This window comes from Kocuria sp. LUK, from assembly GCF_021012935.1.
GTDB classification, from domain to species: domain Bacteria; phylum Actinomycetota; class Actinomycetes; order Actinomycetales; family Micrococcaceae; genus Kocuria; species Kocuria flava.
The window spans coordinates 1-55,868 of sequence record NZ_JAJMZI010000008.1 but is presented as its reverse complement, the minus strand read 5'-3'; the positions used below and the strand labels follow the sequence as shown (position 1 = coordinate 55,868).

Below are 55,868 nucleotides of genomic sequence, written 5' to 3'. Positions count from 1 at the left end.
CCCCTGGGCCCCGGTCGGGGGCGGGGACGCGGCGGGCGGGACGTAGGACATGGGGGTCTCCTGGGAACGGGTGCCCGCTGCCGGGCACGGGGCGGGCGCCGCGGGACGGGTCGCGCCGGGGCGCTGTGCCGCCAGCGTACCGAGCCCCGGACCGGGGCGGTACGGGGGCTTTCCGCACCGTCCGGCGGGGGGTGGGCCGCCGGGTCTAGGATGACCCGGACAGACCGCTCCCGGCCCGCGGCACCACGGGCCCGCCCCCGAGGAGGGACCGTGGCCCCGATCCTGCGCCCCAGCAGGCACGCCTACCGCGCGATCGTGCTGGCCGGAGCGGCCGCGGTGCGGCTGCTGCGCGTCCCGGTGCTGGTCACCGGCGAGGAGAACCTCCCCCGCGACCAGGTCGTGCGCGGGCTGCACCACGAGGTGCGGCCCGGCCACGGCGCGGTCGTGGCCGTGACCCACTTCGGCTACCTCGACTTCGTCTTCGCCGAGCTCGTGCTCTGGCGGCGGCTGCGCGCCCACAGCCGGTTCCTCATCACCCGCAAGCACACCGGCAGCGCGCTCGTCACCGCCGTCTGCCGGCTGTGCGACCACGTCGTCGTCGACCGCGCCGCCGGGGCCCCGGCCTTCGCCGAGGCCCTGGCGAAGCTGCGGCGCGGGGAGTTCGTGGCGCTCTTCCCGGAGGGCGGGGTCAGCCGCAGCTTCACCGTACGCCCCCTGCGCACCGGCGCGGTCCGGCTGGCCGCCGCGACCGGCGCCCCGGTCGTGCCCGTGGCCGTGTGGGGCGGGCACCGGATGCTCACCCGCGGCCGGGGCCGGCTGCGGCTGCGCGACGTGTGGCGCACCCCCGTGCGGGTGCACGTCGGGGAGCTCCTGCGGGTGGCCCCCGGCGAGGACGCCGCCGCGGCCTCCGAGCGGCTGCGCGCGGCCCTGCAGGCGGGGATCGACCGCTGCACGCAGAGCTACCCCGAGGTCCCCTCGCCCGGGGCCTGGTGGATGCCGGCGCACCTCGGCGGCGGCGCCATCACCGCCACCGAGCAGGTCGCCCACGACGCCCGGGAGCGGGAGTCCTACCGGCGCACCGGCTGAGGACCCCCGGGCCGCCCGGGCGGGCGGCCCGGGACCCCGCCCGTCAGCGGTGGCCCGCGCGCAGCACCAGCTCGAGCTCGAAGCGCACCTGCGGGTCCCGCAGGTCCTCCCCGAAGATCTCGCGCAGCTGGTTCACCCGGTAGCCGACCGTCTGCTCGTGCACGCCCAGCTCCTCGGCCATCGCCGCCCGCTGGCCGTGGTGGGCCAGCCAGCTCAGCAGGGTGGCGCCGAGGCGCTCGCGCTGCGCCGGGCGCAGCTCCGCCAGCGGCGCCAGCCGCCGGACGGCCAGGTCCTCCACCACGCTCGGCTCGCCGCCGAGCACCAGCTCCGCGAGGTGCTCGGCGACCCACAGGGGTGCCTCCCCGCCGGGGTCGCGCGGCTGCAGCAGATCCCGCGCCCGCACCGCCAGGCGCAGGGAGTCGGCGGCGGCGTGCCAGGGCCGGGCCGGGCCGATCACGGCGCCGCGCCCGGTGAGGGCACGCCCGAGGTCCCGCCGCCCGGACGGGGTCGCGGGCTCGGGGACCACGGCCAGCACGTCCCCCGGCCGGGAGGCCAGCAGCGCCCGGTCGCCCAGCCGGGAGCGCAGCCCCACCCGCCGGTCCGCGGCGAGGACGACCACGACCACGCGCTCGGGCACGGGCCACCCGGCGGCCGCCGCCGCGGCCCGCACGGTGTCCTCGGCCGCGTGCCCGCGCACGAGCAGGTCCGCGAGCGCGTCCAGGCGGCGGTCCCGTTCCCCCGCCCGCTCGGACTGCTCCTGCGCGTAGCCCTCCGCGCTGGCCGCCGAGAGCTCCTCGATGTAGGCGAACACCGACTCGGCGAGGGCGATCAGCACGGAGGCCTCGAAGCCCGCGTCCATGGCCACGCGGGAGAAGGAGCGCAGCGTGGTCCGCGCCCCCGAGCGGTAGGCCGCGAACAGGGCGTCCATCGGCCGCCCCTCGCGCACCTCCCCGCGCCCGAGCCCCTCGTAGACCCGCCGGGCGTCGCCCATCAGCGCCGGCTGCTGGGTGCCGGGCAGCTGCAGGAACCGGGTCAGGGCCACCTCGACCCCGCGGCGGATGCTGTCGCCGAAAACCCCTTCCATGGGGCGGGCGTAGACGGGAACGTCCAGCCGCACCCCGGCGAGCAGCTCCTCGGAGACCGCCGGCAGGTGCGGGACGAGCAGCGGGGTCAGCGCCGGCGGCAGGGACGTCCACGGCAGCTCCCGGTCCGCCCGCCCCGCCGGGCTCCTCTGCTCGGTCCGTTCCACGTCTTCCCTCTTTCATCCCGGCACCACAGTTTCTCTGCGGAAAGAGTACGCGCGACGACGAGATAAAGCGTCACAATTGGGGCACAGTGATCAAGTGCCCCATCTGCGACTGCTCTCCCGTCTGGCCTCCACCTTCACGACCCCCCGCTCGCCGGAGGACTTCCTGCGGCTCGTCGACCCCCTGGCCAGCGCCCGCCAGCTGCGCGGGCTGGTGACCTCCGTGGTCCCCGAGACCGCCGACTCCGTCACCATCCGCTTCCGCCCCGGCCGGGGCTGGAACGTGCACGAGGCCGGGCAGTGGGCCCGCATCGGGGTGGAGATCGACGGGGTGCGGCACTGGCGCTCCTACTCGCTGAGCACCGGCGCCGGGGAGGACCCCGCGATCACCGTCACGGCGATGGGCAAGGTCTCCACCGCGCTCGTGCGGGGCACCCGCCCCGGCGACGTCCTCTTCCTGGCCCCGCCGGAGGGCGACTTCGTGCTGCCCGAGCACCCCCGGCCGCTGCTGATGCTCACCGCCGGCAGCGGGCTGACGCCGGTGATGTCGATGATCCGCACCCTCGTGCCGCGCCGCCCGGACGCCGACCTGGTGCTCGTGCACTCCTCCCGCTCCCCCGAGCAGTCCCTGTTCCGCGAGGAGCTGCTCGAGCTCACCGACCAGTTCCCCGGCTTCCGCCTCGTCCAGTGGTTCACCGGCGAGCGCGGCCGTCGCCTGGACCTCACCGGCACCGCCGACCTCGACGCCGCGTGCCCCGACTGGCGGGAGCGCGCCGCCTACGCCTGCGGGCCCACCGACCTGCTCGACGCCGCCGAGGCCCTCTGGGCCCGGGAGGAGGGCGAGCTGCGGGTCGAGCGCTTCGCCCCCGTCGTCGCCCCCGGCTCCGGCGGGGAGGGCGGGCGCGTGACCTTCGAGAAGGCCGACCGGGAGGTCGAGGCCGACGGCGCCACCACGCTGCTGACCGCCGGCGAGGACGCCGGCCTGATGATGCGCAGCGGCTGCCGCATGGGCATCTGCCACGCGTGCGTGACCCCCCTGCTCTCCGGGCAGGTCCGCGACACCCGCACCGGGGAGGTGCACGGCGAGCCCGGGCACCTCGTCCAGACCTGCGTCTCCACCGCCGCCGGCCCCGTCAGCCTCGACGCCTGACCCGGCCCCCACGATTTCCCGAACCTTCCCCGATCCCGTTCCGGAGGACCCGACCATGACGATCGTCACCCCGTTCCTGCTCGACGCCGGCCCCCGCGCCCGGCCCGCCCGGCCCGAGGCCGCCGCCCACCTGACCGACGCGCAGATCGAGGAGCTCGGCCGCGAGCTCGACGCCGTGCGCGAGCAGGTGGTCGCCGCCCGCGGCGCCGCCGACGCCGCCTACATCCGCCGCGTCATCGCCGTGCAGCGCTCCCTCGAGCTCGCCGGCCGGGCCACGCTGCTGTTCTCGCGCCACCGCCCGGCGTGGGTCGCCGGCACCGGCATGCTCACCGTCGCCAAGATCCTCGAGAACATGGAGATCGGCCACAACGTCCTGCACGGGCAGTGGGACTGGATGCGCGACCCCGACATCCACTCCACCACCTGGGAGTGGGACTTCGTGACCCCCGCCGCGGCGTGGCAGCACACCCACAACGACCTGCACCACACCTGGACCAACGTCGTCGGCAAGGACCGCGACGTCGGGTACAACATCTTCCGGGTCGACCGCGACCAGCCCTGGCAGTGGTGGAACCTCGGCAACCCCGTCTACAACATGCTCCTGGCCCCCGTCTTCGAGTGGGGCATCGCGATCTACGACCTCGAGCTCGACGAGGTGCGGGCCGGGCGCAAGTCCCGCGGCGAGCTGCGGGAGGGGCTGAAGGCCCTCGGCCGGAAGTTCCTGCGCCAGAGCGCCAAGGACTACGTGGCGACCCCGGCCGCCGCGGCCGTCACCGGCTCCGCCCGGCAGGCGCTCGCGGCGACCCTCACCGCCAACGCGGCGCGCAACGTGTGGGCGCACGCGGTGATCTTCTGCGGGCACTTCCCCGAGGGCGCCGACACCTTCACCGAGGAGCAGATCGAGGGCGAGACCCGCGGCGACTGGTACCTGCGCCAGATGCTCGGCTCCGCGAACATCTCCGGCTCGCGGCTGATGCACCTGATGACCGGCAACCTCTCCCACCAGATCGAGCACCACCTCTTCCCGGACCTGCCCTCGAACCGCTACGCGGAGGTCGCCGTGCGGGTGCGCGAGATCTGCGCGCGCTACGGGCTGCCCTACACCACCGGGCCGCTGCCCAAGCAGGTCGGCTCCGCCTGGGCGAAGATCTTCCGCCTGGCCCTGCCCTGACCGGCCCTGCCGACGGGAGCGGGCCGTGCGGGGGACCCCGCACGGCCCGCTCCCGTCGGAGCACATTGGTAGGCTCGGGGCCCACCGCCCGAAAGGCAGGCCCATGAGCTCCTCCCCGCGCGTCCTGGTCACCGGCGCCACCGGCTACGTCGGCGGCCGCCTCGTCCCCCGGCTGCTCGACGCCGGCCACCCGGTGCGGGTGGCCGTCCGCTCCCCGCAGAAGCTGCAGCAGGTGCCGTGGCGGGAACGGGTCGAGGTGCACGAGACCGACCTGGCCGACCTCGAGGGCATGACCGCCGCGTGCCGCGACGTGCACACCCTGTACTACCTCGTCCACTCGATGGGCGGCTCCCAGCACTTCGAGGAGCAGGAGGCCGGGATGGCCCGCACCGTGGCCGCGGCCGCGGAGCGGGCGGGGGTCCGGCGCATCGTCTACCTCTCCGGGCTGCACCCCGAGGGCGTGGAGCTCTCCCAGCACATGCGCTCGCGCGTGCAGGTGGGGCGGATCCTGCTGGAGTCCCCCGTGCCCGCGGTCGTGCTCCAGGCCGGCACGGTGATCGGCTCCGGCTCCGCCTCCTTCGAGATGATCCGCCACCTCGGCGACACCCTGCCCGTGATGCCCGCCCCGTCGTGGGTGACCAACCGGATCGAGCCGATCGCGATCCGCGACGTCCTGCACTACCTCGTGGGCGCCATGGACCTGCCGGAGGGGCTCAACCGCACCTTCGACATCGGCTCGCGCGACGTCCTGACCTACGCCGACGCCATGCGCCAGTACGCCCGCGTGGCGGGGCTGCGGCGGCGGTTCGTGTTCCGGATGCCCCTGCCGGCCCCGCGGCTGTCCGGGTTCTGGATCGGGCTGGTCACCCCCATCCCGCTGGGGCTGGCCCTGCCGCTGGTCCAGTCCCTGCAGCACGACGCCGTCTCCGCCGAGCACGACATCGACGCCTACCTCCCGCCGCCGGCCGGGGGCCTGACCGGCTACCGGCGGGCGGTGGCGCTCGCGCTGAAGAAGATCGAGGACAACAGCGTCGAGACCACGTGGGACCACCGCCCCGAGGCCGCCGCCGACCCGCTGCCCTCGGACCCCGACTGGGCCGGGCGCACGGTCTTCGTCGACGAGCGCAGCCGCACCGGCCGGGCCCGCCCGGAGCAGGTGTGGCGGGTGATCGAGTCCATCGGCGGGCGCAACGGCTGGTACTCCCTGCCGCTGGCCTGGCGGGTGCGCGGGGCCGTGGACAAGCTCGTGGGCGGCGCCGGGCTGAACCGGGGCCGCCGCGACGCCGTGGACCTGCAGGTCGGCGAGCACGTCGACTGGTGGCGCGTCGAGGCCCTCGAGGAGGGGCACCGGCTGCTGCTCCACGCCGAGATGAAGGCCCCGGGACGGGCCTGGCTGGAGCTGTCCGTGGAGCCGGAGGGCGAGGGCAGCCGCTACCGGCAGCGGGCGATCTTCTTCCCCCGCGGGCTGCCCGGGCGGCTGTACTGGTGGGGGGTGTGGCCCTTCCACGGGTTCATCTTCCCGTCGATGGCCCGCAACATCCTCGCCACGGCCGCCGCGCTGGACGAGCCCGGCCCCGGGGCGCCGCGGCGGGCGGCCGAGCGGATCGCCCCGGCCGCGGGCCCGCCCCGGGCCTAGGAGCCGTCCGGTCCCGCCACCGGCCGGGGCCCGGGCCGGCCCCACTCGGCCCAGGAGCCGTCGTAGACGCGCACGTCGTCGCGGCCGGTCAGGTGCGCGCCCAGCGCCAGCACGCACGCGGTGAGCCCCGAGCCGCAGGTGGTGACCAGGCGGTGCCCCTCGGGGGCGGCCGCCGCGAGCCGCGCCCGCAGCTCGGGCAGCGGCAGCAGCCGCCCGTCCGGTCCCTGCAGCCGCGTGTACGGCAGGTTCACCGCCCCCGGCATGTGCCCGGGGCGCAGGCCCGGGCGCGGCTCGGGCTCCGTGCCCGCGAAGCGGCCGGCGGAGCGGGCGTCCAGGACGGTCGCGGCGGGGTCCCGCAGGGCCCGGGCCACGTCCTCGGCGTCCGCGAAGAAGCCCGGGCGCACCGTCAGCTCCACGTCGCCCGGCTCGGCGGGCGGGGCGGCGTGGGCCCCGGTGGGCCGGCCCTCGGCGGTCCAGGCGGGCAGGCCCCCGTCGAGGACGGCGACCCGGTCGAAGCCCGCGGCGCGCAGCAGCCACCAGACCCGGGCGGAGGCGAAGACCCCCCGGGCGTCGTAGGCGACCACCGTGCTGGTGCCCGAGATGCCGAGCCCGCGGGCCGCCGCGCTCAGCTGCTCCGCCGGGGGCACGGTGTGCGGCAGGTCCGCGGAGGGGTCCGAGAAGGGCCCGTCCAGATCCAGCAGCAGGGCGCCGGGGATCGCCTCCTCGGTGCGGTTGAGCACGGAGGACGCGTCCACGAGCACGAGCCGGGGGTCGTGCAGGTGCTCGGCGAGCCACCCGGTGGTCACCACGGGCCCGGGCGGCTCGAGCGGTGCGGCGGTGCCGGCGGCGGTCCTGGGGTCCATGCGCCCCACCCTAGGCCGTGCCCGCGCCGGTGTCGTGCGCGCACGGGCTCCCGCCGCCCGGCCCCGAGGACTCCGCCGCGGCCCCGCCCGGCCGCCCCGCCCGGGGCGCCCCGCCCGGGGCCTCGCAGCCCTCGCACCGCCGCCCCCGGGTGCGGCCCCGGTCCCGTAGCCTGGGCGGGTGGCCGACTCGCTCCGACAACGCGTCCTCGACGGCGTCCGCGGCCTGGCCCCCGGCTACTTCGCCTTCGTCATGGCCAGCGGCATCCTCTCGGTGGGGCTGCAGCTGCAGGGCTTCGCCGCCCTCTCCACCGTGCTGCTCGTGGTGTGCGCCGGCGGCTGGGCGGTGCTGAGCGCGCTCACCCTCTGGCGGCTCGCGGCGTTCCGCCGCGAGTTCCTCGTCGAGTTCCTCGACCCCCGGCGGGCCTTCGGCTTCTTCACCTTCGTGGCCGGCACCGACGTGCTGGCGGCCCGGCTGGCCACGACCGGCTGGCACGCGGGCACCGCGGCGCTGCTCGTGCTCGCCGGGTCGGCCTGGCTCGTGCTCGGCTACGTGGTCCCGTGGAGCGCCGTCCTCTCCCGGCGCAGCCGGCCCGTGGTGAGCACCGCCAACGGCACGTGGTTCATCTGGGTGGTGGCCAGCCAGTCCGTGGCCGTGGCCGCCGCGGCCCTGGACCCCGTGGTGGGCAGCGGCGCCGGGCGCCACGTCCTGTCCGTGGTCGCCGTGGTCTGCTGGTCGGTGGGGCTGTTCCTCTACGCCGCGGTGGGGGTGCTGGTCGCCCTGCGCATGATGCTCTACCGGCTGCGGCCGGTCGACCTCACCCCTCCGTACTGGGTGGCGATGGGCGCCTGCGCCATCACCGTGCTCGCGGCCTCGCGGATCGTGGAGATGTCCGACACCCCGATGGTGGCGGTGGTCCGCGGCCTCGTCGCCGGGCTGGGCGTCGTGTTCTGGGCCTTCGCCACGTGGCTGGTCCCGGCCCTGGTGGCCGCCGGGTGGTGGCGGCACCGCGTGCACGGGGTGCCGCTGCGCTACGAGTCCTCCCTGTGGAGCGTGGTCTTCCCGCTCGGCATGTACGCGGTGGCCAGCATCTACCTGGGCCGGGCGGACGAGCTGCCGCTCGTGGGCGCGGTGGGCGCGGTCTGGCTGTGGGTGGCCCTGGGCGCCTGGACGGTGGTGGCCACGGCCATGGTCGTGCACGTGGTCCGGCGCCTGGTGCTGGGCCGGCAGGACCCCGCCCCCGTGTGGCCGGAGCCGGACCCCGCGGCCCGGCCGGACGGCACCGCCTGACCCGGCCGGCCGGCACCGCCCGGCCCGGCCGGGTCAGGCGGTGAGCGCCCGCTCGAGGTCCTCGAGCTGGTCCTCGACGTCCTCGATCCCCACGGACAGCCGCACCAGGTCCACCGGGACCGCCAGCGCGGTGCCCCTGACCGTGGCGTGGGTCATCTCGGAGGGGTAGCAGATCAGGGACTCGACCCCGCCCAGGCTCACGGACAGCGCGTACAGCCGCGTGCCCTCCGCCACGGCGCGGGCCGCCGCCTCGCCCGCGGCCAGGCGGAAGGAGACGATGCCGCCGAACCCGCGCATCTGCGCGGCCGCGAGGTCGTGGCCCGGGTGCTCGGGCAGCCCCGGGTAGAGGACCTGGGCGACCTCGGGCCGGCCGAGCAGCCACTCGGCGATCCGCTGCGCGTTCTGCTGGTGTCGCTCCATCCGCAGGCTCAGGGTCTTCAGCCCTCGGGCCGCCAGCCAGCTGTCCTGGGGGCCGGCCACGGCCCCGGCCGCGAACTGCTGGAAGCCGACCGCCTCGGCCAGCGGGGCGCCGCGCCACTGCGCCGCGCCGACGACGACGGCGCCGCCGAGGACGTCGGAGTGCCCGCCCACGTACTTGGTGGTGGAGTGCACCACGGCGTCCGCGCCGAGCAGCAGCGGGTTCTGCAGGTACGGGGAGGCGAAGGTGTTGTCCACCACCAGCAGCGCCCCGGCCGCGTGGGCCAGCTCCGCCCACGCGGCGACGTCGGCGATGCCGAGCAGCGGGTTGGACGGGGTCTCGAGCCACAGCACCCTGGTGGTGCCCGGGCGGACGGCGGCGCGCACGGCGTCGGGGTCGGTGCCGTCCACGGGGGTGGAGTCGATCTGCCACGGGGCGAGCACCCTGGTGATCAGCCGGTTCGTGCCGCCGTAGCCGTCGGCGCCGAGCACCACGTGGTCGCCGGGGCGCAGGACGGCGCGCAGCAGGGCGTCCTCCGCGGCGATCCCCGACGCGAAGGCGAACGCCCGTTCACCGTGCTCGAGGGCCGCGAGCTGGGTCTCGAAGGCGCTGCGCGTGGGGTTGGAGCCGCGGCTGTACTCGTGCCCTCCGCGCAGCACGTTGATCCCGTCCTGGACGAACGTGGAGGTCTGGTGGACCGGCGGGATCACGGCGCCGGTGAGCGGGTCGGGGGCCTGCCCGGCGTGGACGGCGGTGGTCGTGAACCCCGGGGCGCGGGCGCCGGTGGGCACGGGGCCCGCCGCGGAGGTGGTGGCGGTCATCGCAGGGCTTCCTTCCGGGGCGTGCGGTCGAGGACGGCGTCGAGGGCCTGGCGCAGGTCGGCCACGAGGTCCTCGGGGGCCTCGAGGCCGACCGAGAGCCGCACCGTGGTCGCGGCGATCCCGCCGGCCCGGCGCTGCTCGGGGGTGAGCCGGCAGTGGGTCATCGCGGCCGGGTGGGCCACGAGGCTGCGGGTGTCGCCGATGTTGGCGACCAGCTTGAACAGCCGCAGGGAGTCGACGAACGGCCCCACCGCGTCGTCGGGGGCGGCGAGGTCGAAGGAGAAGACGGAGCCGGTGCCGCGCGGGAAGTCCCGGGCGGCGATCCCCGCGCCGGGGTCCCCGGGCAGGCCGGGGTGGTGGACGCGGGCGACGGCGGGGTGCCCGGCGAGGAACTCGGCCACGGTCAGCGCGGAGGCGGTGTGGCGGGCCACGCGCAGCTCGAGCGTCTCGGTGCCCTGCAGGATCTGGGCGGCGTTGAACGGGGAGAGGGTCGTGCCGAGGTCGTGGACGTACTTGGCGCGCACCAGGTGCAGGTAGGGGCTGGCCCCGGCGCACCGGTCGACCAGGCTGCGCCCGCCCCAGCGGGGCCGGGGCTCGGTGAACTGGGGCCACCGGCCGGGGCGTGCGCTCCAGTCGAAGGTCCCGCCGTCCACGACGACCCCGGCGAGGGCGTTGCCGTGCCCGCCCAGGAACTTGGTCGCCGAGTGCACCACGACGTCCGCGCCGTGCTCGAGCGGGCGGTACAGCGCCGGGGAGGCCAGGGTGTTGTCCACGACGACCGGCACCCCGGCCGCGCGGGCGACGCCGGCGATGCCGGGCAGGTCGGGGAGGGTGGCCAGCGGGTTGCCGATGGACTCCAGCAGGAACGCCCGGGTGTCCGGGCGCACGGCCGCCGCCCACGCCCCGGGGACGGCCGGGTCCACGAAGTCGACCTCGATGCCGCAGTCCGCGAAGGAGTCGGTGAGCAGGTCCACGGTCCCGCCGTAGAGCTTCTCCGAGGCCACGAGGTGCTTGCCTCCGCCCTGGCCCAGCAGGGCCAGCAGGGCCACGGCCACGGCCGCCTGGCCGGAGCCGGTGGCCACGGCCCCGGTCCCGCCCTCGAGGTCGGCCACGCGCTGCTCGAGCACCGCGACCGTGGGGTTGCCGGTGCGGGTGTAGGTGAAGCCCGGCCGGGTCTGGGCGAACATCTCCCGCGCGGTGGCGTGGTCGGGGAACTCGTAGGCCGCGGACTGGTAGATCGGCACCGTGAGGGTGCGCGGGCCCGGGTCGGTCCCGGCGCCGGCGTGGATCTGCCGGGTCGAGAGGTCGTGGTGGGTCACAGGGACGGACATCGCGGTGCTCCTCGCGCTCGCTCTTGCCCGCACCGGTCACCGGCGGAGCCACCGCCGGGGTGCGGGCCGCTTCCTCATCCGAACCACCCGATGAGCATGGGGTTGGTGCGCGGCCCAGTCGGAGCTTGGCAGCCGCGTCTCGTGAAGCGGGCACCAACCTACCGGCCCGGCCCCCCGGGACCCGGAGCGACCGCAACATGACGGAGGTGACGCCGTGTGACGTCGTCCCGTCGCCCGCAGGACGCACCGCGGGAGGACGGGCTCAGGCGCGGGTGTCGATGTCCTCGAAGATCAGGAACGTCTGGGTGTCCACGACCCCGGGCAGCTGCTGGACGTGCTCGAAGATCACCTGGCGCAGGTGGACGGTGTCCACGGCCCGCACCAGCAGCATGACGTCGAAGTTCCCGCCCACCAGGGCGATGTGGTGGACCGCCGGGATCTCCTGCAGCTGCGCGCACAGCTCCCGCCAGGTGTTCTGCTCGAGCTTGAGCGTCACGTAGGCCGAGGCCTGCAGCCCCGCCCGCACCGGGTCGATGACGGTGCTGTAGCGCAGGATCACGCCCTCCTCCCGCAGCCGGTTGATCCGGGCGTAGGCGTGGGCGCGGGAGACGTGGACGGCGGCGGCGATCGCGGTCACCGACTGGCGGGAGTCGCGGGAGAGCTCGGCGAGGATCTTGCGGTCGGTCTCGTCCAGGGGCACGGGGGTCGAGGGCACGGCGGGGCCTCCTTCGGGGCGGGGCGGCGGGGCGGCCGCCGGGGCCGCGGCGGCGGCCCCGGACGAATCCTTGTGGTCCATGCCACAGTAGAACATTTCGTCCATCCGGAATACCGCCTGTACGCCGATCTTCTGCAATATCCCGACCGCGTGGATACGAAGCGGAGCTTCTCCGCATACTTGGCGGACGGAACACGTCACGCCCACCCGCCTCCCGCGCCACGGCGCCCGGGACCGACCGAGGGGGAACCCATGAGCCAGACCGTCGAGAACGCCGAGCCGCTCGGCGGGGCCGAGGACCCGATCCTGCGCGCCTCCCGGAGCTTCGGCATCACCCCGGAGCAGTACATGCTCCCCGCCCGGGGCGAGATCCGCCTGGTGGACCCCTCCGGCCGCCTGCGGCCCCCGGAGGAGCAGGGCACCGAGCCGGGCCACGAGTACCCGCTGCCGCCCGAGGACGTGCTCCTCGACGCCTACGAGAAGCTCGTGGTGGGGCGCCGGGTCAACGACCAGAACTCCGCCCTCGTGCGCCAGGGCCGGATGGCGGTCTACCCCTCCAGCCACGGCCAGGAGGCCTGCCAGGTCGCGGCCGCGCTGTGCCTCGAGGAGCGCGACTGGCTCTTCCCGACCTACCGGGACACCGTCGCCGTGATGACCAAGGGCGTGGATCCCATGGAGGTCATGGCGATCTTCCGGGGCGAGTGGCACGGCGGCTACGACCCGCACGAGCACCGCGTGAGCATCCAGTCCACACCGCTGACCACCCAGCTGCTGCACGCGGTCGGGGTCGCCCACGCCGCGAAGCTGCGGGGCGAGGACACCGTGGTCCTGGCCATGTGCGGCGACGGCGCCACGAGCGAGGGCGACTTCCACGAGGCGCTGAACTTCGCGGCCGTGTTCAAGCTGCCGGTCGTGTTCTTCGTGCAGAACAACGGCTACGCGATCTCCGTGCCGCTGTCCCAGCAGTCGGCCGCCCCGACGCTCGCGCACAAGGCGGTGGGGTACGGGATGGCCGGCGAGCGCGTGGACGGCAACGACCTCGTGGCCGTGCTAGCGACCCTGGGCCGTGCCGTGGACCTCGCCCGCTCGGAGTCCGAGCCGCTGCTCGTGGAGGCCCACACCTACCGCATGCAGGCCCACACCAACGCCGACGACGCGACGCGCTACCGGGACGACGCCGAGGTCCAGGAGTGGATCGCCAAGGACCCGGTGACCCGGATGCGCGCCTACCTGCGCGGGGAGGGGCTGCTCGACGACGCCGGGGAGCAGCGCATCGCCGCCCGCGCCGAGGACGTCGCCGCGGCCCTGCGCGAGGGCATGAACGCCGAGCCGCGGATCGACCCGCTGGAGCTGTTCCGGCACGTCTACGCGGAGCAGACCCCGCAGCTCGCCGAGCAGGAGCGCTTCCTGGCGGACGAGCTCGCCCGAGAGGAGACCGAGAAGTGAGCACCCTCCAGGCCCCCGCCCCCGCGGCCGAGGCCCCGGCCGGCAAGCCGGTGACCTTCGCCCAGGCGCTGAACACCGCCCTGGCCGACGCGCTGTCCGCCGACGACGCCGTCGTCGTCTTCGGCGAGGACGTCGGCACCCTGGGCGGGGTCTTCCGCATCACCGACGGGCTGACGCAGCGCTTCGGGCGCACCCGCTGCTTCGACACCCCGCTGGCCGAGTCCGGGATCGCGGGCATGGCCGTGGGCATGGCGATGAACCGGATGCGCCCGGTGATCGAGATGCAGTTCGACGCCTTCGCCTACCCCGCCTTCGAGCAGGTCGCCTCGCACATCGCGAAGATGCACAACCGCACCCGCGGCGCCGTGACCCTGCCGATCGTCATCCGCATCCCCTACGCCGGCGGGATCGGCGGCGTGGAGCACCACTGCGACTCCTCCGAGGCCTACTACGCCCACACCCCGGGGCTGAAGGTCTTCACCCCCGCCACCGTCGAGGACGCCTACCTCATGCTGCGCGAGGCGATCGACTCCGACGACCCCGTGGTGTTCTTCGAGCCCAAGAAGCTCTACTGGTCCAAGGCCCCGGTCGACCTGGCCGAGCTGCGGGAGCGCTACGAGGACCGGGCGCCCGAGCCGCGCGAGGGCCGGGCGGTCGTGGCGCGCCCGGGCACGGACGCGACGATCCTCACCTACGGCCCCTCCGTGCCCACGGCCCTCGCGGCCGCGGCGGCGGCGCAGGCCGAGGGCCGCTCGCTCGAGGTCGTGGACCTGCGCAGCATCGTGCCCTTCGACGACGAGACCGTCGGGGCCTCGGTGCGCCGGACCGGGCGCGTGGTGGTCGTGGCCGAGGCCCCGGGCTTCGCGTCCGTGGCGGCCGAGATCGTCGCCCGTGTGCAGGAGCGCTGCTTCCACTCCCTGGCCGCCCCGGTGCGCCGGGTCACCGGCTTCGACATCCCCTATCCCGCTCCCAAGCTCGAGGAGCACTACCTGCCCAGCGTCGACCGCATCCTCGACGCCGTGGACGACCTGCAGTGGGAGGACTGACCATGACCGTGAGGACGTTCACCCTGCCGGACCTCGGCGAGGGACTGACCGAGGCCGAGCTCGTCACCTGGCTCGTCCGGGTCGGCGACACCGTGGCCGTGGACCAGCCGATCGCCGAGGTGGAGACCGCCAAGTCCGCCGTGGAGGTGCCCTGCCCGTTCGCCGGGACGGTGCACCGGCTGCACGGGGACGCCGGGCAGACCCTCGACGTGGGGGCGCCGCTGATCTCCGTGGACACCGGCGACCGCGCCGGCACCCCCGCCCCCGAGGGCGGGGGCCCCAAGGGCGGGCAGAGCTACCGCGAGGAGGAGCGCGCCGGGGCGGACCCGGCCGCGGGGGCCGCCCCGGGCGACGACGACGGGGGCTCCGGCAGCGTCCTGATCGGCTACGGCACCCCCGGTGGTGCCACGGGCGGGCGCCGGCGGCGGCCGAAGCGCTCCGCGGCCCCGGCCGTGACGGCCGCGCCCGCCTCGGCGACGGTCACGTCCGCGGCCACCGCCGCCGCCCACGACGCCATGGCCTCCGCGCCGCGCCTGGCGCCCACCGTCGTCTCCCCGATCGTGCGCAAGCTCGCGAAGGACCGGGGCCTGGACATCGCCACCGTGCGCGGCTCCGGGCCCGGCGGGCTGATCCTGCGCCGCGACGTCGAGGCGGCCGCCGCCCCGGCGGCACCGGTCGGCGCGCCGGCGGGGGACGCCGCGGCGGCGTCGCCGGCCGACCCGGCGCCCGAGGGCCCGGCCGTGGACGCGCGCACGGGCCTGCGGGTGGCCGGGCGCGTGCCGGTGAGCGGGGTCCGCAGGGTCATCGCCCAGGCCATGACCCGCTCGCGCGCCGAGATCCCCGAGGCGACCGTGTGGGTCGACGTCGACGCCACCCGGCTGCTCGAGCTGCGCGCCGAGCTCAAGGCGCAGGACCCCGAGCGGGCCCCGGGGCTCATGGCGCTGATCGCGCGGTTCGTGCTCGCCGGGCTGGCCCGCCACCCCGAGCTCGCCACACGGCTGGAGACGCGCGAGGACGGCAGCCAGGAGATCGTCCGCTTCGACGGCGTGAACCTCGGCTTCGCCGCCCAGACCGACCGGGGGCTCGTGGTGCCCAGCATCCGCGACGCCCACACCCTCTCGGCCCGGGGCCTGGACGCCGAGCTCAAGCGGCTCACCGCGCTGGCGCGGACCGGGAAGGCCTCCCCGGCCGAGCTGTCCGGCTCCACGTTCACGCTCAACAACTACGGGGTCTTCGGCACCGACGGCGCCGCGGCGATCATCAACCACCCGGAGGTCGCGATCCTCGGGGTCGGGCGGATCATCGACCGCCCGTGGGTCGTCGACGGGCAGCTGGCCGTCCGCAAGCTCACCCAGCTCTCCCTGGCCTTCGACCACCGCGTGTGCGACGGCGGGGCGGCCGGCGGGTTCCTGCGGATGGTCGCCGACGCCGTGGAGAACCCGGTCTCGGTGCTCGCCGATCTCTGACGGTCCCGGCGTGGAGCGGGGCCCGGGGCGCACGCCCCGGGCCCCGTTCCCGTCCCACGGCCCGGGCCGTGCGGTCCGGTGCCGCCGGCCGCGGCTCAGCGCCCGAGCGCCCACGCCCAGATCAGCAGCATGGTCACGAGGAAGCCCGTGAGGTAGTTCAGCCACAGGAACCGCCGCCAGCCGCGGTTGGCGCGCTCGCAGTCCGCGTCGGTGATCGAGCGGAACGGCACGAGGTTGGCGAGGTACGGCAGCACGAGCAGCGCCGCGAGGGGCCCGGGCCACGGGACGAGCAGCAGCAGCAGGCCGGCCACGAGGTAGAAGGCCCCGGCGGCGAGCACGGTCGGGCGCGCCCCGAGGACCGTGGCGATCGAGGAGAGCCCGCCCTCCCGGTCGGCCTGCACGTCCTGCACCGCGCCGAAGGCCTGGGAGGCCATCGACCACAGGAAGAACGCGGCGCACAGCGCCACGGTGCCCGTGGACCACCCGGCCCCGGCGAGCACGAGGCCGTGGACGGCCGGGGAGACGAAGTGGGTGGCGGAGGTGGCCGAGTCGAGGAACGGCACCTCCTTGAACCGCAGCCCCTTCAGGCTGTAGGCCACCACCGCGAAGAGGCTCACGAGGAGCACGAGCGCCGCGGCCGGCCCACCGGCGGCGAACAGGTACGCCAGGAACGGCAGCGCGACCAGCACCGACCCGGTCAGGACCATCCGGTGCTCCGAGCGGTCCACGAGCGCGCCCTCGACCCCGCCCTTGCGGGGGTTGCGCAGGTCGGACTCGTAGTCGAAGACGTCGTTGATCCCGTACATCGCGAGGTTGTAGGGGAACAGGAAGAACAGGGTCCCCACGACGAGGTCGAGGTCGACCCGGCCGGTGGTCATGACGTAGGCGGCCGCGAACGGGTAGGCGGTGTTGACCCAGGACACGGGCCGGGAGGTCGCCACGAGGGTGCGCACGGTCGAGGCGACCCGGCCGCGCTCCCCCAGCCCCCACCACAGCGCCGGCAGCAGCAGCAGCCCGGCCAGCGGGTAGGCGAGGTCCTCGACGGGCACCAGCCCGATCCGCAGCCCGGTGATGTGCCCGTCGCCGTAGTCGAAGAACCCGGCGGCGATCATGAGGTTGTCGAAGACGACCGTGAGCGCCGCGAGCACGGCGAAGGAGAGCCCGAGCACCGCCGCGGCGCGCCCCCGGGGCGGGGCGGGGGACGGGGCGCGCACGAGCAGCACGGCGGGCACGAGCGCGAGGGCCAGGAAGACGGGGATGACGAGGGCGTAGGTCACGGCCGGCTCCCCTCCCGGGCGTCCTCGCGGGCGGGCGCGGCGGCGCGCCGCGCGAGCGCCTGCTCCACGAGGCGCACCGTGTTCATGATCAGGTAGCACAGGAAGGCGAGGAAGACGACCTCCTCGACCGGCACCTGCGGGGCGACCAGCCACCCGGTTGCGTACCGGCTCTCGCTGTGCAGGAAGATCCCCAGGAGGATCCCCGCGGCGTCCCAGGCGAGGAAGAACACGAGCCCGGCGAGCAGCACGAGCGCGGCCCGGCGGGGGTCTGCGGCGAAGAACAGCCGCTGCCGCACGTCGAGGACCACCATCCCGGCGAGGCTGAGCAGCAGGAAGCCCAGGTAGGCGAAGGGCAGCAGCGCGCTCACGGGGCCGGGTCCGCCGGCTCGGGCAGGGGTCCGGTGGAGGTGTCCCCGCGCAGGTCCTTGAGCAGGATCTCGGCGCTGATCAGGCACATCGGCAGGCCGATGCCCGGGATCGTCGAGCCCCCGCAGTAGTGCAGGCCCGCGACCTTCCGGCTGCGGTTGCTCCCGCGCAGGAACGCGGACTGGCGCAGCACGTGGGCCGGGCCGAGCACGTTGCCCCGCCACGAGTTGAGGTCGCGGCGGAAGTCCTCCGGGCCCACCGTGTGGCGCACCACGATCCGCTCGCGCAGGTCCGGCACGCCCGCCCACGCCGCGATCTGGTCGATCACCCGGTCGGCGGCCGCCTCGACGGCGGGGGCCCCGGTCCCTTCCGGGCCCCCGGCGCCCAGGCCGGGGTCGGCGGGCACGGGGATCAGCACGAAGAGGTTCTCGTGCCCGGCGGGCGCCACGTCCGGGTCGGTCGCGGAGGGCCGGCAGACGTAGACCGACGCCGGGTCGGGCACCCGGGTGGGCTCCTCGAAGATCGCGGCGAAGTTCGCGTCCCAGTCCTCGGTGAAGAACAGCGAGTGGTGGGCCAGCTCGGGCAGCGCCCCGCGCACCCCGAGCATCACGAGCACGGCCCCCGGGCCGCTCCGGCGCCGGCGCCACCACCGCTCGGGGTAGGTCCGCAGCTCCGGCGGCAGCAGCGCCGTCTCCGTGTGGTGCAGGTCCGCGGCGGAGACCACGAGGTCGGCGTCGAGCTCGTGCTCGGCCCCGGCGGCGTCGCGCCACACGACCCCGCGCGCCCGGGCCGGGCCGGCGGAGGCCCGCTCGGTGCGGATCCGCACGACGTCGGCCCCGGTGCGGATGCGGGCCCCGTGGGCCCGGGCGAGGCGCTCGACCGCGCCGATCACCGTGCGGAACCCGCCCTGCGGGTACTGCACGGAGTCGGCGAGGTCCATGTGGCTCATCAGGTGGTAGAGCGAAGGCGTCATCCGCGGCGCCGAGGCCAGGAAGACCGCCGGGTAGCCCAGGACCTGCCGCAGCCGGGTGTCCCCGACCGTGCGGGCCGCGAGGTCGTGGAGGGACCCGGTGAGGTGGCGGGCGAGGCCGGGCAGGGAGCGCACGACCGCGCGGGTCAGCAGCGGCGCGAACGACGCGTAGGAGGTGTAGAGGAAGTGGTCGACCGCCAGCTCGTAGGTCCGCCGCGCCGAGGCCAGGTAGTCCCGGATCCGGGCCCCCGCCCCGGGCTCGACGGCCTCGAACTGGGCGACCGTGTGCTCGAGGTCGGAGCGCACGTCCAGCGGCTCGGCGTAGTTCTCGCCGAAGACCCGGTAGGCGGGGTCCAGCCGCTGCAGCTCCAGCTCCCGGGCGGCGCTGGAGCCCATCAGCCGGAAGAAGTGGTCGAAGACCTCGGGCATCAGGTACCACGAGGGTCCGGTGTCGAAGCGGAAGCCGTCGCGCTCGAGCAGCCCCGCCCGGCCCCCGGTGGTCTCCCCCCGCTCGAGGACCTCGACGTCCCAGCCGTCGCGGGCCAGCAGGCCCGCCGCCGCGAGGCCGGCGATCCCCGCCCCGATCACCACGGCCCGCCGCCCGCGCGGGCCGCGGCGCCGCGGGCGGCGGGCCCGGGCCACGGCGGCGGCGGCGAGGGCGGCCTTGCGGGCGTCGGGCACGCGCACCCGGGTGCGCAGCAGCTCGCGGGCGGGCGTGGCGCGGATCCGCGCGGACAGCTCCCGGAACAGGTCGTGGGCGGTCAGCACGGCGGCGCGCGCGGAGCGGGGCAGGTCGTCGATCACGGCGCGGGCGGCGGCGAGGTCGGCGTCGACGTCGTCGAGCAGCCGGTGCTTCTGCGCCTCCGAGAACCGCCCCGGCTCCACGCCGGGGAAGTAGACCCGGCCCAGCTCGCCGTAGTCCTCGGCGAGGTCGCGCAGGAAGTTGACCTTCTGGAAGGCCGCGCCGAGGCGGCGGGCCCCGGCCACGAGCTCGGCCCGCTCGGCGGCGGGGACGGGCCGGTCCGCGAGGAAGACCTGCAGGCACATCAGCCCGACCACCTCGGCGGAGCCGTAGACGTAGGCGTCGAGGGAGTCGTCGCTGTGCCGGTCCTCGCTGAGGTCCGCGCGCATGGACGCGAAGAAGGGCCGGACCAGGTCCTCGCCGATCCCGGCGTGCCGGGCCGTGCGGGCGAAGGCGTGGACGACGAGGTTGGTGCTGAACCCGCGGGCGGTCGCCGCGCAGGTCTCGGCCTCGAGGTCGTCGAGCAGCCGGCGGGCCTCCTCCGGAGGGACCCCCGCGCCGGCGGAGGCGCCGTCGACGATCTCGTCGGCCACGCGCACGAGGGCGTAGACGGCGCGGACGTGCTCGCGCACCCCGGGGGCGAGCAGCCGGCAGGCCAGGCCGAAGGAGGTCGAGTAGCGCCGGATCACGGTGGCGGCGGCGGCCCGGGCCGCCGCGTCGTAGCGGGCGGCGGCCTCGGCCGGGGTGCCGGCGCCCACGGGGGCCTGTGCGGCGCTCACCGGGCGCGCTCCGTGGCTCCGGCCACGACGCGGCGCAGCTCGGCGTCCAGGGCGGCGGGCAGGCCGGCCTCCCCCAGCAGGGCCAGGGCCTCGGCGGCGCACTGCTCGACCAGCTCCTCGACCTCGCGGCGGGCCCCGCACCGCTCGAGCAGGTCGCGGGCGTGCCGGGCCTCGGCCTCGCCGATCCGGCGCCCGTCCAGGACGGCGTCCAGCTCGGCGGCGGCAGGGGTGCGCCGGGCGGCGGCCACGAGCATCGTGCGCTTGCCCTCGCGCAGGTCGCTGAGCACGGACTTGCCGGTGGCCCCGGGGTCCCCGAACACGCCCAGGAGGTCGTCGACGAGCTGGTAGGCGGTGCCCACGGCCCGTCCCAGCCGGCCGAGGGCGGCCACGTCCTCCGCGGGTGCCCCGCCGAGCACGGCGCCCGCCTGCAGGGGCGCCTCGAAGGAGTAGACGGCGGTCTTCAGGCAGGTCGCGGCCAGGACCTGCTCGCTCGCGGGGCGGGCCCCGGGCAGGGCGTGGTCGACGTCCAGCAGCTCGCCGGCGGCCGAGGCGAACAGCGCCTCGTCGAGCAGGTCCAGGACCTGCGGCAGCCGGGCCGGGCCGATCCCGGAGCGGGCCACGAGCCGGTAGGCCCCGGCCAGGGCGAGGTCCCCGGCGATCACCCCGACGCTGGCCCCGTACTGGCGGGCGTGCTCCGGGGCGGAGCCGGCGGCGGCGGCCCGGGCCGCCGCCGCGGCGTTGAGGGTCGGCTGGTGGCGGCGCCGGTCGTCCTGGTCGATGACGTCGTCGTGGACGATCAGGGCGGTGTGCAGCAGCTCGAAGGCCGCGCCCACCGCCTCGACCACGGGGCCGGGCTCGCCGCCGGGGTAGGCCCCGGCGGCGGTGCGCACGAGGCGGGGCCGGATCCGCTTGCCCCCGGCGCTGAGCCGGGACAGCTCGTGCCACAGCTGCTCGAAGCCGGGGTCGACCGCGGCGGCCCGCTGCGCGGCGTCGGCCAGGAACGCCTCGAGCACCGGCGCCCGGCCGGCGTCGTCGGGAGCCCCTGCCCGCCCCGGCGGGGCGTCGGAGGCCGTCGGTTGCCGTGCTGAGACCGTCACCATGTCCCCATTCCACCACAGTCGTTCGAAAATCGAAGCAGTCGCCCGCGTCACCCGCCGCCGGGCGGTTCGCCGGCCGGCGCCACGGTTCCCGGGCCGTTCTCCCCGGCCCGCCGGCCGGCCCGCCGCACCGCCTCCGTGAGCTCGGGGATCCGCCGCCGGAGCACCTCGATCTCCTCGTCGGTGCAGCCGTCGAGGACCGCGAGCAGCTCCTCGCTCATCGCCCGGAACATCGCCCGGCCCGCCCGGCGGGCGTCCTCCGTGGCCCGCAGGTCCGCCTCGCGCCGGTCGCGGGGGTCCACGGCGCGCACGAGGTGGCCCGAGGCGACCAGCCGCTTGATGACGGTGGTCGTGGCCGAGCCGCTGAGCACCAGCCGGCGGGCGATGTCCCCGGCCCGCACCGGCCGGCCCTCCCGGTTGGCCTCGATCACCTCGTTGAGGGCGTGCACGTCCTTGTGCGCCAGGCCGAAGACGCGGCGGACCTGGTCCGCGTAGCGCTCGGCCTCGGTGCTGAAGTGCTGGAGCAGGAAGAGGATGTCGAAGCCCCGCGCCGGCGGGCCCGCCGGGTCCCCGGGTCCGCCCGCGGCGCCCGTTCCGGTTCGCTCGTCGGCCTGCATGTGCCGATTGTAGGCGCGGGTCGGTCCCGCCGGGACCGGCCGGACCGGGAGAATGGGGCCATGCTCCCCGTTCCCGACGCCCCGCAGCCCGCCCCGCCCGGGGCGGGCCCGTCCGTGTCCGTGGTCGTGCCCGCGCGCGACGACGCCGCCCAGCTCGCCGTGTGCCTGCGCCTGCTCGCCGCCCAGTCGCGGCGCCCGGACGAGGTCGTCGTCGTCGACAACGCCTCGACGGACGGGACGGCGGCCGTGGCCCGCGCGGCCGGGGCCCGCGTGGTGCACGAGCCGGTGCGGGGCATCCCGGCGGCCGCGGCCGCGGGCTACGACGCCGCCCGCGGGGACGTGGTGGTGCGCTGCGACGCGGACTCGCGCCCGGGCCCGGAGTGGGTCGCGGAGCTGGTCGCGGCGCTCGGGGCCCGACCGGACGCGGTGGCCGTCTCGGGTCCGGGCCGGTTCCTGGGCCTGCCCCCGGGCCTGGGCACGACGCTGTCCGCCCTGTACGTGGGGCTCTACGTGACGGCCGCCGGGGCGGCGCTGGCGCACCCGCCGCTGTTCGGGACCAACATGGCGATGCGCCGGTCGTGGTGGCTCGAGGTCCGCGGCCGCGTCCACCGGGCCGACCCGGAGCTGCACGACGACATGGACCTGAGCTTCCGGCTGGACCCGGGGCGGCGGATCGTCTTCCTCGCCCGCCCGGCCGTGGGCATGTCCCCGCGGGCGCTGCGCCCCGGGCCGGCCGCGCTGCGCCGCCTCGCCCGCGCCGGGCGGACCCTGCGCGTGAACTGGGCCCGCGAGCGCCCGTGGGAGCGCTGGTCCGCCCGGCTGCGCGGGACCGGGCGGGCGCGCCGGTGAGGGCGCTCGTGCTCGCCGTGCGCTGGGCCGGGCCGGCCTCGGTGCTGCTGACGGCCGGGCTGTTCGACGCCGTGGGCGCGGCCGTGATGATGCTCGTGTGCCTGGGCCTGACCGTGACGTGGCGGGCGCGGCTGCCCGCGCCGCTGGAGCTGGCCACAGGGCTGGTCCTGCTGCTGGCCGCGTGGAGCTCGGTGTTCCTGCTCTACGAGCGGCTGGCCTTCTGGGACCTCGTGGTGCACTTCGCCGCGACCGCGGTCCTCGCCGAGCTCGCCTTCCGCGCCCTCGAGCGGTGGGGGCGTCTCGCGGCCCCCGGGGCGGTGACGCACGTGCTCGTCGCCACCGCCCTGGGCACGGCCCTGGCGGTGCTGTGGGAGTACGCCGAATTCGTCGGCAACGCCGCGGTGGACCCGCGGGTCCAGGTCGGCTACCCGGACACCATGGGCGACCTCGCGGCCGGCACGGCCGGGGCCGTGACCGCCGGGATCATCGGGGCGTGGGCGCGCCACCGCGGGGACGGCCCGGGCGCGGCGGACGGGCCGTAGCCGCCCGCCCGCCGGCGGCGGTCCGTCAGGCGGGGGCGCCGATGGCCCACCACTGGGCGGGGAGCAGGCCCGGCAGCCAGCGGGCCCCGGCCCCGGCGTTCCACACGATCCAGCCGGCCTCGAACTCCTGGAAGCACGGCGTGCCGCCCAGCGCGCACAGCTCGCGCGAGACGGGCGCGCCGGCGGTCGCGGCGATGCGCTGGTGCAGCCCGCCGATGCCGCCGGCCACGGTGAAGGGCTGACCGCCCTGGGCGGCGATCACGGCCGAGACGGGGTCGACGATGCCGGCGCCGCACCCGAGGGCGCAGCCGCCGGGCGCCGTGCGGGCGGTGCTCGTGAGCAGCTCGCGCACCGCCTGGGGGCTCAGGCCCGGGGCGGCCTCGCGCATCAGCGCGACCGTGCCGGCGACCACCGGGGCGGCCATCGAGGTGCCGTTGCGGCCGATGTAGGTGGGCGCCCCCTGCTGCTGGGCGCCGGCGTTGCCGGTGGAGTGGACCTGCGCCCACGGGTCGCCGCCGGGGGCGGCCAGGGTCACGGCCCCGAAGTTGGAGTACGCGGGCATCGCGCCGGAGACGTCCGTGGCGGCGACGGAGACCGCGCCCGCGCAGTTGGCCGGCACGGAGCCGGCCGCGTCGATGCCCTGGTTGCCGGCGGCGACGACGACGGTGACGCCGCGGGAGGTGGCCTCGGTGATCGCGGCCTGCAGCACCGCCGGGCACTGCGCGCCGGGGACGGCGAGGCTGACGCTGACCACGTCCGCGGGGTTGGCGTTCGCCGGGGCGCCGGGCACCGGGGCCCCGGCCGCCCAGGCGATCCCCGCGGCGACGTCGGAGATGTAGCCCTGGCTGCACGCGCCCACGGCCCGGACGGGCAGGATCCGGGCGTCCGGGGCCACGCCCGTGACGCCGATGCCGTTGTTGCCGTCCGCCGCGGCGATCCCGGCCGTGTGCGTCCCGTGCCAGCTGGAGGCCGGGGCCATCGGGCTGCCCGGGCACAGCGCCGCGTCCGGGTAGTCGCCCATGTCGGTGGGGTCGGCGTCCCAGCCGTCGCCGTCGCGCCCGTTCTCGGGCAGGGAGACGAAGTCGTACCCGGGCAGCACGTTGGCGTCGAGGTCGGGGTGGGCGGTGATGCCCGTGTCCACGATCGCGATGGTCTGTCCGGCGCCGGTGGCCCGGTCCCAGGCCAGGGGCATGCCCACGCCGGCGGGATCGTCCCACAGGCTCCACTGCAGTCCCGCGTAGGACGGGTCGTTCGGCACGAAGGCGGTGCTCGCGCGCACGTCCGGGGCGGCGTACTCGACCGCGGGGTCCTGCTGCAGGGCCGTGGTGAGCGCGGCCAGGCGGTCCTCGTCCAGCTCACCGGGAGCGGTCAGCACCGCGGCGCCGTCCACGGTGGGCGCGGTCCCCGGCCCCGCGGCGGCGAGCTCGGGGGCGCGGGCGGCCAGCACGTCCTCGGCCGTCCCGGGCGCGGTTCCCGCGCGGAACTTCACGAGGAGGCGGTCGGTCCCCGCCGCGGGGGCGGAGGCCGGGGCGGGCGCCGCCGGATCGGCCGCCGCGGGAGTCGCGGCGGCGGCGGAGAGCGGGGCGAGGGCGAGGCCCGCCGCGAGGGCGAGCGCCGCGGGGACAGCGCGGGATGGGGTCACGGGGGTTCCTCCGGCCGGTCGGACGGGGGCCGAACGGGGCGCACGCGGTCCTGCCCCCCGGAGGACCGGGAGCGGCGGCGGATCCCCTGCCGTGTGCCCGGCGGAACCAGGAGCCCCCACTCCTGTGCTCCGGCCAGCCTAGGAACGGTCCGCGCGTGTGACCCAATGCGAAGTGCGATCGCCAACAGCGCCCGGGCCTGCACGGGCCCGGGCGCGGCGCGCCCCGCATGGCGCCCGGGGGCGCGCGGGTCGATACTGGGTCGGGTGACCCCCGCTCTCCTGTCCCTCGGCTCGGCACTGCCGCCGCACGTGCTCGGCCAGGCCGAGGCCCGCGACCTCTACCTCGCCCAGCCCGGCACCGACCGCCTCGCCCAGCGGCTCGTGCGCACCGTGTTCGGCGCCGCGGGGGTCGAGCGGCGGCACACCGTCCTCCCGGAGCTCGTCGACGCCGGCGCCCGGGACGGCTCGGTCTACCTGGCCCCGGACGGGCGGATGCTGGCCCCGCTGACGGGGGCGCGCAACCGCACCTACGTCGAGCACGCCCCCGGCCTGTTCGCCGCCGCCGCCCGCGACGCGCTCGCGCGCTGCCCGGGCCTGGACCCGGCGCAGGTCACGGACGTGGTCACGGTCTCCTGCACCGGCTTCTTCGCCCCGGGCCCCGACTACCGGCTGGTCCGCGACCTGGACCTGGACCCGGCCGTGCGCCGCTCCCACATCGGGTTCATGGGCTGCCACGGCGCGCTCGTGGGCCTGCGCCAGGCCCGGGCGATCGCCGCGGCCGACCCGGACGCGGTCGTGCTGGTCGTCGCCGCGGAGCTGTGCAGCCTGCACCTGCGCCCGGCCCGCGACGCCGACGCCGTCCGCGGGGCGGCGCTGTTCGCGGACGGGGCGGGCGCGGCGCTGGTGAGCTGCCGCCGGCCCGGCGGGGCGGAGCCGCTGCTCGCGCTCGACCGGTTCAGCACCCTGGTCCTGCCCGACGGCGAGCAGGAGATGGCCTGGACGATCGGGGACGAGGGCTTCGAGATGGTCCTGGGCGCCGCGGTGCCGCGGGTCATCGAGGGCAGCGTGCACGCCGCCCTCGAGGCCCTGCTGACCGGACCGGAGGGGGCCGTGGACCCCGGGTCGATCACGGACTGGGCCGTGCACCCGGGCGGGCCCGGCATCCTCGACAAGCTCGAGCGGACCCTGGGGCTGCCCCCGCGGGCGCTGGACGCCTCGCGCGCGGTCCTGGCCGAGCGTGGCAACATGAGCAGCGTGACCGTGCTGCACGTGCTCGACCGGGTCCTCGGCGGCCTCCCCGCCGGGGCGGAGCGCACCGTGTGCGCACTGGCCTTCGGCCCCGGGCTCACCGTGGAGTCGGCCCTGTTCACCGTCCCGGCCCGCCCGGCCGCGGCACCGCAGGCCCGCCCGGGGGCGGTCGCGGCACCGCTGTAGGACGGTCGCACCAGGAGGGCCCGGCCGCCCGGCCGGACCCGCGACGCGCCGCGGCGGCCCGGCCGGCCGCGGCCAGGAGGTTCCCGTGGACCACGACGTCGTCATCGTCGGCGCCGGGCTCGCCGGCCTGCAGTGCGCCCGCCTGCTCGAGCAGCGCGGCCTGGACGTGGTGCTGCTGGAGGCCTCCGACGGCGTGGGCGGGCGCGTGCGCACCGACGTCGTCGACGGCTTCCGCTGCGACCGCGGCTTCCAGGTGCTCAACCCCGCCTACCCGGAGCTGCGCCGGGCAGTGGACGTGCGCGCCCTGGGCCTGCAGCGCTTCGAGGCCGCGGCCGGGGTGGCCCGGGAGGGCGGCATCGACGTCCTCGCCGACCCCCGCCGCCACCCGGCCCGGCTCGCGCGGACCCTGCGCAGCCCGCTCGTGGAGCTGCGGCGCCTGCCCGCCCTGGCCGCGTGGCTGGCCCCGGTGCTCGACCCCCGGGCCCGGCACCGGGAGGAGGCCGACCGGCCCTGGCACGAGAGCCTCGACGCCGCCGGGGTCCGGGGCCCGCTGCGCGAGCTCGTGCTCGAGCCGTTCCTCTCCGGGGTCGTCCTGGAGGACGAGGGCCGCACCTCGGCCGATCTCGTGCGCCGGCTCGCCGGCTGGTTCGTGCTCGGCACCCCCGGCCTGCCCGCGGCGGGCATGGGCGCCCTGCCGGCCTGGATCCACGACGGCCTGCGCGCCCGCGCGGTGCTGGGCACCCGGGTCGAGGCCCTCGAGCGCGTGCCCGGCGGGTGGCGGGCGGTGGCCGCCGGCGCGGCGTGGGAGGCGCCGGCGGTGGTCGTGGCCACGGAGGCCCCCGCGGCCGGGGCGCTGCTGGGCCTGCCGGCGGCGCCCATGAAGGGCGAGGCCACGTGGTGGTTCGCCGCGCCGGTCCCGCCCTCGGACCTGCGCTGCCTGGTCCTGCCCGGGCGGACCCGCGGTCCGCTGACGGACACGGCCGTGGTGAGCAACGCCGCCCCCACCTACTCCCCCGACGCCCGCGCGCTGGTGCAGGCCACCTCCCTGCTCCCCCGCGGGGCCGCCCTGCCGGCCGAGGCGGAGGTCCGCCGCCAGCTCGCCGGGATCTGGGGCACGGACACCGCCGGCTGGGAGGTGGTCACCGTGCACGAGGTGCGCGCCGGGCTGCCCGAGCAGCTGCCGCCGCTGGTCCCCGACCGCCCGGCCGCCCTCGGCGACGGGCGGTTCGTGTGCGGGGACCACCGCGACACCGCCTCGATCCAGGGGGCGCTGCGCTCCGGGCGCCGGGCCGCCGAGGCGGTCCTGGCCTGAGCCGGCGCCCGCCCGGCGGCGGGCGCGGGCTCAGGCGCGCAGCATGCGCCCGAGCCGGCGGACCCCCTCGGCGATGTCCTCCTCCGCGGCGGCGGAGAAGGCCAGCCGCAGGCTCGTGCTGGGCCGGGCGTCCGCGTAGCAGGCCCCGCCGGGGACGACGACGACGCCGTGGTCGATCGCCCGGTGCAGCAGGTCCCCGTGGGCCCGGGCCGGGTCCAGGTCCAGCCACGTGAAGAACCCGCCGGCCGGGCGCGTCCAGCGCACGCCCTCGGGCATGTGCTCCTCCAGGGCGGCCATCATCGCCGCGCAGCGGGAGCGGTAGCGGGCCACCGCCCGGTCCAGGGCGGGACGCCAGTGCTCGCCGCCCACGTACTCCGCGGCGAGCTCCTGTCCCAGCACCGACGGGTGGATCGTCACGGCCTCCGCCGCGATCTGCAGCCGGGAGCGCACCGCCGGGGACGCGGCGATCCAGCCCACGCGCAGCCCCGGCGAGAAGATCTTCGAGAAGCTGCCCAGGTGCACCACCGTCTCGGGGTCTAGGGAGTACAGGGACGGCAGGCGGTGCTCCCGGTCGAAGCCGAGCAGCCCGTAGGGGTCGTCCTCGAGGACCACGACCCCGCGCTCGGCGCACACCGCCACGAGCCGGCGGCGGCGCTCCTCGCTGAGGGTGACCCCGGTGGGGTTGTGGAAGGTCGGCACGGTGTACACCAGCTTCACGGTCCGCCCGGCCGCGCGCAGGGCGTCGATCCGCTCGGCGACGGCCTCGGGGTCGAGCCCGTCGTCGTCGACGTCGACGTGGGAGACCGCGACCTCGTAGCTGCCGAAGACCCCCAGCGCCCCCACGTACGTGGGGCCCTCCGCCACGACGACGTCGCCGGGGTCGCAGAAGAGCTTGACCACCAGGTCGATCCCCGCCTGGGAGCCCGCGGTGATCTGGATCCGCCCCGGGTCGGTGGCCGCGCCCTCGAGGTCCATGAGCCGGCAGACCAGCTCCGGCAGCCGCTCGATCCCGGCCCCGGAGCCGTACTGGAGCACCTCGGGCCCGCGCTCGGCGAGCAGGCGCGCGGCGGTCCCGGCGAGGACCGCGTGCGGGAGGGCGCCGGTGTCCGGGTTGCCGCCGGCCAGGGAGATCATCCCCGGGCGCATCGCGATCTCGAAGACCGCGCGCACCGGCGAGGGGCGGAACTGCTCGGCCCGGCGGGCGAACAGGGCCGCCGGGTCCGGGACGCCCGGCGCGCTCGTGCGCCCGGCGGGCGCGGTCCCGCTCACCGGCCCGCCCCGGGGTCGTCCCCGGCCCGGTCCGCGGCGGGCCGGGCGGGGGCCGAGGGGCCGGTGCCGTGGACGTGCCCGGCGAGCCCGTAGGCCGGCCCGCCGGGGGCCGCGCCCGCGCCCAGGGCCAGCAGCGTGACCAGCTCGTAGACCACGTGGGCGGCCGCCACCCCGGTGAGCTCCGCGTGGTCGTAGGCGGGGGCGACCTCGACGACGTCGCAGGCCACCACGTCCGCCCCGCGCAGCCCGCGCAGGATCTCGAGCACCTCGCGGCTGGTCATCCCGCCGGCCTCGGGGGTGCCCGTGCCGGGGGCGTGGGCGGGGTCCAGGACGTCGATGTCCAGGGAGACGTAGAGCGGGCGGTCCCCGACGCGCTCGCGCAGGTGCGCGACGACGGCGTCCACCCCGAGCCGCATCACGTCGGCGGAGGAGACGATGCCGAAGCCGAAGCGGGCGTCGTCCTCGAGGTCCTGGGCGCCGTAGAGGGGCCCGCGCGTGCCCACGTGGCACACGGCGTCCGTGTCGAGCAGGCCCTCCTCGAACGCGCGGCGGAACGGGGTGCCGTGGGTGTGCTCGGCGCCGAAGTAGGTGTCCCAGGTGTCCAGGTGCGCGTCGAAGTGCAGCAGGGCGAGCTTCCCGTGGCGGGAGTGGGCCGCGCGCAGCAGCGGCAGGGCGATCGTGTGGTCCCCGCCGAGGGCCACGAGCCGGGTGCGCTCGCCCATCAGCTCCTTGGCGCCGGCCTCGATCGCGGTGATGGCCTCGCGGATGTCGAAGGGGTTGGCCACGAGGTCCCCGGCGTCGGCGACCTGGGCGCCGGCGAAGGGCGAGACGTCCTGGGCGGGGTTGTAGGGGCGCAGCAGGCGCGAGGACTCCCGCACGTGGTTGGGGCCGAAGCGGGCGCCGGGCCGGTAGGAGACCCCGGCGTCGAAGGGCACCCCCACCACGGCGATGTCGGTGCGCCCGACCTCGTCGGTGCGGGGCAGCCGGGCGAAGGTCGCCGGCCCGACCCACCGGGGGGTGCGGGCGGCGTCGACGGGGCCGAGCACGGGGGTGCCCTCCGGGGTCGTGGCGATGATGCGGTCGTGGTTCATGCGAGGGGTCCTCTCGGTGCGGGCACGGCGTGCCGGGCGGGGTCGGGCAGGTCGGGTCAGGTGCCGAGGATCCACAGCAGCACGGCGTCCTCGTGGCCGGGGTTCTCCCAGGTGTGGGGCTCCGAGCCGGGCATCGTCACGGTGTCCCCGGCCGCGAGGTCGTGGGTGCGGCCCGGGACGTGGAGCCGGAAGCGCCCGCTGATCAGGTGCAGGACCTCCGTCTCGCAGTCCATGGTGTACATGGCCTCCTCCCCGCGGCCGCCGGGTGCGACCCGGGCGCGCAGCACCTGGACGCGGCGCTGGCCGGCGGGGGTGATCAGCTGCTCCTCGATCCCCTCGCCGCCGAGGTCCACGTGCGGGGCGTCGGCGAGGCGGACGAGCTCGACCTCCGCGGGCCCGGCGAACAGCTCCCCGACCTCGAGGCGCAGCACCCGGCACATGCGCACGAGGGAGTCCACGGACGGGGAGGTCAGGTCCCGCTCGACGCGGCTGACGAAGCCCTTGGTCAGCCCCGCGGCGGAGGCGAGCTGGTCGATGGTCATGCGGGCCCGCAGACGGTGGTTGCGCAGCCGGGCGCCGACCCGGACCGCGGCCCCGGAGCTCTCGATCGGCAGGGCCTTCACCGCGCCACTCCCTTTCCCCGCCGGCGGCCGGCCACCGGCACTGTTCCCTGAAAGTGATCCGCATCATACGCTGAGGGAAACTTTTGTTGATCCCTGAAAAACAGGACGAGCAGTCCGGGACTGCGGTTCGCTCCCGGAGAAGGACGTGCAGCCGATGAGCGCCCCACCGGCCCTCCCCCTCCCCGCCGGAGCAGCCGCCCGGGGGCGGAGGTACACCGCCCCGGCCGCCCCCGCGGGTGCGGAGGCCCGCCCGTGAGCGCCCGCCGCACCACCGCCCGCGCCGTCCTGGAGACCCTGCGCGGCTACGGGGTCGACACCGTCTTCGGAATCCCGGGGACCCACTCCCTCGAGTTCTACCGCCCCCTGCGCGAGCTCGGGATCCGGGCGGTCACGACCCGCCACGAGCAGGGCGCCGCGTACGGCGCCGACGGCTGGAGCCAGGTCTCCGGGCTGCCGGGGGTCGTGATCACCACCTCCGGGCCGGGCCTGCTCAACTCCCTGTCCGGGGCGGCGACCGCCTACGCCGAGTCGCGGCCGATGATCCTGCTCTCCCCCGGCCGGCCCCTGGGCCACGACTTCCGGGACATCGGCTCGCTGCACGAGACGAAGAACCCCTCCGCGGCCGTGGACGCGATCGTGGGCCGCTCCCGCCGGGTGACCAGCGGCGCCGAGGCGGTGACCATGGTCCACGACGCCTTCCGGGACTTCACCCACTCCCGGCCCCGGCCGGTGCACATCGAGATCCCCCTGGACGTCCTCGAGGCGGAGCTGGAGTACACCGACCGGCACGTGGCCCCGCGGCCGCTGGGCGCCCCGCAGCCTGCCCCGGCCGACGACGTGCGCCGGGCCGCCGAGGTGCTGCGCGCCGCCCGCCGCCCCGTGATCCTGGCCGGCGGCGGCTCGCTGCCCGCCGGGGCACGGCTGCTCGAGCTCGCCGAGCTGCTCGAGGCACCGGTGATCACCACGACCAACGGCAAGGGCGCGATCCCGGAGCGGCACCGGCTGTCCCTGGGCGCGGACCTGCGGCTGTCCACGGCCCACGAGTTCCTGCGCTCGGCCGACGCGCTGCTGGTGATCGGCTCCAAGGTGGGCGAGGCGGAGCTGTGGGGCGGGGACATCACGCCGCGGGGACCGGTCGTGCGCGTGGACATCATGCGGGACCAGATGCTGTGCAACCTCGACCCGGACATCGAGCTGCCCGGCCACTCCGCGGCCGTGGTCCCGCAGCTCCTCGAGGCGATCGGTCCGCTGCCCCCGCGCCCCGCCCGCGACCTCACCGAGGTCTTCGCCCGGCTCGACGACGAGGGCCGGCGCACCGCCCCCGAGCTCGCCGCCCTCAACGAGACGATCATGTCCGTGGTCCCGGAGGACACGATCATCGGCGGGGACTCCTCGCAGGTCACCTACCTGGGCTCGACCACGTTCTTCCGCGCGCAGCTGCCGCACTCGCTGCTGTACATGGGCACGTACGCGACCCTGGGCTACGGGCTGCCCGCCTCGATCGGGGCGAAGCTCGCCGCACCGGACCGGCCCGTGCTGTGCCTCGTGGGCGACGGCGCGCTGATGTTCTCGGTCCAGGAGCTGATGACCGCCGTGGAGCTGGGCCTGGACCTGCCGATCGTGTGCGTGGACAACGGCGGCTACGGGGAGATCCGGCAGAACATGGTCGACCGGGACATCGACCCGCTCGCCGTGGACCTGCGCCAGCCGGACTGGCCGGCGCTGGCCGAGGCCTTCGGCGCCACGGGCCTCGAGGCCACGCAGGAGGACCTGGCCGAGAAGGTCGCCCTCGCGCTCACGCTGACGGGCCCGTCCCTGGTCCACCTGCGGATCTGAGCGCGGGCCGGGCACCGACGTCGAGGGGACCTCGGCGACGAGCTCTCCGACGTGGCGGGCGGGTCCTCCGTGCGGGCCGCGGACGCCGCCGAGGTCGAGCGGCAGGAGTGAGACCGCCCCGGGGGCGGTCCGCGCGCCCCCGGCCCGTTCAGGCCTGCGGGCCGGCGTGCTCGCGCGCCGGGCGGCGCCCCGCCCGGAGGGCCGCGTGCACGGCGGCGGCCAGGACCACGACGGCGACGGCGGCCACCGCGACCCCGGGCCGGCGCAGGAACGCCCAGACCACGGCCATCCCCACCGTGCCGTAGACCACGCCCCACACGAAGGTGCCCACGAGCATCGCCGGCACCCACCGGGACAGCGGCATGCGCGTGAGGGCGGTGGTGAGGATGACGGCGGTCTGCAGCCCGACCGTCAGGAAGCAGGCCGGGACGGCGAGCACGCCCCACCGGTGCACGAGCCGCTCGGCCCGCCGGTAGACGGGCCCGTCCGTGGCGCGCCGCACCGCGGCCACGCGCCGCCCGCCGCGGGCGGCCGCCCGGCCGAGCGCGTAGACGACCGTGGTCCGCACGACGGCCACGAGCCAGAAGAAGGCGATGCCGGCGCCGAGGGGGAGGGACTCGAGCCATGCCTGCACCCCTCCAGTCTAGGGACGGGCCCGACAGGGGGTTTGCGACAGGTCGTCAGCGCCGCCCCGGCCGGGTCTGTCCCCTCTAGTGGCGGCGCGTCACAGGTTCCGCCCGCGCTGTGCGCGTGCACATGATGGTCCCCGGGGTGCGGGGAGCCCCGTCCGCGCGGACCGACCGGCGGCACCGCCCGGGGCGGGCCGCCGGCCGCGCGGTGCCGCCGGCGGTGCCGGCCGGGCGACGAGGGGGACGCGAGGATGAGCTGCGCGGTGCTGGAGGCCGAGAACCTGGTGCGGGCCTACGGCCGCGGCGCCGACCGGGTCGAGGCCCTGCGCGGGGTGAGCCTGCGGATCGGGCGCGGGGAGTCGGTCGCCGTCGTGGGCCGGTCGGGCTCCGGGAAGTCCACCCTGATGCACCTGCTGGCCCTGCTCGACGCCCCGACCTCCGGGACCGTGGCGCTCGAGGGCCGCCCCGCGGCGTCGCTGTCGGCGCGGGAGGTCGACCGGGTGCGCAACACCGCGTTCGGCTTCGTCTTCCAGCAGTTCTTCCTCACCCCGCACCAGTCCGTGCTCGAGAACGTCGTGCTGCCGCTGACCATCGCCGGGGTGCGCCGGGCCGAGCGCCGCCGCCGCGGCCTCGAGGTCCTGGAGCGGCTCGAGCTGGCCGGGAAGGCCGCCAGCCGCGCCACCGACCTCTCCGGCGGGCAGAAGCAGCGCGTGGCGATCGCCCGCGCCCTGGTCAACGACCCCCTCGTGGTCTTCGCCGACGAGCCCACGGGCAACCTCGACTCGGCCACCGGGGCGGTGGTCGAGGACACCCTCCTCGGCCTCCAGCGCGAGCGCGGCATCACGCTCGTGGTCGTCACCCACGACGACGCCCTCGCCGCCCGCTGCGACCGCCGGGTGCACCTGCGCGACGGGCTGGTCGCCGGCCCGCCGGCGCGCGTGCCGCTGCTCGCGGCGGACGTGCTCCCGCGCGGGGACGTCCACCCCGCGGGGGCCGTGCGATGACGTGGGCGGACCTGCTGCGCGCGGCCGTGGCGAACACGCGGCGCGCGGGGCTGCGGGCGGGCCTGACCGTCCTCGCGGTGTTCATCGGCGCCCTCGCCCTGACCCTCACCTCGGGGATGGGCACCGGGGTCAACCGCTACATCGACGAGACGGTCGCGGCCTTCGGCACCCCGGACACGCTCTACGTCCAGCGCTCCCACCCGCTCGTCGAGCTCTCCTCCGGCTCGGGGCCGCGGCCCTGGGAACCGGGGTCCTCCCGGGTGCAGACGGGGCTGGGGGTCTCCTTCGAGGGCCTGACCCCCGGGGACGTGGCGCTGCTGGAGGGCCTCGAGCACGTGGCCTCCGTGGAGCCCATGTACTCGGTGACGCCCAGCTGGCTGGAGACCCCCGGCGGGGAGCGCTTCCAGCTGCCCCTGGGCATCCCGGTCGACGTCGAGGGACTGCGGCTCGTGGCCGGTCGGGCTCCGGACCCGGGCCGCGACGAGCTGTCCCTGCCCGGCAGCTGGGTGGCGGGCCTCGGCTTCGCCTCCCCGCAGGAGGCGGTCGGGGCGCGCGTGGAGGTCGTGATGGAGGACGTCGCGGGCCGGCCCCGGGCCTTCCCGGCGACCGTCTCGGGGGTGACCCAGGCCAGCCTCGCGGGGACGGCCCTGAACCCCATCCCCTCGGCGTCCTTCAACGAGCGGCTGCACGCCCACCAGGTCTCCGGGGGCCCGCAGCCCGTGCCGGAGAGCTACCTCATGGCCACGGTCAGCGTCCCGGACCTCGGCCGGATCGGGGCGGTCCAGGACCGGCTGGAGGACGAGGGCATGGTCGCCTCCACGGTCGAGGACAAGCTCGGGATGTTCCGGGCCGTGATCAACGGGATCGTGTGGATCCTCAACACCTCGGCGGTCGTGGCGCTGCTCGCCGCCGGGCTCGGCATCGTGAACACGCTGCTGATGTCCGTGCAGGAGCGCACCCGGGAGATCGGGCTGATGAAGGCCATGGGCATGGGCGGGCCCAAGGTCTTCGGGCTGTTCTCCCTCGAGGCCGTGGTCATCGGCTTCCTGGGGGCGGTCGCCGGCGCCGCATCCGGCGTCCTGGCCGGCACCGCCGCCAGCGACGCCCTGACCGCGGGGCCGCTGGCCCGGCTGCCCGGGCTGTCGCTGTTCGCCTTCGAGGGCGACCGGGTGCTGCTGATCGTCGCGGCGGTCGTGGGCATCGCGTTCCTCGCCGGGACCCTGCCCGCCGTCCGGGCCGCGCGCAAGGACCCGATCGAGGCGCTGCGCCACGAGTGAGCCGGCCCCGCCGGGCTCAGACGGCCTTGCCGGGGTTGAGGATGCCGTGGGGGTCCAGGGCCTGCTTGATCCGGTGCTGGACCTCTCGGGAGAGCTCCCCGACCTCGTCGGTGAACCAGTCCTGCTTGAGCAGCCCCACCCCGTGCTCGCCGGTCAGGGTGCCGCCGAGGCTGCGGGCGAGCTCGAACATCCGGCCCAGGGCGAGCTTGGGCGGGCCCTCGGTGATCGGCTCGTCCCGGCCCACGACGATCATGGGGTGCAGGTTGCCGTCCGCCGCGTGGGCGACCGTGCAGATCTCCACGCCGGTCTCCTCCGCGATCCGCCGCAGCCCGGTGACCATCTCCGCGAGCCGGTGGCGCGGCACCCCGACGTCCCCGATCGAGACCCTCCCGAGGGCCTCGAGCGAGGGGATGGCGCTGCGGCGGGCCTGCACGAGCGCCTCCGCCTCCGCCGGGTCGTCGGCGACGAGCACGGACTCGGCGAAGGGCCCGATCGCCCGCAGCACCACGTCTCGTTCGAGCTCCGCCCCGAAGCCGTCGGTCTGGGCGAGCAGGAAGGCCTCGCCGCGGCTGCGGTGGGCGCTGCCCGTGGCCAGGTCGATCGCCCCCAGCGTGGGGCCGTCGACGAGCTCGAGCACCGAGGGGGTCGCCCGCGCCGCGATCACCGCGGAGGCCGCGGCCGCCGCGCTGCCCACGTCACGGAACCAGGCCGCGACGGTCGCCGTGGCCACGGGCGCCGGGCGCAGGCGCAGGACGGCCTCGACGACGACGCCCAGGGTGCCCTCCGAGCCGATGAACAGCGCCTTGAGGTCGTAGCCGGTGACGGCCTTGACGGTCCCGGCCCCGGTGGTGAGCACCCGGCCGTCGGCGAGGACGACCGTCAGCGCGAGGACCGCCTCGCGGGTCACCCCGTACTTGGCGCAGCGCATCCCGCCGGCGTTGGTCGCGATGTTGCCCCCGACGGAGCAGATCGACGTGCTGGCCGGGTCCGGGGCGTAGAACAGCCCGTGCTCGGCGGCGGCCGCGTTGAGGTCGGCGTTGAGCACCCCCGGCTCCACCACGGCGATCTGCTCGACCGGGTCGATGCGCAGGATCCGGTTCATCCGGTGCAGGTCCAGGACGATCTCGCCCTCGCGGGCCGAGGCCCCGGCCGCCAGGCCCGTGCCGGCCCCGCGGGGCACGACCGGGACGCGGTGCTCGTGGGCGGCGCGCAGCGTCCGCACCACGTCCTCGACGGTGCGGGCCTGCACGAGGCCGGCGGGGCGCGTGGGCGGGACGTAGCCGGAGCGGTCGGTGCGGACCCGCTCGAGCTCGGCGGGGTCCCGCGTGAAGCCCGGCAGCCCGGCCAGGGCCTCGGGCACGGGACGGGCCGGCGGGGTGGTGGTCATGGGCGGGCTCCTCGGCTCGGGCGGCGGGGCCCGGGGCGCACGGCTCCCGGGCCACGGTGCGACCGTAGGGACGGGATGTGAGCTGCGTCAACACCCGCCCGCCCGGCCGTCGCCGCGTGTCGCCGGGCGCACGGCCCGCCCGGCGCACGGCCCGCCCGGCGCACGGCCCGCCCGGCGCACGGCCCGCCCGGCGCACGGCCCGCCCGGCGCACGGCCCGCCCGGCGCACGGCCCGCCCGGCGCACGGCCCGCCCGGCGCGGGTGCGGATTTCCGCACCCGCACCGGGCGGGCAGCGTCGCAGTCGGCGGGCTGCCCGCGACCGTAGCGTGGTGGCCATGAGCACACCGCACGAGACCCGGCCCCTGCCGCCGGTGCCCTGGCAGCACGAGGGCGGGCGCCCGGCGCCCTCCGGCACCGCCCCCGGCCACGACGACTCCCGTTCCCCCGGTCCCCGTCCCGCGGGATCCCACCCGGCCGCCTCCCGGGCGGCCGGCGCCCCCGCCGCCGCGGACGGTGCGGCCCCCGGCGCCCTGCCGGGCTGGGGCCCCTGGTCCCCGCGGACCCTCCTCGCCGGGTCCGCCGACCTCGTGGTCGACGCCGCGCTGGGCACCCTGTGGCTGGGCCTGCTCCTGGCCCTGGTCACCTCCGGCGTCGCCGCCCTGCCGGTCGTGGTCGGCGTGGTGCCCCTCGCGGCCGCCGTCTACGCCGCCCGCGCCGCGGTGTGGGTCGAGCGCCGCCGCACCCAGGCCGCCTTCGGCCTCGTGCTGCCCGCCCCGCACCGGCGGCGCTCGCCGCGCACCGACGGCTGGCGGCTGCTCCACCAGCTGTGGCTCGACGTCTCCGAGGCCCCGCTGTGGACCGGGCTGCTGCACCTGGTCCTCACGACCGCCCTCGGCTGGGCGGCCGTGGGCGCCCTCGCCGGCACCGGCGCGGCGCTCGCCCTGGCCCTCGCCCCCCTCTACGCGGCGCCCGAGAACCCCGTGTGGCCGGCCGGCGGTCCCGGCGCCTGGCCCGACTGGGCCGTCGTCCTCGCCGGGAGCACGATCGCGCTGACCGGCCTCGTCGTCGTCGGCCTGTGCGCGGCCGCCCACCGGGGCCTGTCCCGGCTGCTGCTGCGCGTGGACGAGGCCGCGGAGCTGCGCCGGCGGGCCGCCGAGGCGGCCGCCGCCCGGGAGACCGCCGTGCGCGGGGCCCGCACCGAGCGCTCCCGGATCGAGCGGGACCTGCACGACGGCGTGCAGCCGCAGCTGGTCGCCGTCGCGATGAACCTCTCCATGGCCCGGCGCCGGATCGACGACGACCCCGCCGCCGCGAAGGAGCTGATCACCGAGGCCCACGCGACCACGAAGGCCGCCATCGCCGAGCTGCGCCGGCTGGCCCGCGGCTTCCACCCCGCGGTGCTGGAGGACCGGGGCCTGGACGCGGCGCTGTCGGCCGTGGCCGCCCAGTCCCCCGTGCCCGTCGCCGTGGACGTGCGCGTGCCCCGCCTGGCCCCCGAGACGGAGGCCGCCGTGTACTTCGCGGTCGCCGAGGGCCTGGCCAACGTGGTCAAGCACGCCGGGGCCACCGGGGTCTCCGTCGAGGTCTCCCTCGAGAGCGGCGAGCACCCCGGCGCGGACCGGGTCCTCGCCCGGGTCCTCGACGACGGCCGCGGCGGCGCCGTGGTCGTGCCCGGCGGCGGCCTGTCGGGGATCGCCGACCGCGTCCGCTCCGCCGGCGGGCGGTTCACCCTCGACTCCCCCGCCGGAGGGCCCACCGTCCTGGGCGTCGAGCTGCCGGCCGGCAGCACCGGGGGGCGGTCCTGATGCGCGTGGTCGTCGCCGAGGACGCCGTCCTGCTGCGCGCCGGGCTCGTGCGCCTGCTCACCGAGGCCGGGCACGAGGTGCTCGCCGACGTCGACACGGCCGAGGACCTCCTGCGGGCCGTGGAGCAGCACGCCCCCGACTTCGCGCTCGTCGACGTGCGCCTGCCCCCGACCTTCACCGACGAGGGCATCCGCGCCGCGGTCCTGCTGCGCGCCCAGCACCCCGGCATCGCCGTGCTCGTGCTCTCCCAGTACGTCGAGGAGCGCTACGCCGCGGAGCTCATCGCCTCCCGCCGGGACGGGCTCGGCTACCTGCTCAAGGACCGCGTGGCCGACGTCGAGCAGTTCCTCGAGTCCGTGGAGACCGTCGGCGCCGGGGGCACCGTCCTCGACCCCGAGGTCGTCGCCCAGCTGCTCGTGCGCTCCCGGCACCGCCAGGACCTCGAGCTGCTCTCCCCGCGGGAGCACGAGGTGCTCGGGCTCATGGCCCAGGGCCTGTCCAACGCCTCGATCGCGGCGAACCTGTTCCTCACCGAGTCCTCGGTCGAGAAGAACATCCGCTCCGTGTTCACCAAGCTCGGCCTCGCCCACGAGGACGGCGGCAACCGCCGCGTCCGCGCGGTGCTGCGCTACCTCGGCTACCCCGATCCCGGGACAGCACCTCCGGGGGCGGCGTCCCCCGGGGCCCGCCCGACCCGTCCGACCCGTCAGGAGTTCCGGCCATGACCACCCACCCCAGCCCCCGGTCCGTTCCCGGCAGCGGCGAGCGCGCCGCCTGGCTCGTGCCCACCGCCGTGCTCGGCGGCCTCGGCGCCCTGGCCCTGCTGGGCGGCGGCGGCGCGGTCGCGGCCGCCGCCCTGTCCGTCCAGGAGCACCGGGTCGCGACCACGGTGACCGAGCCCGTGGACACGGTCGTGGTCGACGGTCGCTCGGCCGTGGTCGAGGTCGCCACGGCCGACGTGCCCGACCTGCGCGTAGAGTCCGTCTACGCCGGGATCCGGCTCGAGAGCGCCCCCGAGCCCCGCGTCGCGGACGGGCGGCTGAGCATCGACGCCCTCCCGGGCAGCTCCTGGCCCGGCGCCGGCGGCGGGATGCACGTGCGCGTGACCGTCCCCTCCGGGGACGATCCCGTGGACCTGCGGCTGTCCTCGGACGCCGGCGTCCTGAGCCTCGAGGGCGACTTCGGCGACGTGCGCCTCGAGACCGACGCCGGGGTGGTCGAGGCCTCCGGCAGCGCCCGCTCCCTGTGGGCGGCCTCCGACGTCGGCTCGGTCGAGCTCGACGGGCTGCGGGTGCGCGAGGACCTGGACGTGCACACCGAGGTCGGCTCCACCGAGGTCCGGCTCGTGGGCGAGGCGCCCCGGCGCACGTCCCTGACGGCCGGCGCGGGCTCCGTCGAGGCGACGGTGCCGGAGGCCGACTGGTGGACCCCCGCCGTGCCCGGCGCGGAGCGGGGCGGGACCGCCCGGCCGGCGGCCGCGGTCTGCGCCGCGGCCCCCGCCGACCGGCCCTGCCTCCACGCCTCCTCGGCCACGGGTGCGGTGGAGATCACCCGCGTGCCGGCGCGGGGGCCGGTAGACTAGCGGACGTGTCCGGGTCGGGCGCACCGGGAGGCGGGACGGTGCGCAGCTGCTCAGGAGACCCGTGACCACCGCACCCCCCGCCCACCCCTCGACCGGCCCCCTCGCCGCCGTGCCCGGCCCGGCCGTGTCCCCCGGCACCGCGGCCGGCCCCGCGGCCGCATCCGCACGGCCCGCCGCGGACGGCGGGCCGTGGACCCGGCTCGTGCGGCTGACCGGTCTCGGCTTCCTCCCGCTGGCCCTGCTGGCCCGCCTGCCCATGGCGATGGTCACCGTCGGCACCCTGACCCTGGCCACCGCCGTCACCGGGTCCTACGCCGCCGGCGGGCTGGCCGCCGGCGCCGTGGGGATCGGCGCCGCCGCCGGCGGGCCGCTGGCCGGGGCCCTCGCCGACCGGGCCGGACAACGGCCGGTGCTGCTGGTCCTGGCCCTGCTCCACGCGGTGAGCACCGCCCTGCTGCTCGCCGCCGCCCACGTGCCCCTGGGTCCGGGCGGACCGGCGCTGCCGGCGGTCGTGGCGGCGGCCCTGCTCGTGGGCGCGACGTGCCCGCCGGTCGGCCCGCTCGTGCGCGTGCGCTGGCGGGCGCTGGCCGGCCCCGACCGCCGGACCCTCGACACGGCGCTGTCCTACGAGTCGACCGCGGACGAGCTGACCTTCGTCCTGGGGCCCGCCCTGGTGGGACTGCTGGCCTCCCTCGTGGCGCCCTGGCTGCCGTTCGTGCTCTCCGCGCTGCTCGTGCTGCTGCTCGTGCCGGCCTTCGCCCTGCACCCCTCCGGCCGCGCCGTGGCGGGCCCCTCCCGCGCCGCGGCCGGGCCCCCGATCCCGATGAGCGCGCGCGAGCGGGTGCTCGTGCTGCTGCCGGTGCTGGGCATGGTCGCCATGGGCACCTTCTTCGGCGCCCTGCAGAACGGGCTTGCCGCGTTCGGCGGCCGCTTCGGGCTGGAGAGCGCGGCCGGGCTGCTCTACGCCGTGCTGGGCCTGAGCTCGGCCGCGGCGGCGCTGTCGGTGGCGTGGTGGCCGCAGCGGCTGCGCCCCGGCGCCCGGTGGGTGGGCAGCGCCGCGGCCATGGCCGGGCTGAGCCTGCTGCTGCTCGCCCCGGCGACCGTGCCCGCGATGGTCGTCGCGCTGCTCGTGGCCGGGATCCCCGTGGGCCCCGTGATGGTCACGATCTTCACGGTCGGCGGGGACGCAGCCCGGCCGGAGCGGCAGGGCACCGTCATGACGCTGCTGGCCGGCGGCGTGGTCCTGGGCACGGCCCTGGGCGCGGCCCTGGCCGGGTCCCTCGCCGAGCTCGCCGGCCCGGACGGGGCCTTCGCGGCGGCGATCGGCGCCGCCGCGGCGATGGTCCTCGTCAGCGGCGCCTCCGCGCTGCTGACCCGCTCCCGGCGCTGAGCCGCGCCCGGCCGCGCCGGGCCGCAGCGCCCGTGCCGCCGGCCCGCCGTGCGCTCGGCCGGCCCGGGCCGCCGGCCCGCAGGGCCGTCGTCGGGCCCCGGGCACCGGACCGGGGCACGACGGCGGACGCCCCCGGCCCGGTGCACGCCGCCGCGGCGCCGGCCGGTCCCGCCCTCAGCGCCCGAGCCGGGCGAGGATCGCCACCACGGCCGCCCGCACGCCGGTGGACAGCGTGGGCTCCACGGCGGGGGCGAAGAACGGCGAGTGGTTGACCGGCACCGGCCCCTCCCCGGCCAGGGTCGCGGCGTCGTGGCCGCCGAACATCCAGAACACCGAGGGCACCCCGATGGCCGCGCCGAGGGCGCCGAAGTCCTCCGAGCCCATGAGCGGGTCGACCTGGACCACGCGCTCCTCCCCCAGCTCCCGGCGGAAGTGCTCGAGCAGCTCCGTGGTGGCGGCGGGGTCGTTGTAGTTGCGGGGGAAGGTCGAGAGCACCTCGACCGTGGGCTCGGGGGCGCCCGAGGCCGCGGCCTCCGCGCTGATGATCCGCCGCAGGGCCCCGAGCACGTGCTCGCGCACCTCCGGGTCGAGGGTGCGCACGTTGAGCGTGAACTCCGCCCGGGCCGGGATGATGTTCTCCTTGAGCCCCCCGTGGAAGGTCCCCACCGTGACGACGGCGGAGCGGCGCGGGTCGACCTCGCGGGCGACGACGGTCTGGAGCCGGGTGATGATGTGGGCCCCCAGCACGATCGGGTCGGTGGCGTCCTGCGGCTGGGACGCGTGGGCGCCCTTGCCGTGCACCGTGACCCGCCACGAGTCGGCCATGGCCATGGCGTCGCCCACCGAGCAGTGGATCGTGCCCGCGAGCTGCGGCATCACGTGCTGGCCCAGGACCACCTCCGGGCGCGGGGCCCGCTCCCACAGCCCGTCCGCCAGCATGGCCTGCGCCCCCGCCGCGATCTCCTCCCCGGGCTGGAAGACGAGCACCAGGGTCCCCGACCACGCCTCGCGCGCGCCCGCGAGCAGGCGCGCGGCCGTCAGCAGCACGGCCACGTGGGTGTCGTGGCCGCAGCCGTGCATCACGGGCACCTCGGTGCCGTCCTCGAGCCGGCCGGTGGCGGTGCTGGCGTAGTCCAGCCCGGTGTCCTCGGCCAGGGGCAGCCCGTCCGTGTCGGCGCGGAAGGCCACCACCGGCCCGGGCCCGTTGCGCAGCACGCCGACGACGCCGGTGCCGCCGCAGCGGAAGTGCTCCACCCCCAGCGCGTCGAGCTCGCGCTCGATCAGCTCGGCCGTGGCGTGCTCCTGCATCGACAGCTCCGGGTGGGCGTGCAGGTGCCGGTAGAGCTCGTGCATCCGCTCGGTGAGCTCCTCGCTCGGCTGCGGGACGGTCGTGGTGGTCATGGCGTTCTCCTCCGGAGGTCGGGGTGGGGCGGGGTTCGGGGGGCGGCTCAGCCGCGGGCGGTGTCCTCGGTCCGCGGCGGGACCGGTGCGGCCGGGTCGCCGGGGCCGGCCGGCACGGCGGGGCCGGCCGCGGCGGCGGGGTCGCCCGCGGCCGGTCCGGACGGCGCCGCGGTGCGGTCGCGCAGGAACCACGCCAGCACCGCGGTGGTGAGCACGGCGATGGCCGTGCCGAAGAAGGCCAGGGACGGGACGGCGGGCACGAGGACGAACACCACGAGGGCTGAGACCGCCCCGGCCACGAGGGTCATCCGCAGGTTGCGGGTCGAGACGATGGCCTGGACGAGCACGGCGCCCATGACGGAGGGCAGGATGAAGGTCTGGACCACGGCGATCACGTCGGCGGGCACGACGCTGACGAGCCACGTGCCGAGGACGCCGACGAAGACCAGCAGGGAGACCAGGTGCACCACGGCGGCGCCGCCGATGGCCATGACCGCGGCCAGCTCGCCCCGCCGGGTCCCCGGCCTGGCGCCAATCGCCGACTGGGCGATCAGCGCGGAGGGCAGCAGCTTGTTGGAGATGTTGCCGATCATGAAGGCCTGGTACATCGAGGCCTGCCCGAGGATCGGGTAGTAGGTCAGCGGCTCCACCACCCACAGCACGCCGAAGGTGCCGGCGATGGCGATCAGTGCCGTCCAGATCCGGGCCTGGTCGACGTCGAGCCCGCTGAAGAGCACGAGGTAGGCGGGTCCGGCGAGGGCGAAGAGCAGCCCGGCGATCATCGTCAGCCGGCCCCAGCGGGCCGTGGTGGTGTCGAACTCGCGCAGCGCGGCGGTGTGCTCGGCGTTCATGGTGGTTCTCCTCCGGTGGGTCGGCGGCTCAGGCGGCGGGGAAAAGGCCCGCGCCGACGGTGACGTAGGTGACGACCAGGGCGGTCAGGATCGCCAGGCCCAGGGCCCACTCGCGGATCCACCGGCGTCCCAGCGCCCGGGCGATCCCGAGGCAGACGGCCATCGCCGCGGCCGAGGCCAGGAAGGCGACCACGTGGTTGCCGGACTTGGGCAGCTCCCCGAGGCCGAGGGCGAAGAAGGCCCCGAGCAGGGCGGCGCCGGGCACGACGGTCATCACCGCGGGGTTGACCCGCCGCAGGCTCACGTCCCCCCGCTTGAGCAGCGGGGTGAGGATCAGCGTGGCGAGCATCCACATCGCCCCGCCCAGGCTCATGGCCATGAACGCCACGGCGAACACGCCCTGGGTGTAGCTGGGACCGCCGAGGTCGGCGCCCATGGTGCCGGCGGCGATGCTCGCCGCGCCGGTCTCGAAGGACACGGACCCGATCAGCCCGATGCGCACGAGCACGGCCGGGGCGCCGAAGACGGTCAGCAGGGCCACGGCCACGAGGGCCACGGCCAGGGACGGGCCGACGGCGGAGACCGCGCCGGCGCGGAACGAGGTCCGCAGCTCCTCGGGGGTCATGCCCGCGGCCGGGGCGGCGGTGCGGGCGGCCCGGACGTAGACGAGGGTCTGGACGACGATCACGGCGAAGACGCCGAGGGCGCAGATCCACAGCACGGGCAGGTTGGCCACGGACAGGATCTCGGTGGAGGCGCCGTCGACGACGGTGCGGAGCGGCATGGGAACTCCCTGGGCGGTCGGGCGGGCGCGGGACGCGCTCGCTGGTCGGATCGAGCGTGGCGTGACCCGGATCACGACCGCTGCAGAACTGCGATAACCTGCATGTGAGCACCCCTACACCGAAGGATCGAGCATGGAACTGCCCGTCGAGGACCTGGAACTGGTCCACGCCCTGCAGATCGCCCCGCGCGCCACGTGGACCCAGCTGGGCGCGGCCCTGGGGCGCCACCCCACCACGCTCGCCGCGCGCTGGGAGCGGCTGCGGGCGGAGGGCCGCACGTGGGTGACCGGCCACCTCGGCACCTCGGGGACCCGGGGCTGCGCGACCTTCATCGGCCTCGAGTGCCGTCCCGGCCACCGGGAGGAGGTGCTGCGGCGGCTGTGCGCGAGTCCCGAGATCAGCACGGTGGAGGAGTCGGCGCGCGCCTGGGACGTGCGGCTGACCGTGCTCACCCGCGACTGGCAGCAGATGACCCGCGACGTGCTCCCCCTCGTGCGGGCCGACCCGGCGATCCTGCGCAGCCGGGTCACCGTGGCCACCCGCCTCTACGCCATCGGCAGCAACTGGCGCCTGGACGTGCTCACCCCCGAGCAGCAGCGGCGGGTCGCGCAGCTGCGCGGCGGGCCGGAGCGCCCGCACGGGGCGGTGCCCCCGCACCTGGAGGAGCTCACGGCCGTGCTGCAGCGGGACGGGCGGGCCACCGCGGCGCAGGTCGCGGCGGCCACCGGGACGCACCCCACCACGGCGGCCCGGCACCTGCGGCAGGCGGTGGGGACGGGGCTGGTGGCCGTGCGCTGCGAGCTGGCCCAGGAGCACTCGGGCCACCCCGTGCCCTGCCAGTGGTACGTGCGGGTGCCCCCGGCCCAGCTCGAGGCGGCGGTGCGCTACCTGCGCTCCTACCGCACCCTGCGGCTGTGCGCCTCCACCACGGGGGACACGAACCTGACGTTCCTGCTGTGGCTGCGCACCCCCGGGGAGATCCTCGAGGTCGAGGCCGGGCTGCAGGCGGCCGCGCCCGGGGTGCAGGTCGTGGAGTCCGACGTCGGGGTGCGCACGCACAAGCGCATGGGGTGGATGCTGCGCGACGACTCGACGGCCACCGGGGAGGTCGTCGTCCGCGGCGGGGAGCCCGGCTAGACCAGCGGGGAGCGCGCGCGGTGCTCCGCGTTGCCCAGCCCCTCGGGGCCGCCGGCGGCGTCGAGCAGCTCGCGGATCGCGTCGAGGGAGCTGACGGTCTCCGACCACCCGGTGAGCTCGCGGATCCGGGTGGTGTCCATGACGGGCACCGCCCCGGCCAGGTCGATCCACCCGGGGTCGGTGGGCTGCAGCCGCAGCCGGTAGGCCAGGGCCACCACGGCCCGCACGAGGGCCGGGGGGACGGGCAGGACCCGCCGGGCCCCGAGCACCCGGGCCAGTTCGTCGGGGCCCACCACGGGCTCGGCGGCGACGTTGAAGGCCCCGCCGGCCCGCTGGTCGATCACCCGCCAGAACGCGTCCGCGACGTCGTCGGTGTGCAGCACCTGGAAGCGGAAGCGCTCCGGAAAGGGCAGGACGGGCAGCCGCAGCCGGGCCACCAGCCACCGCGGCACGAGCGGGCCGAGGAAGTAGTCGTGGATCTCGGGCCCGGCGGCCGCCTGGAACAGGAATCCCGGCCGCAGCCTGGTGACGAGCACCTGCGGGTGCGCGGCCTCGAACCGGTCGAGGATCGTCTCGGTCTCGGCCTTCTGCACGTTGTAGTGGGAGGTCCCGACCCCGCCCAGCGGCCAGGACTCGTCGACGGGCCGGTCCTTGGGTCCCGGGGCGTAGGCCCCCAGCGAGGAGGGGTAGACGACGTGGGGGACCCCGGCGAGGGCGACCGCGTCGAGGACGTGCACGAGCCCGTCGACGTTGGTCCGGTGCATCACGGCGCGGTCGCGGTTGGGCCGGATCAGCCACACGAGGTGGACCACGGCGTCGGCTCCGCGCAGCACCTCCGCGAGCGGGGCGACGCACTCCTTGTCGGCGACGTCGAGGCGGTGCCACTGCACGCCGTCGTACGGCGCCCCGGAGCGCTCCGGGCCGTGGCGGCTCACGCCCACGACCTCCGTGACCCCGGGTGCGGCGTGCAGCCGTCGCAGCACGGCGGTGCCCACGTTGCCGGTCGCTCCCAGCACGACGATCCTCACGGCGCTCTCCTTCCGGTCGGCCGCCCTCGCGGCGGGTGTCCTGGCTGCCGCCCGCCCGGGGCGGGGACTACTCGTCCCCGATCCGGTCGCTGCGGTCCTGCAGCCGGTCGATGTGCTTGGAGGCCTCAGCCTTGGTCAGGTCGGCCGGCAGCTCCTCCCCGGCCTCGCGGGCCAGGGTGTCGAGGTAGCTGCGCTGGGCGGCGGTCATGGGCTCCTCGCCCGTGGCCCACTCGTCCGGGTCCCGGTCGAGCCCGCTGCCCGGCTCGGGGTTCGGGGCGCCGAGGGTCTCGCCGGCGCGGGGGTCCTGGTCGCTGTGCTCGCTCATGCGCCCATGATAGTCACATCGCTTACGATCCTCCCGGCGGCGGTCGCACGCCGTCGTCCGCCTGCCCTGCGCGCCCGCGAGTCAGTACGCTGGGCACCCACGCCCCCGCGGCCGGACGGCTCGCGGCACCGACGACCAGGAGGTCCACCGTGAGCGAGCAGACCCGGCCCGACGACGACGGAACCGCCCGCCCCGCCGCGCTGCAGGCCGACCGGCTCGAGGCGTACGTGCTCGGGCACTACATGGGCGCCCTGTCCGGGGTGCGGCTCTTCGACGAGGCCCGCCGCACCTGGGCCGGGACCCCCTACGAGGGGCGCTTCGCCACGTTCCACGAGGAGATCCGCCACGACATCGAGGAGCTCGAGACCGTGCTCGCCCGGCTCGGCTTCTCGCGGCGCACCCTCGCCAAGGCGCTGGGCACGGTCGCGGGCATCGCCTCCCGGCTCAACCCGCTGAGCCGGATCCGCGAGCGCGCCGGGGTCGCCGCCCACGGCGAGCTCGAGATGCTGCAGTCCCTCGTGGTGGCCAAGCGCAGCATGTGGATCACGCTGCTCGAGCTCGTCCCCGACGAGCCGCGCCTCGACGCCGGTCAGCTGCGCCGCCTCGAGGCCGAGGCCGCCGACCAGTACGACCGGCTGCTCGAGGTCGCCCGTGAGACGGCCCGGGACCGGTTCCGCGCACACGGCTGAGCCCGCCGTGCGCGAGACCCCCGCCCGCGACGACGCCGCGGCCCCCGACGGGGCCGCGGCGTGGGCTGCGCTGCTGGCCGGCGAGGTCCCCGCCGCGCACGGCCCCGGCGCGGCGCTCGCCGAGCGCTACGGCCCGCTCGTCGCCCGGGACGGCCCGCTGGTGATCGCCCAGCTCGGCCAGAGCCTCGACGGCTTCATCGCCTCCCGGACCGGCCACGCGGAGTTCGTCACCGGCCCCGAGGACCGGGAGCACCTGCACCGGCTGCGCGCGCTCGTCGACGCCGTCGTCGTCGGCGCCGGCACCGTGGTCGCCGACGACTGCCGGCTGACCGTGCGGGCCGTGGCCGGCGAGCACCCCGTGCGCGTGGTCCTGGACCCCTCGGCCCGCTCCCCGCGGGGGGCTGCCGTGCTGACCGACGGGGCCGCCCCGACCCTGTGGGTCGTGGGCGAGGACGCCGTCGTGGCCGGAGGGCTCGCCGGGCACGTGGAGCTCCTGCGCCTGCCCGCCCCGGGACGCCGCCTGGCCCCGGCCGAGGTCCTCGCCGCGCTCGCGCGGCGGGGGCTGGACCGGGTGCTCGTCGAGGGCGGGGGCCGCACCGTCTCCGGCTTCCTCGCCGCCGGCGCGCTGCACCGGCTGTTCCTCACGACCGCGCCGATGCTCATCGGCGACGGCGTGCCGGGCATCCGCTTCCCCGGCGCCGACCACCTCTCCGGGGCGGTGCGGGCCCCGGTGCGCCGCTTCGTCCTCGGCGAGGACCTGTGCACGGAGCTGCGGCTGCGCGACTGAGCGCCGCCGCCCGGGCCCCGTCCCGTCGGACCCTGTCCCGCCAGGCCCTGTCCCGTCGGGCCGCGGCACCCCGGCCGCACCGGGCCCTGCCCCGCCCTCGGGGGCGTCACCCGCTGCCCGCCGGGGCGCGCCCCGTACCCGCGGCCACCCCTCGACCCGCGCGCGACCACCCGGGTCCGCCCGCTCGGGCCCGCAATTGCGCCGAACCCCTTGACCACTCCCGCACTCCGCGCTATGTTTCACGATACGGAATTATTATTCCGCAGAATGAACCGTGAGGAGTTCCGATGACCACTGCACCGGCCTGCGCCGCCCCCGCGACGTTCTTCACCTACACGGGCGCCGACTGCGACCCGGACCTGAGCCTCCCCCCGCAGCGGGAGCACCGGGGCACCCCGCTGTGGGTGCTCGCACTCTCCTCGGCCGCCGTCGGCGCGGCCGTGGGCCGGCTCTCGGTCCGCCGCCCGCTCGCCTGAGCCCGCCCGCCCGAACCGGCTCCCGCGCACACCGGGCGCGTCCGCACCCCGGGCGCCGGGTCCGGCAGGGCAGACTCGGACCACGACCACCGCAGCACCACGAGGAGGACCCATGACGCAGCAGCTCCGCGCGGGCGACCCCGCCCCCGCCCTCACCCTGACCGACCACGAGGGCCGCGAGGTGGACCTGGCCGGTCTGCACGGCCGGCGGGTGATCGTCTACTTCTACCCGAAGGCGTTCACGCCGGGGTGCACGTCCGAGGCGTGCGACTTCCGCGACAACCTCGCCTCCCTCGAGAGCCTCGGCTACACCGTGCTGGGCGTCTCGGCCGACGACGAGCAGACCCTGGCCCGCTTCGCCGAGGAGCACGCCCTGCCCTACCGGCTGCTCTCCGACCCGGAGTCCGCGACGGCGCGCGCCTGGGGCGCCTGGGGCGAGAAGTCGGTCGGCGGCGAGACCCGCGTGGGCCCGCTGCGCTCGACCTTCGTGGTCGACGAGCAGGGCAGGATCGCCTCGGCGGAGTACGACGTGCAGGCGCAGGGCCACGTGGCCCGCCTGCGCGAGCAGCTGGCGGCCTGAGCCGCACCGTCCGCTCGTCCCGCCACCCCTCACCCGTCTCCGCGGGATCCCGTCGGAGCCCCGAGATCCCGTGCCGAACCCGTGTGCGGCGCGGGATCCCGGCCTGAGCACGGGAGCTCGCGGAGGGGAGGGGATCAGCCCCGGCCCTGGAAGGGCATGCCCGCGGCGGTCAGCACGAGCGAGCTGACCGTGGCCGAGGGCGGCAGCTGCGCCATGAGCAGCACGGCCCGCCCGACCTCCGCCACGGGGAAGCTCGGCTCGGGCCGCAGCGACCCGTCGGCCTGCAGCGCCCCGCCGTCGGTGCCCAGCCCCGCGAGCAGCTCCGTGGCGGCGTTGCCGATGTCGATCTGCCCGCAGCTGATCCCGTAGGGGCGGCCGTCCAGGTCCAGGGACTTCGTCAGGCCCGTGACCGCGTGCTTGCTCGCCGTGTAGGCCGCCGAGAGCGGGCGCGGGGCGTGGGCCGAGACCGAGCCGTTGTTGATGATCCGCCCGCCCTGCGGCTCCTGCGAGCGCATGATCCGGAAGGCCTCGGCCGCGCACAGGAAGCTGCCGGTGAGGTTGACCCGCAGCGTCCGCTCCCAGTCCACCACGTCGATCTCGTCGGCCGTGCCGCGCGGGCCGAAGGTGCCCGCGTTGTTGAACAGCACGTCGAGGCGGCCCAGGAGGGCCTCGGCGCGCCGGAACCCGGCCGCGACGTCCGCCGCGTCGGTGACGTCCAGGGGGACCACGTGCGCCCCCGGCCGCCCCTCCGCCGTCTCCTCGAGCGGTTCCCGCCGGCGCCCGGCGAGCACGACCGCCCACCCCTCGTCGAGGAAGGCCCGGGCGACGGCCCGCCCGATCCCCGACCCGGCCCCGGTGACCACGGCCGTGCCCGCACGCGCCCGGCCCGGATCCCCCACCGCTCCTGCACCCTGCGTGCCGCTCATGCCTGCTCCCTCCGCTCGTGGCGCACCGCTGCGCGCCTGCTGCCCATCCTGCCTGCCGGCCCGCGCGGCGCCGCACCGGGCGCAGCCCCCACCGGGCGGAGGCGAACAGGACAGGACGGGATCCCGCCCCCGCAGCGGGCGGGGGACGGGACCGGGCCGCCCGTTCCCGGCCGCGGCACCGCCCACGAGCCGGGTGTCGTCGGCGCGTAACACTTCGGGGCGAACATGAAAACGATGGACCGAACCCATTGACTTCTGTGCTGTGAGCCACTTCACTGTTCTTAGTGAAATTATTATTTCACATCACGGAATTCAGAAAGGAACCGGGCGCGACCGATGCATCTCACCGAGTTCAACAGTCTGACCCGGGAGGACGCCGTCCAGGCGATCCGCCCGGCGCTGGACGTCCCCCGCTGGCTCGAGGCCGTCGCGGACGCCCGCCCGTACTGGCATCGGGAGGCCCTCCTGGGCGCCGCCCGCACCGCCGCCGCCCCCCTCACCGACGCGGAGGTCGAGCAGGCCCTGTCCCACCACCCCCGCATCGGCGAGCGCGCCGCGGGCGAGGGTGCCGAGGCGAGCCTGTCCCGCGCCGAGCAGGCCGCGGTGGACCCCTCCGACGAGGACGTCCAGCGGCGGCTGCGGGAGGGCAACCGCGCCTACGAGGAGAAGTTCGGTCAGGTCTTCCTCATCCGCGCCGCCGGCCGCAGCCCCGAGGAGATCCTCGAGCAGCTCTCCCAGCGCCTGCACAACGACCCCGCGACGGAGCGCACCGTGGTCGCCGACCAGCTGCGCCAAATCGCCCTCCTCCGCCTCGAAGGGCTGGTCACCGCATGAGCTACGTCACCGCCCACGTCCTCGACTCCGTCGTCGGCACCCCCGCCCGGGGGATCACCGTGGTCCTCGAGACCGCCGACGGCTCCCCCATCGCGACCGCCGTCACCGACGCCGACGGCCGCGTGCCCGATCTGGGCCCAGAGACCCTGGAATCCGGCGACTACCGGATCACCTTCCGAACGGGCGAGTACTTCGCCGGCAGGAACCAGCCGACGTTCTACCCGTTCGTGACGGTGAACTTCACGGTGCAGGCGGAGGAGAGGCACTACCACGTGCCGCTCCTGCTCAGCCCGTTCGCCTTTTCCACCTACAGGGGCAGTTGACCCAGGAGTTGACGGCTCGTCCCGTCTTCGACGGCCCCATCAGTAGAAAACACCTCGCACAAGGAGAAACGTCATGACCGACGTCATCGCCGACACCACCGCCGCCACGGACACCGTCGTCCTCGGCCCGAACCAGTACGGCAAGGCCGAGAACCACGTGGTGCGCATCGACCGCGGCACCGACCGCCACGAGATCCGCGACCTCGTGGTCACCTCGCAGCTGCGCGGGGACCTGGAGGCCGTGCACACGGAGGGCGACAACGCCCACTGCGTGCCGACCGACACGCAGAAGAACACCGTCTTCGCCTTCGCGCAGCAGTACGGGATCGAGTCGCCCGAGGACCTGCTGCTCAAGCTCGCCGACCACTTCACCGGCGAGTTCGAGTGGATCACCGGTGGTCGCTGGGCGGCCCAGGAGTACGCCTGGAACCGCATCGACGACCACGACCACTGCTTCGTGCAGAACAAGGACGAGGTGCGCACCGCCGTGGTCGTCGCCGACGGCGAGGAGCGGACCGTGATCTCCGGGTTCAAGGACCTGACCGTCCTGAAGTCCACGCAGTCGGGCTTCGCGGGCTACCCGAAGGACAAGTACACGACCCTGCCCGAGACGGAGGACCGGATCATGTCCACCGACGTCGCGACCCGGTGGCGCTACAACACCACCGACGTCGACTACGACGCCGTCTACGAGGACGTGAAGCGGATCATCCTCACCAAGTTCACCGACCACTACTCCCGGGCGCTGCAGGAGACCCTGTACCTCATGGGCAAGGCCGTCATCGAGGCCCACCCCGAGATCGACGAGATCAAGTTCTCCTGCCCGAACAAGCACCACTTCGTCTACGACCTGGGCTTCTGCGACCTGCCGAACAACAACGAGACGCACTACGCGGCGGACCGTCCGTTCGGCCTGATCGAGGCCACGATCCAGCGCAAGGGGGCCCCGCTGCGCGAGGCCGCCTGGACGGGCATCGCCGGCTTCTGCTGAGCCGGCCGGTCCCGCCGTCCCGCCCGCGCTCCCGACCGGAGCGCCCCGGGGTCCGTCGTCGTCGCGCGCACGGCGACGACGGACCCCTCCCCCGCCACACCCTCCTGCAGGTCCGGGCAGCCGCCCCGCCCGCACGCACCGGCGTCCTCGAGGCGCCGCCGCCCGCGCCGGCCCGTTCCGCCGCGCCCTCTCTCCCCTCCTCGCTCCGCCCCGGTCCCCGCCCTGTCGAGGCCGGCACCGGGTCTCTTCCGTCACCAGGATCCCTAGGAGAACACCATGGCCAGGTCACGCACCGCCGAGCCGCCCACGACCACCCGCACGCGCCCGGAGGACGAGTTCCTCGGGGTGGGCGCCAGCCTGGGCTACGGCCTCCAGCACGTGCTCACCATGTACGGCGGCATCATCGCCCCGCCCCTGATCATCGGCGGCGTCGCCGGCGTCGACCCGCAGGAGATGGGCCTGCTCATCGCGGCCTGCCTGTTCGTGGGCGGCATCGCGACGGTCCTGCAGTCGTGGGGCATCAGGTTCTTCGGCTCGCAGCTGCCCCTCGTGCAGGGCACGTCCTTCGCCTCCGTGGCGACCATGACCGCGATCGCCCAGGGCGACGGCGGCATCCAGGCCGTCTTCGGCGCCGTGATCGCCTCGGCGGCCCTCGGCTTCCTCATCACGCCGTTCTTCGCCAGCATCGTGCGCTTCTTCCCGCCGGTGGTCACCGGTGTGGTGATCACCGCGATCGGGCTCACCCTCTTCCCCGTGGCCGGGCGCTGGGCCATGGGCGGCAACGCCCAGTCCCCCGACTACGGGTCGGTGGGCAACATCGGGCTCGCCGGGCTGACGCTGCTGATCATCCTGCTGCTGTCCAAGGTCGGCAGCGCGGCGATCTCCCGGCTGTCGATCCTCATCGGCCTCGTCCTGGGCACGATCGTGGCCACGGTGCTGGGCAAGGCGGACTTCAGCACGGTCCTCGAGGGCGACATCTTCGCCGTCCCGCAGCCGCTGGCCTTCGGCCCGCCGGTCTTCGAGCTCGCCGCGATCATCTCGATGTTCATCGTCGTGCTGGTGATCCTCACCGAGACCACGGCCGACATCATCGCGGTCGGCGAGATCGTGGACACCAAGGTCGACAAGAAGCGCATCGCCGACGGCCTGCGCGCCGACATGGCCGCCTCCGCGGTGGCCCCGCTGTTCAACGGCTTCACCCAGAGCGCCTTCGCCCAGAACGTGGGCCTCGTGGCGATCACCGGCGTCAAGAGCCGCTTCGTGGTCACCGCCGGCGGCTTCATCCTGCTCACCCTCGGCCTGCTGCCGGTGCTGGGCCGGGTCGTGGCGGCGGTGCCCCCGCCCGTGCTCGGCGGCGCCGGCGTGGTGCTCTTCGGCAGCGTGGCCGCCTCCGGCATCCGCACCCTCGCAAAGGTGGACTACAAGAACGGCGCGAACCTCATCATCGTGGCGACCTCCATCGGGTTCGGCATGCTGCCGATCGCCGTCCCGGAGATCTACGCGAACTTCCCCGGCTGGTTCGAGACGATCTTCCACTCCGGCATCAGCTCCGCCGCCGTGATGGCCGTGCTGCTGAACCTGCTGTTCAACGAGTTCCGCGCCGGCAACCCGCCGAGGGGCACCGGCTCCGTCTTCGCCAACGCGCCGGTGCGCGCTGTGCGCTACGAGAGCCTCGAGCACCTGCAGGAGCACCTGCAGGAGGGCGACACCGTCCGCGACGGCAAGCTCGTGGACTGCGACGGCAACGAGGTCCCGGTGGTCACCGCCGCCGGCGAGATCATCGACACCCGCATCTGCCGCTCCGGCGACGACGCCTCCTCCGCCCACTGACGTCCCGGCCCGCCCCGGGCCACCACCGACACCGACCACGGACGCGCCGGGCACCGCACCACGGTGCCCGGCGCGTCCCGTCCGCGGGGAACCCCCGCACCGACGAAACGAGGCACGCACCATGACCACGACCCCCGAACGGCTGGGCGAGATCCGCAGCCGGCTCACCACCGACCTCCCCGACGCCGACCCCGGCGAGACCCAGGAGTGGCTGGAGTCCTTCGAGGACCTCGTCGAGACCCGCGGCACCTCCCGCGCCCAGTACATCGTCCGCTCGCTGCTCCAGCAGGCCGGCGCCCGCAGCGTGGGCGTGCCGATGGTGACGACCACCGACTACGTCAACACGATCCCGGCCGACCAGGAGCCGGAGTTCCCCGGCGACGAGGAGATCGAGCGCCGCTACCGGGCCTGGCTGCGCTGGAACGCCGCGGTGCTCGTGCACCGCGCCCAGCGCCCCGAGATCGGGGTGGGCGGGCACATCTCCACGTACGCGGGCGCCGCGACGCTCTACGAGGTGGGGTTCAACCACTTCTTCCGCGGCCCCGACCACCCCGGCGGCGGCGACCAGGTCTTCTTCCAGGGGCACGCCTCCCCCGGCATGTACGCCCGGGCCTTCCTCGAGGGCCGGCTCAGCGAGGAGGACCTCGACGGCTTCCGCCAGGAGCGCTCGAAGGCCCCGCACGGGCTTCCCTCCTACCCGCACCCCCGCTGCCTGCCGGAGTTCTGGCAGTTCCCGACCGTGTCGATGGGCATCGGCCCCATGAACGCGATCTACCAGGCGCAGTTCAACCGCTACCTGCACCACCGCGGGATCAAGGACACCTCCGACCAGCAGGTGTGGGCGTTCCTGGGCGACGGCGAGATGGACGAGCCGGAATCGCGCGGGCTGCTCCAGCTGGCCGCCAACGAGCGTCTCGACAACCTCAACTTCGTGATCAACTGCAACCTGCAGCGCCTCGACGGGCCGGTGCGCGGCAACGGCAAGATCGTCCAGGAGCTGGAGGCCTTCTTCCGCGGGGCCGGCTGGAACGTCATCAAGGTCCTGTGGGGCCGGGAGTGGGACCCCCTCCTGGCGGCCGACCGCGAGGGGGAGCTCGTGCGGATCATGAACGAGACCCTCGACGGCGACTACCAGACCTACAAGGCGGAGTCCGGGGGCTTCGTGCGCGACCACTTCTTCGGGAAGTCGCCCGCCACCAAGGAGCTGGTGACGCAGATGAGCGACGACGAGATCTGGTCGCTCAAGCGCGGCGGCCACGACTACCGCAAGGTCTACGCGGCGTACAAGGCGGCCACCGAGTTCGAGGGCAAGCCCTCGGTCGTGCTCGCGATGACCGTCAAGGGCTACGGGCTGGGCGCCTCCTTCGAGGCCCGCAACGCGACCCACCAGATGAAGAAGCTGACCATGGCGGACCTCAAGGCCTTCCGGGACCACCTGCGCATCCCGGTGACCGACGAGCAGATCGAGGACGACCTCTACAACGCCCCGTACTACCACCCGGGCCCGGACTCCCCGGAGATCGAGTACCTGCTCGAGCGCCGCCGGCAGCTGGGCGGGCCGGTCCCGGCCCGCCGCACGGGGCACACCCCGGTCGTGCTGCCCGGGGAGAAGGCCTACGCCGGGACCCGCCGCGGGTCGGGCAAGCAGCAGGCGGCCACCACGATGGCCTTCGTGCGGCTGCTGAAGGACCTCATGCGGGAG

At 76.1% G+C, this 55,868-nt stretch carries 51 protein-coding genes, 1 pseudogene and 1 riboswitch (1 of these 53 running past the window's edge); of the genes and pseudogenes, 29 read left to right on the top strand and 23 right to left on the bottom strand.

Annotated elements, in window-relative coordinates; all coding sequences use genetic code 11:
- Positions 1 to 51, bottom strand: the beginning of a protein-coding gene (locus LQU92_RS14070; protein ID WP_101850891.1) for a DUF4870 domain-containing protein. Its footprint begins 348 nt before the window's first position; the window shows 51 of its 399 coding nt (coding positions 1-51); the start codon lies at positions 49 to 51; its stop codon lies off the left edge, out of view.
- 219 nt (positions 52 to 270) lie between these two features.
- On the opposite strand from LQU92_RS14070, the gene LQU92_RS14065 reads away from it, so the two are divergent.
- A complete protein-coding gene (locus LQU92_RS14065; protein WP_230781362.1) occupies positions 271 to 1,086 on the top strand; it encodes a 1-acyl-sn-glycerol-3-phosphate acyltransferase in 816 nt (271 codons plus the stop codon).
- 43 nt (positions 1,087 to 1,129) lie between these two features.
- On the opposite strand, the gene LQU92_RS14060 is transcribed toward LQU92_RS14065, so the two are convergent.
- On the bottom strand, positions 1,130 to 2,335 hold the full coding sequence (locus LQU92_RS14060; protein WP_230781361.1) for a CdaR family transcriptional regulator: 1,206 nt from the start codon (positions 2,333 to 2,335) through the stop codon (positions 1,130 to 1,132).
- Between the two features lie 94 nt (positions 2,336 to 2,429).
- Between LQU92_RS14060 and LQU92_RS14055 the strand changes: the two genes are divergently transcribed.
- The 3 genes from LQU92_RS14055 (at position 2,430) to LQU92_RS14045 (ending at position 6,289) form a co-directional block, all read left to right on the top strand.
- On the top strand, positions 2,430 to 3,482 hold the full coding sequence (locus LQU92_RS14055) for a ferredoxin reductase (RefSeq protein WP_230781360.1): 1,053 nt from the start codon (positions 2,430 to 2,432) through the stop codon (positions 3,480 to 3,482).
- A gap of 55 nt (positions 3,483 to 3,537) precedes the next feature.
- The gene (locus LQU92_RS14050) at positions 3,538 to 4,653 is read left to right on the top strand and encodes an acyl-CoA desaturase (protein ID WP_230781359.1); all 1,116 of its coding nucleotides are present in this window, start codon (positions 3,538 to 3,540) and stop codon (positions 4,651 to 4,653) included.
- Between the two features lie 103 nt (positions 4,654 to 4,756).
- Complete coding sequence (locus tag LQU92_RS14045) at positions 4,757 to 6,289, top strand: SDR family oxidoreductase (RefSeq protein WP_230781358.1); 1,533 nt, start codon at positions 4,757 to 4,759, stop codon at positions 6,287 to 6,289.
- On the opposite strand, the gene LQU92_RS14040 is transcribed toward LQU92_RS14045, so the two are convergent.
- Positions 6,286 to 7,152: a sulfurtransferase gene (locus LQU92_RS14040; protein WP_230781357.1), complete on the bottom strand. Its 867-nt coding sequence runs from the start codon at positions 7,150 to 7,152 to the stop codon at positions 6,286 to 6,288. The genes LQU92_RS14045 and LQU92_RS14040 overlap by 4 nt on opposite strands.
- Positions 7,153 to 7,330: 178 nt before the next feature.
- Here LQU92_RS14040 and LQU92_RS14035 point away from each other — a divergent pair, with 178 nt between their 5' ends.
- Complete coding sequence (locus LQU92_RS14035) at positions 7,331 to 8,440, top strand: tellurite resistance/C4-dicarboxylate transporter family protein (protein ID WP_230781356.1); 1,110 nt, start codon at positions 7,331 to 7,333, stop codon at positions 8,438 to 8,440.
- 33 nt (positions 8,441 to 8,473) lie between these two features.
- On the opposite strand, the gene LQU92_RS14030 is transcribed toward LQU92_RS14035, so the two are convergent.
- The 3 genes from LQU92_RS14030 to LQU92_RS14020 form a co-directional block, all read right to left on the bottom strand.
- Positions 8,474 to 9,679, bottom strand: coding sequence for a cystathionine gamma-synthase (locus tag LQU92_RS14030; protein WP_230781355.1), 1,206 nt, complete (start codon positions 9,677 to 9,679; stop codon positions 8,474 to 8,476).
- A complete protein-coding gene (locus LQU92_RS14025) occupies positions 9,676 to 11,010 on the bottom strand; it encodes an O-acetylhomoserine aminocarboxypropyltransferase/cysteine synthase family protein (protein ID WP_230781354.1) in 1,335 nt (444 codons plus the stop codon). Before LQU92_RS14025 ends, LQU92_RS14030 begins: the two co-directional genes overlap by 4 nt.
- A gap of 14 nt (positions 11,011 to 11,024) precedes the next feature.
- A riboswitch (SAM riboswitch) is annotated at positions 11,025 to 11,157 on the bottom strand.
- 115 nt (positions 11,158 to 11,272) lie between these two features.
- Positions 11,273 to 11,725 carry an Lrp/AsnC family transcriptional regulator gene (locus LQU92_RS14020; RefSeq protein WP_058859742.1) on the bottom strand — a complete coding sequence of 151 codons (453 nt, stop codon included), beginning with the start codon at positions 11,723 to 11,725 and terminating at the stop codon, positions 11,273 to 11,275.
- Between the two features lie 252 nt (positions 11,726 to 11,977).
- On the opposite strand from LQU92_RS14020, the gene pdhA reads away from it, so the two are divergent.
- Genes pdhA through LQU92_RS14005 form a run of 3 tightly spaced genes read left to right on the top strand, consistent with a single transcriptional unit; the run spans position 11,978 to position 15,683 of the window.
- Positions 11,978 to 13,171: a pyruvate dehydrogenase (acetyl-transferring) E1 component subunit alpha gene (pdhA, locus tag LQU92_RS14015; RefSeq protein WP_058857952.1), complete on the top strand. Its 1,194-nt coding sequence runs from the start codon at positions 11,978 to 11,980 to the stop codon at positions 13,169 to 13,171.
- Positions 13,168 to 14,217: an alpha-ketoacid dehydrogenase subunit beta gene (locus LQU92_RS14010; RefSeq protein WP_230781353.1), complete on the top strand. Its 1,050-nt coding sequence runs from the start codon at positions 13,168 to 13,170 to the stop codon at positions 14,215 to 14,217. Before pdhA ends, LQU92_RS14010 begins: the two co-directional genes overlap by 4 nt.
- Before the next feature lie 2 nt (positions 14,218 to 14,219).
- The gene (locus tag LQU92_RS14005) at positions 14,220 to 15,683 is read left to right on the top strand and encodes a dihydrolipoamide acetyltransferase family protein (protein WP_230781352.1); all 1,464 of its coding nucleotides are present in this window, start codon (positions 14,220 to 14,222) and stop codon (positions 15,681 to 15,683) included.
- Between the two features lie 95 nt (positions 15,684 to 15,778).
- Here the strand turns inward: LQU92_RS14005 and LQU92_RS14000 are convergent, their stop codons facing one another.
- The 5 genes from LQU92_RS14000 to LQU92_RS13975 all read right to left on the bottom strand — a co-directional run bounded on the left by LQU92_RS14000 (position 15,779) and on the right by LQU92_RS13975 (position 21,531).
- The gene (locus LQU92_RS14000) at positions 15,779 to 16,960 is read right to left on the bottom strand and encodes a prenyltransferase (RefSeq protein WP_101850900.1); all 1,182 of its coding nucleotides are present in this window, start codon (positions 16,958 to 16,960) and stop codon (positions 15,779 to 15,781) included.
- Positions 16,957 to 17,328: a lycopene cyclase domain-containing protein gene (locus LQU92_RS13995; RefSeq protein ID WP_308071640.1), complete on the bottom strand. Its 372-nt coding sequence runs from the start codon at positions 17,326 to 17,328 to the stop codon at positions 16,957 to 16,959. Before LQU92_RS13995 ends, LQU92_RS14000 begins: the two co-directional genes overlap by 4 nt.
- Positions 17,325 to 19,727 (bottom strand): phytoene desaturase family protein, encoded by a 2,403-nt coding sequence (crtI, locus tag LQU92_RS13990; RefSeq protein ID WP_374229724.1) that lies wholly within the window; start codon positions 19,725 to 19,727, stop codon positions 17,325 to 17,327. Before crtI ends, LQU92_RS13995 begins: the two co-directional genes overlap by 4 nt.
- A gap of 86 nt (positions 19,728 to 19,813) precedes the next feature.
- Positions 19,814 to 20,917, bottom strand: a complete 1,104-nt coding sequence (locus tag LQU92_RS13980; protein ID WP_101850902.1) for a polyprenyl synthetase family protein — start codon at positions 20,915 to 20,917, stop codon at positions 19,814 to 19,816.
- Positions 20,918 to 20,964: 47 nt separating this feature from the next.
- Entirely contained in the window at positions 20,965 to 21,531 is a 567-nt protein-coding gene (locus LQU92_RS13975) for a MarR family winged helix-turn-helix transcriptional regulator (RefSeq protein ID WP_230781351.1), read from the bottom strand.
- Positions 21,532 to 21,591: 60 nt separating this feature from the next.
- Between LQU92_RS13975 and LQU92_RS13970 the strand changes: the two genes are divergently transcribed.
- Positions 21,592 to 22,380 (top strand): glycosyltransferase family A protein, encoded by a 789-nt coding sequence (locus LQU92_RS13970; RefSeq protein WP_305067888.1) that lies wholly within the window; start codon positions 21,592 to 21,594, stop codon positions 22,378 to 22,380.
- The gene (locus LQU92_RS13965) at positions 22,377 to 22,922 is read left to right on the top strand and encodes a hypothetical protein (protein WP_230781373.1); all 546 of its coding nucleotides are present in this window, start codon (positions 22,377 to 22,379) and stop codon (positions 22,920 to 22,922) included. Before LQU92_RS13970 ends, LQU92_RS13965 begins: the two co-directional genes overlap by 4 nt.
- 25 nt (positions 22,923 to 22,947) lie before the next feature.
- Here LQU92_RS13965 and LQU92_RS13960 read toward each other — a convergent pair whose 3' ends face one another.
- Positions 22,948 to 24,564 (bottom strand): S8 family serine peptidase, encoded by a 1,617-nt coding sequence (locus LQU92_RS13960; protein ID WP_230781350.1) that lies wholly within the window; start codon positions 24,562 to 24,564, stop codon positions 22,948 to 22,950.
- Positions 24,565 to 24,828: 264 nt separating this feature from the next.
- Between LQU92_RS13960 and LQU92_RS13955 the strand changes: the two genes are divergently transcribed.
- A complete protein-coding gene (locus LQU92_RS13955; RefSeq protein ID WP_230781349.1) occupies positions 24,829 to 25,998 on the top strand; it encodes a type III polyketide synthase in 1,170 nt (389 codons plus the stop codon).
- Positions 25,999 to 26,083: 85 nt separating this feature from the next.
- The gene (locus LQU92_RS13950) at positions 26,084 to 27,310 is read left to right on the top strand and encodes an FAD-dependent oxidoreductase (protein ID WP_230781348.1); all 1,227 of its coding nucleotides are present in this window, start codon (positions 26,084 to 26,086) and stop codon (positions 27,308 to 27,310) included.
- Positions 27,311 to 27,340: 30 nt separating this feature from the next.
- Here the strand turns inward: LQU92_RS13950 and LQU92_RS13945 are convergent, their stop codons facing one another.
- From LQU92_RS13945 to LQU92_RS13935, 3 genes are read right to left on the bottom strand one after another with little or no spacing between them, the layout of a single operon-like run.
- On the bottom strand, positions 27,341 to 28,579 hold the full coding sequence (locus LQU92_RS13945; protein WP_101850908.1) for a PLP-dependent aminotransferase family protein: 1,239 nt from the start codon (positions 28,577 to 28,579) through the stop codon (positions 27,341 to 27,343).
- Positions 28,576 to 29,670: an agmatinase gene (gene speB, locus LQU92_RS13940; RefSeq protein ID WP_101850909.1), complete on the bottom strand. Its 1,095-nt coding sequence runs from the start codon at positions 29,668 to 29,670 to the stop codon at positions 28,576 to 28,578. Before speB ends, LQU92_RS13945 begins: the two co-directional genes overlap by 4 nt.
- Before the next feature lie 56 nt (positions 29,671 to 29,726).
- Positions 29,727 to 30,293, bottom strand: coding sequence for a helix-turn-helix domain-containing protein (locus LQU92_RS13935; RefSeq protein WP_230781347.1), 567 nt, complete (start codon positions 30,291 to 30,293; stop codon positions 29,727 to 29,729).
- Positions 30,294 to 30,545: 252 nt separating this feature from the next.
- On the opposite strand from LQU92_RS13935, the gene LQU92_RS15175 reads away from it, so the two are divergent.
- The gene (locus LQU92_RS15175; protein WP_230781346.1) at positions 30,546 to 32,129 is read left to right on the top strand and encodes a thiamine pyrophosphate-binding protein; all 1,584 of its coding nucleotides are present in this window, start codon (positions 30,546 to 30,548) and stop codon (positions 32,127 to 32,129) included.
- 148 nt (positions 32,130 to 32,277) lie between these two features.
- Here LQU92_RS15175 and LQU92_RS13925 read toward each other — a convergent pair whose 3' ends face one another.
- Positions 32,278 to 32,763 carry a hypothetical protein gene (locus tag LQU92_RS13925; protein ID WP_058857939.1) on the bottom strand — a complete coding sequence of 162 codons (486 nt, stop codon included), beginning with the start codon at positions 32,761 to 32,763 and terminating at the stop codon, positions 32,278 to 32,280.
- A gap of 246 nt (positions 32,764 to 33,009) precedes the next feature.
- On the opposite strand from LQU92_RS13925, the gene LQU92_RS13920 reads away from it, so the two are divergent.
- Complete coding sequence (locus LQU92_RS13920; protein WP_230781345.1) at positions 33,010 to 33,762, top strand: ABC transporter ATP-binding protein; 753 nt, start codon at positions 33,010 to 33,012, stop codon at positions 33,760 to 33,762.
- Positions 33,759 to 35,039, top strand: coding sequence for an ABC transporter permease (locus LQU92_RS13915; protein WP_230781344.1), 1,281 nt, complete (start codon positions 33,759 to 33,761; stop codon positions 35,037 to 35,039). Before LQU92_RS13920 ends, LQU92_RS13915 begins: the two co-directional genes overlap by 4 nt.
- A 16-nt stretch (positions 35,040 to 35,055) precedes the next feature.
- Here LQU92_RS13915 and LQU92_RS13910 read toward each other — a convergent pair whose 3' ends face one another.
- Positions 35,056 to 36,426, bottom strand: coding sequence for an FAD-binding oxidoreductase (locus tag LQU92_RS13910; RefSeq protein WP_230781343.1), 1,371 nt, complete (start codon positions 36,424 to 36,426; stop codon positions 35,056 to 35,058).
- 335 nt (positions 36,427 to 36,761) lie between these two features.
- Here LQU92_RS13910 and LQU92_RS13905 point away from each other — a divergent pair, with 335 nt between their 5' ends.
- From LQU92_RS13905 to LQU92_RS13890, 4 genes are all read left to right on the top strand, one after another.
- Entirely contained in the window at positions 36,762 to 38,231 is a 1,470-nt protein-coding gene (locus tag LQU92_RS13905) for a sensor histidine kinase (protein ID WP_230781342.1), read from the top strand.
- Positions 38,231 to 38,956 (top strand): response regulator transcription factor, encoded by a 726-nt coding sequence (locus LQU92_RS13900; protein ID WP_230781341.1) that lies wholly within the window; start codon positions 38,231 to 38,233, stop codon positions 38,954 to 38,956. The genes LQU92_RS13905 and LQU92_RS13900 overlap by 1 nt, the downstream gene beginning before the upstream one ends.
- Positions 38,953 to 39,813, top strand: coding sequence for a hypothetical protein (locus tag LQU92_RS13895; RefSeq protein ID WP_101850917.1), 861 nt, complete (start codon positions 38,953 to 38,955; stop codon positions 39,811 to 39,813). Before LQU92_RS13900 ends, LQU92_RS13895 begins: the two co-directional genes overlap by 4 nt.
- Positions 39,814 to 39,874: 61 nt before the next feature.
- On the top strand, positions 39,875 to 41,203 hold the full coding sequence (locus LQU92_RS13890) for an MFS transporter (RefSeq protein WP_230781340.1): 1,329 nt from the start codon (positions 39,875 to 39,877) through the stop codon (positions 41,201 to 41,203).
- A gap of 174 nt (positions 41,204 to 41,377) precedes the next feature.
- Here the strand turns inward: LQU92_RS13890 and LQU92_RS13885 are convergent, their stop codons facing one another.
- Genes LQU92_RS13885 through LQU92_RS13875 form a run of 3 tightly spaced genes read right to left on the bottom strand, consistent with a single transcriptional unit; the run spans position 41,378 to position 44,239 of the window.
- Positions 41,378 to 42,604 carry an amidohydrolase gene (locus LQU92_RS13885; RefSeq protein ID WP_230781339.1) on the bottom strand — a complete coding sequence of 409 codons (1,227 nt, stop codon included), beginning with the start codon at positions 42,602 to 42,604 and terminating at the stop codon, positions 41,378 to 41,380.
- Between the two features lie 47 nt (positions 42,605 to 42,651).
- Entirely contained in the window at positions 42,652 to 43,455 is an 804-nt protein-coding gene (locus LQU92_RS13880; protein WP_230781338.1) for a hypothetical protein, read from the bottom strand.
- Between the two features lie 28 nt (positions 43,456 to 43,483).
- Entirely contained in the window at positions 43,484 to 44,239 is a 756-nt protein-coding gene (locus LQU92_RS13875) for a DUF5058 family protein (RefSeq protein WP_101850920.1), read from the bottom strand.
- Between the two features lie 133 nt (positions 44,240 to 44,372).
- Here LQU92_RS13875 and LQU92_RS13870 point away from each other — a divergent pair, with 133 nt between their 5' ends.
- A complete protein-coding gene (locus LQU92_RS13870; protein WP_230781337.1) occupies positions 44,373 to 45,377 on the top strand; it encodes an Lrp/AsnC family transcriptional regulator in 1,005 nt (334 codons plus the stop codon).
- Here the strand turns inward: LQU92_RS13870 and LQU92_RS13865 are convergent.
- Complete coding sequence (locus LQU92_RS13865; RefSeq protein WP_101852940.1) at positions 45,374 to 46,405, bottom strand: NAD-dependent epimerase/dehydratase family protein; 1,032 nt, start codon at positions 46,403 to 46,405, stop codon at positions 45,374 to 45,376. The two genes, LQU92_RS13870 and LQU92_RS13865, sit on opposite strands and share 4 nt — an antisense overlap.
- A 67-nt stretch (positions 46,406 to 46,472) precedes the next feature.
- The gene (locus LQU92_RS13860; protein WP_101850922.1) at positions 46,473 to 46,730 is read right to left on the bottom strand and encodes a DUF3072 domain-containing protein; all 258 of its coding nucleotides are present in this window, start codon (positions 46,728 to 46,730) and stop codon (positions 46,473 to 46,475) included.
- A 149-nt stretch (positions 46,731 to 46,879) separates the two neighbouring features.
- On the opposite strand from LQU92_RS13860, the gene LQU92_RS13855 reads away from it, so the two are divergent.
- From LQU92_RS13855 to bcp, 4 genes are all read left to right on the top strand, one after another.
- Positions 46,880 to 47,419 carry a hypothetical protein gene (locus LQU92_RS13855; protein ID WP_230781336.1) on the top strand — a complete coding sequence of 180 codons (540 nt, stop codon included), beginning with the start codon at positions 46,880 to 46,882 and terminating at the stop codon, positions 47,417 to 47,419.
- Between the two features lie 7 nt (positions 47,420 to 47,426).
- Positions 47,427 to 48,206 carry a RibD family protein gene (locus LQU92_RS13850; RefSeq protein WP_230781335.1) on the top strand — a complete coding sequence of 260 codons (780 nt, stop codon included), beginning with the start codon at positions 47,427 to 47,429 and terminating at the stop codon, positions 48,204 to 48,206.
- Positions 48,207 to 48,493: 287 nt separating this feature from the next.
- Positions 48,494 to 48,682, top strand: coding sequence for a hypothetical protein (locus LQU92_RS13845; protein ID WP_230781334.1), 189 nt, complete (start codon positions 48,494 to 48,496; stop codon positions 48,680 to 48,682).
- A 112-nt stretch (positions 48,683 to 48,794) separates the two neighbouring features.
- The gene (gene bcp / locus LQU92_RS13840) at positions 48,795 to 49,262 is read left to right on the top strand and encodes a thioredoxin-dependent thiol peroxidase (protein ID WP_230781333.1); all 468 of its coding nucleotides are present in this window, start codon (positions 48,795 to 48,797) and stop codon (positions 49,260 to 49,262) included.
- Positions 49,263 to 49,396: 134 nt separating this feature from the next.
- Here the strand turns inward: bcp and LQU92_RS13835 are convergent, their stop codons facing one another.
- Entirely contained in the window at positions 49,397 to 50,188 is a 792-nt protein-coding gene (locus tag LQU92_RS13835; protein ID WP_230781332.1) for an SDR family oxidoreductase, read from the bottom strand.
- Between the two features lie 336 nt (positions 50,189 to 50,524).
- Between LQU92_RS13835 and uraD the strand changes: the two genes are divergently transcribed.
- The 5 genes and pseudogenes from uraD to LQU92_RS13810 all read left to right on the top strand — a co-directional run.
- On the top strand, positions 50,525 to 51,022 hold the full coding sequence (gene uraD / locus LQU92_RS13830) for a 2-oxo-4-hydroxy-4-carboxy-5-ureidoimidazoline decarboxylase (RefSeq protein ID WP_101850928.1): 498 nt from the start codon (positions 50,525 to 50,527) through the stop codon (positions 51,020 to 51,022).
- On the top strand, positions 51,019 to 51,345 hold the full coding sequence (gene uraH, locus LQU92_RS13825; RefSeq protein WP_230781331.1) for a hydroxyisourate hydrolase: 327 nt from the start codon (positions 51,019 to 51,021) through the stop codon (positions 51,343 to 51,345). The genes uraD and uraH overlap by 4 nt, the downstream gene beginning before the upstream one ends.
- Positions 51,346 to 51,418: 73 nt before the next feature.
- Entirely contained in the window at positions 51,419 to 52,336 is a 918-nt protein-coding gene (gene pucL, locus LQU92_RS13820; RefSeq protein ID WP_101850930.1) for a factor-independent urate hydroxylase, read from the top strand.
- 276 nt (positions 52,337 to 52,612) lie between these two features.
- On the top strand, positions 52,613 to 54,166 hold the full coding sequence (locus tag LQU92_RS13815) for a nucleobase:cation symporter-2 family protein (RefSeq protein ID WP_230781330.1): 1,554 nt from the start codon (positions 52,613 to 52,615) through the stop codon (positions 54,164 to 54,166).
- 121 nt (positions 54,167 to 54,287) lie between these two features.
- Positions 54,288 to 55,868, top strand: a pseudogene (locus LQU92_RS13810) (pyruvate dehydrogenase (acetyl-transferring), homodimeric type); the annotation flags it as partial.

Excerpts from the sequence above, each read along its gene's own strand:
- LQU92_RS14050 (WP_230781359.1), top strand. The coding sequence starts at position 3,538 with ATGACGATCGTCACCCCGTTCCTGCTCGACGCCGGCCCCCGCGCCCGG.
- LQU92_RS14045 (WP_230781358.1), top strand. The coding sequence starts at position 4,757 with ATGAGCTCCTCCCCGCGCGTCCTGGTCACCGGCGCCACCGGCTACGTC.
- LQU92_RS14040 (WP_230781357.1), bottom strand. The coding sequence starts at position 7,152 with ATGGACCCCAGGACCGCCGCCGGCACCGCCGCACCGCTCGAGCCGCCC.
- LQU92_RS14030 (WP_230781355.1), bottom strand. The coding sequence starts at position 9,679 with ATGACCGCCACCACCTCCGCGGCGGGCCCCGTGCCCACCGGCGCCCGC.
- LQU92_RS14025 (WP_230781354.1), bottom strand. The coding sequence starts at position 11,010 with ATGTCCGTCCCTGTGACCCACCACGACCTCTCGACCCGGCAGATCCAC.
- pdhA (WP_058857952.1), top strand. The coding sequence starts at position 11,978 with ATGAGCCAGACCGTCGAGAACGCCGAGCCGCTCGGCGGGGCCGAGGAC.
- LQU92_RS14005 (WP_230781352.1), top strand. The coding sequence starts at position 14,220 with ATGACCGTGAGGACGTTCACCCTGCCGGACCTCGGCGAGGGACTGACC.
- LQU92_RS13980 (WP_101850902.1), bottom strand. The coding sequence starts at position 20,917 with ATGGTGACGGTCTCAGCACGGCAACCGACGGCCTCCGACGCCCCGCCG.
- LQU92_RS13975 (WP_230781351.1), bottom strand. The coding sequence starts at position 21,531 with ATGCAGGCCGACGAGCGAACCGGAACGGGCGCCGCGGGCGGACCCGGG.
- LQU92_RS13970 (WP_305067888.1), top strand. The coding sequence starts at position 21,592 with ATGCTCCCCGTTCCCGACGCCCCGCAGCCCGCCCCGCCCGGGGCGGGC.
- speB (WP_101850909.1), bottom strand. The coding sequence starts at position 29,670 with ATGAACCACGACCGCATCATCGCCACGACCCCGGAGGGCACCCCCGTG.
- LQU92_RS13920 (WP_230781345.1), top strand. The coding sequence starts at position 33,010 with ATGAGCTGCGCGGTGCTGGAGGCCGAGAACCTGGTGCGGGCCTACGGC.
- LQU92_RS13915 (WP_230781344.1), top strand. The coding sequence starts at position 33,759 with ATGACGTGGGCGGACCTGCTGCGCGCGGCCGTGGCGAACACGCGGCGC.
- LQU92_RS13910 (WP_230781343.1), bottom strand. The coding sequence starts at position 36,426 with ATGACCACCACCCCGCCGGCCCGTCCCGTGCCCGAGGCCCTGGCCGGG.
- LQU92_RS13905 (WP_230781342.1), top strand. The coding sequence starts at position 36,762 with ATGAGCACACCGCACGAGACCCGGCCCCTGCCGCCGGTGCCCTGGCAG.
- LQU92_RS13900 (WP_230781341.1), top strand. The coding sequence starts at position 38,231 with ATGCGCGTGGTCGTCGCCGAGGACGCCGTCCTGCTGCGCGCCGGGCTC.
- LQU92_RS13895 (WP_101850917.1), top strand. The coding sequence starts at position 38,953 with ATGACCACCCACCCCAGCCCCCGGTCCGTTCCCGGCAGCGGCGAGCGC.
- LQU92_RS13885 (WP_230781339.1), bottom strand. The coding sequence starts at position 42,604 with ATGACCACCACGACCGTCCCGCAGCCGAGCGAGGAGCTCACCGAGCGG.
- LQU92_RS13880 (WP_230781338.1), bottom strand. The coding sequence starts at position 43,455 with ATGAACGCCGAGCACACCGCCGCGCTGCGCGAGTTCGACACCACCACG.
- LQU92_RS13875 (WP_101850920.1), bottom strand. The coding sequence starts at position 44,239 with ATGCCGCTCCGCACCGTCGTCGACGGCGCCTCCACCGAGATCCTGTCC.
- LQU92_RS13870 (WP_230781337.1), top strand. The coding sequence starts at position 44,373 with ATGGAACTGCCCGTCGAGGACCTGGAACTGGTCCACGCCCTGCAGATC.
- LQU92_RS13860 (WP_101850922.1), bottom strand. The coding sequence starts at position 46,730 with ATGAGCGAGCACAGCGACCAGGACCCCCGCGCCGGCGAGACCCTCGGC.
- LQU92_RS13845 (WP_230781334.1), top strand. The coding sequence starts at position 48,494 with ATGACCACTGCACCGGCCTGCGCCGCCCCCGCGACGTTCTTCACCTAC.
- bcp (WP_230781333.1), top strand. The coding sequence starts at position 48,795 with ATGACGCAGCAGCTCCGCGCGGGCGACCCCGCCCCCGCCCTCACCCTG.
- LQU92_RS13835 (WP_230781332.1), bottom strand. The coding sequence starts at position 50,188 with ATGAGCGGCACGCAGGGTGCAGGAGCGGTGGGGGATCCGGGCCGGGCG.
- uraD (WP_101850928.1), top strand. The coding sequence starts at position 50,525 with ATGCATCTCACCGAGTTCAACAGTCTGACCCGGGAGGACGCCGTCCAG.
- uraH (WP_230781331.1), top strand. The coding sequence starts at position 51,019 with ATGAGCTACGTCACCGCCCACGTCCTCGACTCCGTCGTCGGCACCCCC.
- pucL (WP_101850930.1), top strand. The coding sequence starts at position 51,419 with ATGACCGACGTCATCGCCGACACCACCGCCGCCACGGACACCGTCGTC.
- LQU92_RS13815 (WP_230781330.1), top strand. The coding sequence starts at position 52,613 with ATGGCCAGGTCACGCACCGCCGAGCCGCCCACGACCACCCGCACGCGC.